Below are 57,671 nucleotides of genomic sequence, written 5' to 3'. Positions count from 1 at the left end.
ACGGACGGCGGAGGGTGTATCTTTACGCTAGCACGCTAGTACAATTCAATTCATTATTCCTTGGGTCGCTTTCCTCTCGCTTGTTTCCGGCGATAGGACACACGCTCCCAGATAAACCACCCTGCGAGCAGCACGGCGGCTGCGGCCATCATCAGCCGCCAATGCCAATCCACCGCGCCGCCGGTCTCCGACAGCGCCGGCGTATCTTCCGCCGCGCTGCCGCCCGCGGCGGCATCCCCACCGGCAGCTTGCTCGCCGGTGATCGCCGTGCCCGAATCCGCTCCGCCCGGATTCGGACTCCCGCCGGCCGGCTCCGCCGATGCGGCCGGCGCCGGTGCGGCCCCCGCCGGAGCTGCGCTCGGCGGGGTCGTTCCGTCGGCCGAAGCCACGGCCGACGGCGAAGCTTCCGCCGCGGACGGCGACGCGGCGGGCGTGCTCTCCGGCTGCGCGCTTGGCGCCGCGGCCGATGGGGTCGTCTGCGGCGCTTCGCCCGCCGCAGATGCCGCAGCGTGCGAAGCCGCTGCGGAGGCCGCGGCCGATGGCTTCACGGCCGGCTTGGCCGATGGCGCGGCAGCGGCGACTGCCGTTCCCGCGCTTGGCTTGGCAGCCGGCTTGGCGCTCGCCGCAGCGGCCGGAGTGGCTGCCGTCTCCTGAGCCGGAGCCGCCTGCGCCTTCACCGTAGTGAACAGCAGCGTGATCCCCCTACCGGAGGTTGTACCCCCAAGCGTGGAAATCCCGTTTTTCGCGAGCAACTCGGGCTTAACCTTCAGGCTATAGCCGACGCCGGGCTTCAAATCTTCAAGCGGCTCAACGAATACAATCTGCCGCTGTGAGAAATCGATGCTGTCGTCCACCTTGGTCACCTCGGCGGGAACCGGGTTCTTGCCGCTGTCCAGAAGCAGAAAACACTCACGGTTGATTCCCCACACCGCACTGTTTACGACATTTTTGTCAAAAGCTATCCTGATCTTCGGCCGCAGCGGAACATCCGCAGCATCGATGATGCTTGTGCCTCCATTCACGAGGGTAGCCGAAACGAAGTTCAGCGGCTTCGCTCCCGGCGTTCCTTCCGACGGCCCGGTGCCGTCACCATTGTCCGCGAATACAGGCGCTGCGGAAGGCCACACCAGCAAGAGCAGCAGCGCGAGACAGACGGTAATCCTCTTGGCAGCGTGTTGAATCAAGGATATTCCCCCTTTTTTATCTATAGATGATCCGTTTTACCAGTTTCGCAGCACCGATAGAAGCAGAAGCAAGGCGACGGCCGATTGAACGACCCGATCCGCTCTTGCATAGCGCAATCCGCGCAGCCGTGTCTCATGAGCTCCGCCCCAGTAGCAGCGGCTCTCCATCGCGACTGCCAGTTCACCTGCACGCTGAAGCGATGAAGCAAGAAGAGGTACCAGAACAGCCGACATGCTGCGGATGCGGACGATCACGGACTTGGATTCCAGAGGAGCCCCTCTGGAACGCTGGGCCATGACGATCTGCTCTGCCTCTTCGCCCACTACCGGTATGAACCGGAGGGCGATGCTGATCAGCATGGCGAATTTGGGGACAGGCACCCCAAGACGGCTCAGCGGGTTTAGGAGCTTCTCGAATCCGGAGGCCAGCTTGATCGGCGATGTCGTCGCCGTCAGCAGACTTGCGCTGAACAGCAGAATCACAAGGCGGAAGGAAGTCAGCATTCCTCGAATAAGACCTTCTTCCGTAACCGTCAGACCGAATGCCGAGAACAGCGGGCGCCCGTCCGTCAGCACAGCCTGCAATACGATCGACAGGAGCAGCATAATCCACAAGCCCCGAAGACCCCGGAGAATTTTCCCGAGCGGCACCTTCGCCAAGCGAAAGCCCAATGCCAGCAGAACCGCAGCCCCGGCGACCTCCGCCGCTTCGGGACGCAGCAGCACAATAAAGGTCAGCGCCAGACAGCCCAAAATTTTCGTCCGCGGGTCCAATCGATGAATCGGGGTGTCGTCATTGTTGAATCGTCCCAGCCTTGCTCCCCTCATATGCGCCCTCCCGTATCAGTGTCAATAGCTGCTCCAGCGCCTCTTCCCGCGATGCGACCTGCGGGTTTACCGGAAAACCGCGTTTGGCAAGTCTCCAGAGCACCTGCATGTATTCCGGCAAAATGCATTCATCCAATCCGTTGCTGCCGATTCCGGCCAGGGTCTCGCCGGGTTGACCGGCCGCGGCCAGCTTCCCGCCGCTTAGCAGAAATAATCGGTCGGCGAGCAGCCCCGCTTCCCGGATGCTATGGGATACCATAACGACCGTACAGCCCATTTCCTTCTGAAGCCGTTTAATCAGAGACAACAGCCCCGATCTGCCGGGTCCGTCAAGACCTGCCGTCGGCTCGTCCAGAATGAGGATTTCCGGACGCATGGCCAGGATTCCGGCAAAAGCGGCCCGCCGCCGCTGCCCGCCGCTGAGCGCAAGCGGGGAGAGAAAGCCGACCTTTTCTGCATCCAGCCCGGCTAGCGCCAGCGCTTCGGCTGCGCGTTCGGCCGCCTCCGACTCATGGATTCCCATATTCCTAAGTCCATAGGAGACGTCCCGGATAACGGTCTCCTCGAACAATTGACGTTCAGGGTATTGAAACAGCAGTCCGACCCGGCGCCACAGGCCGGAGCGGTGGCGGGCATCCGATGTCTTCCCGCCCAGAACCGTCACCTCGCCCTCATCCGGACACAGTAGACCATTCATATGCTGGACAAGCGTCGATTTACCCGATCCGTTCTCCCCCACAATTGCAACAAATTCGCCTTTGTCCACAGTTAGGGAAATGTCTTCCAGGGCTTTACCCCCGAGTTTACGGTCTCCGCCATACCTGAAGCTTACGTGACTCAGCTCAATGACCGGCATAGCCAATCCACCATTTCTTCCACAGTGGATGCAGAGGCTCCACCTCCGATTCCAGTTCTTGCTCTCAGTTCCCGCTGAAGGTAAACCAAATCCGGCATATCCATTCCCCACTTGCCCAATTGCGATCCCTCCTCCAGCAGACGAAACGGCTCCCCGTCACGCTCGACAGTGCCTTGATCCATAACGATCAGCCGGCCGGTCCGCAGCAGCTCTTCGGCATGATGGGAAATCATCAGGATGGTCATGCCAAGCTGGCGGTTGATTTCATGCAGGGTATCCATCAGCTCTCTCCGGCACCATGGGTCCAGCATGGAGGTTGGTTCATCGAGCACCAGATAGCTTGGCCGCATCGCAAGCGCCCCGGCGATCGCCACCCGCTGCTTCTGTCCGCCCGACAACCGGTTCGGATCTTTGTACCGATGCTGCTCCATCCCGGTAACCGATAAAGCCCAATCCACTCTTCTCCTGACTTCCTCGGCAGGCAGCCCCAGATTTTCAGGACCGAAAGCAACATCCTCTTCCACAATTGAACTGACGATCTGGTGATCCGGATGCTGAAACACCATGCCTACCCGGCGCCTGATCTCAATGAGTCTCGAAGGGTCCGAGACCTCGATTCCGTCGATCCTCACCCTTCCGCTTGTTGGCTGCAGCAAGCCGTTAAGCAGGCGGACCAGCGTGCTCTTGCCCGATCCGTTCCGCCCTGCCAACCCCACGAATTCTCCTGCGCCAATCGACAATGTGATGTCATGCAAGATCATGGCCTCTTTTCCGTCCGGCAGCCGAAAAGCTCTGGATACATGATCGAGTTCAATCATAGGGCTGCTCCCAGGCGGTAAGCCGGGGTTTCAACCGGTGAATCAGCATGGACGCAATCAGACCGCCTATGGCTCCGAATACGATATGGGTCAGGGAGGAGTAACCGAGGCCCAGTGCCAGAAAGCCCATCGGCAGATCAAGCAGCACACCGAGCAGCAGCGACACTAACAGCTTCGAGAGACTGGTCAACGCACCGCAGATGACACCGACGAACGGGTTGCCGAGACGATGGAAGAACAGCGGAGACATGATATCAAGCAGTAAGCCGGGAGCCAAATATTTAAAAAAGATAAAGATGCCCTCCTTGCCAAGCCCCAGGAGAACGGCAAGCACTCCGGACACGGCTCCCATAATGATCCCTCCGCCGAACTTCGGGATCAGGCCTTTGCCCAGAATCAGCAGGCCCATCCACCATACGCTGGTATGTCCCGGGAGCTGGAGCGGCAGCCTTGTCACATCATTGACCACCGACACCATCGTTCCAAACATGGTGAATCTCAGCACATCTGCCAGTCCTAGTCTGAACAGGAACCTGCCCGGAGCTTTGGCGAGCTTCTCCGACAGCTTGACGTTATCTTTGACTTCAGGCGTAATCTCCATTGCCATCCCCCTTACTGAACTTTGTTAATCTCACTCACGTCGCGGACAAGAATATGTTCCGGCTTCTCCGTATCGACAAGATCCGCTGTGCCATGCTCATTGAGGGCGAGTACGTAAGGCCCGTCCAAATCTTTCTTATCTCCGAGATATTTCTCCCCGTCTTTCAAGCCCTTGACCTCCACCTTCTCGTATCCGCTAAGTCCTGATGCTCCAATGACATACAGCAGCGTCGGTCCTTCGGCCGATCCGTCATTGGGGAACTGCTGAACCATCAGCGACTTCAGAACATCGATCCCCATAAGCGCCACCAGAGAACCCGAGCTTTCATCCTGAACCTTAATGATGGTCCCCGATTTCAAGCCTCTGTTGCGGTCCAGCGCCTCAAGACCATAAGCAGCAGGGATAATGAGGATGACAATCAGCAGGCCAAGGATTATTCGAAGTCTCAATCCCTTCACCCGAGAACCCCCTTTGGTTATGTTTGATTATTTTTAATTAATAATCACTTCTGAATCGCAAGATAATTGCCGAATTTAATCTGTATTTATTATATTTAGATATATTTAACCCCAACAAGATCATTTTCGCGTCATTTAAGAACAATCTATGAAAGTGTGTGAGAATATTTGACATTTTTCCTTTTGCATTCATGAAATGTTCTGAAAATGTTGTCGAAACTTCACATTTATCGCCTTTCATGTGATGTTTATTGACTTCGATATCACATGATTCTGACCAATCTTGCCAACTGCTAATCTGTTTGATCGAAGCCTACAGTAAAAAAACATCACAAAAAACCCCCGCGTCATGCGACGCGAGGGTTTTGGTGATTCGTTCTTATAGGCTGAAGCTTATGCGCGGGAGATATACTTGCCTTCGCGCGTATCGACCAACAGTACATCGTCTTCATTGATGAAGAGCGGAACCTGAACCGACAGACCGGTCTCCACCTTGGCCGCTTTGGTAGCGCCCTGAGCTGTGTTGCCTTTAACTCCAGGCTCGGTTTCAATAACTTTCAGCTCCACGCTTGTCGGCAGATTGATGCCGAGCAGTTCGCCCTGGTAGCTGACGATGTTAACCGTCATGTTCTCCTTCAGGAAGTTCAGCTCCCATTCCAGCTGGTCGGCTTCCAGACTGAACTGGTCATATGTCTGGTTGTCCATGAATACATGTTCGGAGCCGCTCGCATACAGGTATTGCACGGCGCGGTTCTCGATCACGGCGCGGCCGATCGTTTCGCCGGCGCGGAATGTGCGTTCAACGGTATTGCCGTTGCGCAGGTTCTTGAGCTTGGAGCGGACGAACGCCGCACCTTTACCCGGTTTAACGTGCTGGAAGTCCAGCACGGTGAAGATATCGCCGTCTACCTCGACGGTCAGGCCTGTCTTAAAATCATTAACAGAAATCACGAATTAACCCCTCCTGAATTCACTTGAATAGCGTGTTCTTATGAGAACATTAAACCCTTTCTCCCGCTCATAAAGCAAGAGTCCGTCCGAGAAGTTACAGAACGATGTACTCCTTGGACGAATGGGTCAGTCTCTCGACTCCGGTCTCAGTGACGATTACATCGTCTTCGATGCGGACGCCGCCGAGTCCAGGCACATAAATACCCGGTTCTACCGTAACGACCATGCCCGGTTTCAGCACATCATCACTGCGCATAGAGAGGCGCGGCCATTCATGCACTTCCATTCCGAGACCATGGCCCAGGCTGTGTCCGAAGGCGTCGCCGTAGCCCTTGGAGGCGATGATATCGCGCGCCAGGGCGTCGGCTTCCCGGCCGGTCATGCCCGGCTTGATATGCTCAAGCGCATAGAGCTGCGATTCCAGCACAATCTCGTAAATCTCCTTGAGCTTCGCTCCGGGATCGCCGACGGCGATGGTACGCGTGATGTCCGAGCAGTAGCCGTCCAGCAGCGCGCCGAAGTCGAAGGTTACGATATCGCCCTTCTGAATCACTTTCTCGCTGGCTACGCCGTGAGGCATGGCCGAGCGCTCGCCGGAAGCCACGATCGTATCGAATGATGAAGCCGTTGCCCCGTGGCTGCGCATGTAGAACTCCATTTCCAGATCGACATCCCGCTCGGTCATGCCGGGCTTGATCACTTTCAGGATATGGCGGAATGTATCATCCGCGAGATCGGCCGCGCGTCTCATGACGGCAAGCTCTTCCTCATCCTTGAACATGCGAAGCTTCTCTACCGCCTGCGATACCGGAACGAGCGTTGCCGGCTTCAGCGCTTCGGCGTAAGAGGCATAGGAGCCATAGGTAACATCATCCTGCTCGAAGCCGAGCCGGCAATTACCGTTCTTCGGCAGCAGTTCACGCACGGTATCCACAAAGGTGGGCGCATGCTGCACGACCTTAAGTCCTGTCGCCTGCTCGGAAGCCTGGGTCATGTAACGGAAATCGGTCAGCAGATAGGCTTCCTCTTCCGTAATGAGCACATATCCGGAGGAACCGGTGAACCCGCTTAAATAGCGGCGATTAATGCCGCTTGTAATCAATATCGCATCCAGTCCGTGATCCTGCACTACGTTCCGCAGTTTGGAGACCCGGTTGTTGCCCATAATCACATTCTCCTCTCGAAAATAGCCACATTATATTGTAGCATAGCAGGCCTGCGGCTGAGAAGTTTTTTGTGCGCAGCTCTGAATACGGATTTGAAGCCTCAGGTTATGCCGTTCCCAAGCTAGAGTCTCTCTTTCGCTCGTCGGTGAATTCAATGGCGGCCGTATATCCGATGAACAGACCCCATAGCAGAAAGACACAGAACTCCGTAATCACCGTATTCCAGGGTAGCTTGAACGGCGGCTGCAGCAGAAGCGGCCATGATAAGGTCAGGAACAGAATCGCCCACCACAGAACTCCGTATATCATGCCCATCCATGGGCCCTTAACTTTACGGAGCAGCAGGGTATACAGAATTGCACATAGAACGGAGAAGCCGATGAACAGCAGATAGCCTGCGAGCTGCCCGGCCGTTGTAAGCAGAAATTTATGTTTGAAAAAAGGTTCGCCGAGAAATCCCGGAACTACCTTTGTGAAACGAATGGCGTAGAAGAGCCAGTGCACCCCGCCCCAGATCAAACCGGCGAAAAATCCGGTCTCCATCGCAAAAAACAGCGGATTCGTCATCGGCTTCCGCTGTCCGCCCGATTTATCCATCGTATACTCCCCGTTTCTCTTTCATTTTAGGAGGCATCCGGAGAGATCCGGCTGCACATTCAAGAATAGTATGCACAAGCCGGGGCGTTCCAAGTAGAAAAGTAAACAAAAATTCGTTACAATAATAATGTATAGAGCAAACAATACTTTTTTTGCGGGAAGGTGAATTGGTTGTCCCAGGAAACTCCGAGCTACGGCGGTCAAGCCGTCATCGAAGGCGTGATGTTCGGCGGCAAGCATGTCAACGTGACGGCCGTTAGGCGGAAGAATCAGGAAATCACATTTTTGGAGGTGCCGAGAAGCGAGAAAAGCTGGGTTCTGAAGCTGCGCAAGATTCCGCTCCTTCGCGGCCTTGTCAGTATTATAGATGCCAGCGCCAAAGGCTCAAAGCATTTGAACTATTCCGCCGAGGCCTATGCCGAGGATGAAGGCGGGCCGGAGGAAGCGTCCAAGAAGGAGAAAGAGAAGAAAGATGAAGGCTGGAGTCTCGGCATGATGCTGGGGGTTGCGGTAATGGGGATTCTGTCGTTCATTATCGGCAAAGTCATCTTCACGCTAGTTCCGGTATTCGTGGAGTCATTTTTGTTCGGCAACGCATTCGACAACTACATTCTGCACAACCTGATTGAAGGAGCTATCAAGCTCGTGCTGCTGCTCGTCTATCTGTGGGCCATCTCCCAGACTCCGGTCATCAAAAGGCTGTTTCAGTATCATGGCGCGGAGCATAAGGTGATCAGCGCCTTCGAAGCAGGCGACGAGCTGACTGTCGAGAATGTGCAGAAGCACAGCCGGCTGCATTACCGCTGCGGAAGCAGCTTTATGATGCTGACGATTGTGCTCGGCGTAATTATTTATTCGCTGGCCCCATGGGACAATCTGGTGCAGCGCGTCGTCCAGCGCCTGATTCTTCTCCCGGTCGTTATCGGTGTCTCCTTCGAGGTGCTAAAGGGAACGAACGCTGTCCGCGATATTCCTGTGCTGCGCTATCTCGGGTATCCCGGGCTCTGGCTTCAGCTGCTCACTACCAAGGAACCAAAGGACGATCAGGTTGAAGTCTCCATCGCTTCCTTTAACCGGATGCGTGAGCTGGATGCAGCCATCGAAGCCGAGGGGTATCAGCAAGACAATGTAACCGGAGGTATATTGGACCCTGCGAAAGGATGAGTGGCCTATGAAACGGGATGCTGTGATATTTTGGAGCGCTATTACACTGGCGGCTATCGGACTCGTGTCCGGATTTCTCCAACGAGGACTGGCTTCGCTGCAAGGCTTTATTATTCCGGTCGTTATGATCTTGCTCCTGTTTCTGCTGTACAAATATCCGCCGGGCCGGCTGGGGGCGGGCAGAGGACGCCAGCACCGCAAGGTGAAGCCTTCCCAGAAGACAATGGCCAAGGTTGCCGGAATCCGGAAGAGCCAGCCGCCTACAGCGGCCAAACGCAAAACGTATCCCTTCCGGGTAATCGAAGGCAGCAAAGGCAAGAATGATGATGAACAGCTGCCCAAATACCATTAGTTATGGTCCGAATACAGACGTCCGGCACATTCCATTCGAGTGCGCCGGACGTTTTTGTGAGGTTTCTCAATTATGAGGGCCGGGGCGCCATTTCCGGAAGAACTCACGCCCGGCTTCATAGCCCGATTTGTACAGGGCGTCGCTCTGCTCTGCGGACAGTTCGAATTGGACGGTGCCGACGCCCAGCGTAGGAATTTTGACGGTGCGGACAACCTTCTCCTTCTCGATAAACCGTTCGTCATGCGCCGAGAGCATCGTCTCCACCAGCGCCTGCAGCATGCTGAACGGTCCCGTTATCCGGTTCGGATGCGGCTCCGCCCGGCCGACCATCTGATAGCCGACCACCGGAAGCTGCGAAGCGCCCCCCTTATTGTCTTCATCGAACAGCCACATGGGAAAATTGCTGAGCAGTCCGCCATCGACCATATAGACGAACTGTTCTGCGAAGGTTTTTCCTTGAGAAGCCCTTGCGCTCAATCTGATCATCACCGGGTCAAAAAAATAGGGAATGCTGCAGCTTATGCGCACAGCTCTCGCCACCTCGAAAGAGCCCGGATCTATGCCGTATGACGCCAAATCGTCAGGCAGCACAACCAGTCTGCCATTCGTTATATCCGATGCGATGATGGACAGTTTGCCGTGAGGAAGATCCCGGAAGCAGACAACGCCCTTCCTCTTCAGAATGCCGCGCATCCAGGATTCGAGCGCTTCCCCGGAATACAGTCCTTTTTTCAGAAGCACCCTTATTGGCGGTCCTATAATCCGGGTGTTGAAGACCCATGAACGCTTCATGAAAGACCGGAACGAAGTTTCCCGGATCACCCGGTTCATGCCTTCACCGTCATAGCCCGCGGCGAGCAGGGAAGCGATGATGGAACCTGAAGAAGTGCCCGCCACCCGGCTGAAGGTTACCCCTGCCTCTTCCGAAGCCTTTACCGCTCCTGCCAGTGAAACGCCCTTAACCCCGCCGCCTTCGAACACTGCATGGATTTTCATGCAAGACAAACCCCCGTTCCCATAGACTCTACTGCTTATCTATGAGCACGGGGGTATTTTGATGCGTTCAATATCCGGTTCAGGATTTAAAATAAAAAGTCAGCAGGCTCGTCAAGTCGCCAGGATTGCGGACGGTGATATCATTGGCGCGGAACATGATGCTCCCCTGGATTTCGCTGTAGGTTTCGTTGTACTTCAGTTGGTTGATGATCTGCTGTCCGCTCTGCCATTCGGCGCTTTGAGCCGCATCTCCCACCTTGTACGCCGCCTGTCCGATGTACAGCTTAACCCCGGTGTCCTTCACTTCGTTCACCCACCAATCGACAAGTTTGTCATATCTGGCTGTGTTGAAGGAGAGACTCCAGTAAATCTGCGGCGCCACATAGTCGATCCAGCCCTGCCGGACCCAGGTCCGCACATCGGCGTACATATCGTCATAGGCGCTTACGCCCGCTTTGGTGTCGGAACCCGTGCTGTCCTTGCTGCTGTTGCGCCACACTCCGAATGGGCTGATCCCATAGGAAACATCCGGCTTCACCGCGTGAATCTGGGCGCCAAGCTGCTGTACGAAATCGTTGATGTTGTCGCGCCGCCAATCGGCTATTGAGGCTATGCCCTTGGCGTTATAGGCTTTGAACGTGCTGTCATCCGGAAAGGAGGACGACGGGTAGAAATAATCATCCAGATGGACGCCGTCAATATTGTAGCCCTTCACCACTTCAAGCACCGTGTCGATGATACTCTGCCGGGCTTCGGGTATTCCGGGATTGATATAGTATTTATTGTCCACTTTCATGACCCAATCCGGATGCGCCTTGACGATATGGTTTGAAGACAGCTGAGCTGTGTTCGCGTCAGTAGTCGCGCGGAACGGGTTGAACCAGGCGTGAAACTGCATGCCGCGCTTATGCGTCTCCTCAATCATAAAGGCAAGCGGATCATAGCCGGGGTCCTTGCCCTGTGTGCCCGTCAGCACCTTGGACCAGGGTACGAGGGCTGAGGGGTACAGACTGTCACCCGACGGACGTACCTGTACAAATACGGCATTGAAGCCGACAGCCTGCAGCTTGTCAAGCAATGCGGTGTATTCCTGCTTCTGCTTGTCCGCCTTCCCCGCCGACGAGGACGAAGGCCAGTCCAGATTGAATACCGTGGAAATCCAAACCCCTTTCATCGCCTTTCCGGTGCCAGGAATAGTCGGCACCGTTGGCGATGGAACGCTGGGGACAGTCGGCACGCTTGGAGTTACCGGCGTCGTAACCGGAGGAACTTCGGCAAGCGTGTACAGGGATATCAGCTGCTCCGCCTTGTTCCAGACAACCTGGAGTCCAAGCTGCTCCGCAACAAAACGGATCGGAACCATCACGCGTCCCTGACGGATCAGAACCGAGCTGTCGAGAGCGACGGATGACCCGTTCACCTGCGCAGTGCTCTTTCCGCTGGTCAGCTTCAGCTCGTCTCCGCCCTTGGTGACCGTTACCGTCTTGGTGCTCTGGTTCCATTGAACGCCGGCTTGCAGCCCCTTGCTGATGACGCCCAGCGGCACCATCGTGACGTTCTTGGCATTCAGATAAGGCGGCACCTCGGATGCCAGCGTCGAGCCATCCAGCTCCAGCGTTATGGATGCGGTGGCCGCACGGACGGCGCCTGGCGGCATGAATGGCATCAGGAGTACGATTAGCAATAGTCCAATAATCCAGCTTGTACGTTTCATGTTTCCTCCCCAAATAGTTGCAGCTTCTCTCTGTGCTACACATTTGGACGAAGATAACTGGAAAAAGTTGCGTCAATCAGCAAGAAACGGACCTCCCCGGGCAGGAAAGGTCCGTTCCTCTTCGTTATTAAATTCACGTAATAGGGCAAATGGGGAAAAGCCCGGATCAGGATTCGCTTAGAAACTCATGCTGAATGTCGCTGAGCGCCTTCAGCCTTGCTTCATCCCGGCGGAAATACTCCACCAGCGTCTCAATACAAGTTATGGAATCCCAGCTCAGGTGATGCTCGATTCCTTCCACATCCCTGTAAATGTTCTGCTCCTGGACTCCGATCATGCCGAGAAATTCCTCCAGCAGCTGATGACGGTCAACCAGCCGCTTGCCGACCCTCTTCCCTTTCGTGGTAAGCACAAGCCCCCGGTATTTCTCGTAAATCAGGTACTCGTCTTTGTCCAGTTTTTGGATCATTTTGGTAACGGACGAAGGATGCACTTCCAGTCCCTCTGCAATGTCCGAAACCCGCGCATAACCCTTCTCATCAATCAGCTTGTATATGCGCTCCAGATAATCCTCCATGCTGGGTGTTGGCATGCAATTACCTCTTTTCTATAATAACCATGGCGCTCAAAGCCAAACCTGTCTAAACCATGATACATGTTTCAGCCCGCGCTTGGCAAGTCGAAACCGCCTTCTGCCCGCATCTTTCCGCTCTTATCCCGGTGTTATTTCTCCGGTGAGGCAGCCTTTTCTCCCCCTTTTTGAGATAGGGCCGCCAGTAATCGAAAGAATGCCAGCGTTAGAATTTCAGCCACTCAGGCGTAACGCTCTGCAGCCAGATCGTAATCCGGAACATCTGGTCGCTGAACAGCAGGATGCCCATGAAGACCATCAGCGCGCCCCCAGCTTTCATCAAAGCGCCTGAATATTTCAGCAGCTTTCTTGCCCCTCCCAGAAAGAAAGCCAGGGCAAAGAAAGGAAGGGCGAACCCGACGCTGTACGCCGTGATCAACCGAAACCACATGCCCGGCTCGCTTGCCGACAACGCGATAATCGCCGTCAGAATAGGACCGATGCAGGGCGACCATCCGGCCGAGAATCCGATGCCAAAAATAAAAGAGCCGAGATAACCGGCAGGTCTCCGGCTGATCTCGAGCTTACGTTCGCGCATCAATGCAGCCGGCCGGAAGATGCCGAGCAGAAACAAGCCCATTCCCATAATGAGAATGGCGGACAGCTGCCGGATCAGCTCACGCTGCTCCGCAAAGAAGCGGCCGAACAGCCCGGCTCCGAACCCAAGCGAATAGAATACGACGGAAAATCCAAGGATATAGGCCAGCGTGTGGCTCATCGTGTGCAGACGGGCACTCCGGCGCTGTTCTCCCGCTCTCAGCTGGCCGACCGACAAGCCGGTTATGTACGATAGATAAGAGGGATACAGCGGCAAGCAGCAGGGCGAAATGAACGAGGCCAGTCCGGCAGCCAAGGCAAGTCCCGTATTGACATCCGGCATCTCCCTTCTCCTTTCCGCTTCGGGCATCCTGCACCTGCATTACGATCAGACGGAGAATCCTTTCTTTCCTGCCAGAATCAGCACCAGCAGTGCAATCAGCAGGAGTACGATTGTGGCCCCCGGGGCAAGATTCCAGATCCCGGCGATTACGAGCCCGGCGACCACCGCTATTTCCGCGATGACGACGGACAAAATAACGGAGGTTTTGAAGCTGCGCGCCAGCAGCAGACTGATGGCAACAGGGATCGTCAGCAGAGCCGACACCAGCAGCGACCCTACAATCTTGATGGCCGTACTGATCACCAGCGCCGTCAAGATCGTAATCAGCATATTGAGCATCTTGACCGGCAATCCGCTTACGCTCGCGGCATCTTCCTCAAAGCTCAGCAGGAAGAATTCCTTGAAGAATACGGCGATTACCGAAACGACGGCGATGGTCACGATGCCCACGACCAGTAAATCCGTCGTGTCCAGGGTATAGATGCTGCCAAACAGGTAGCTGATGACGTCCGCGTTATACCCTTTTCCCAGGGTAAAGAACAGCGAGGCCAGCGCCACTCCCCCCGACATAATGACGGCGATGGACAGCTCCGCGTACGTTTTATAGGCTTTACGGAGCCTTTCAATTGCGAACGACGCCAAGACCGCGAAGATCAGACCTGCTCCGAGCGGATAAAAGCCGGTCAGGAACCCGATCGCCACACCTGCCAGCGTCACATGCGCAAGCGTGTCCCCGATCATCGACAGGCGTCTGAGAACAAGAAAAACGCCCATTAGCGGGGCTGTTATTCCAATCAGCAGACCGCCCGCAAGCGCCCGCTGAAAAAAACCGCTGAATAGTATATCCAAGTTATGCTTCTCCTCTCAACTCCCCCGAGCACCAGCTTTCCAGGCGTCTATTCCTGTAAAAACAAACACGGAGGAAGACAACGGAAACATCTCTCTTCAGGCCTTGCGCAGCCGGCTAAGGCGTGAAGACAGATGTTTCCGGGTTCCCTTTTCCCTATGAATCCATCAGGTCAACGAATGCTGGAGATCCTCGGCGGCGCAATTTTGCAGCTCATGCGAATGCCGGGAGTAGAAATTGATCTTTCCGTTCCGCTGTATCGGCTCCTGCCCAAGATAACTGCAGATCATATCGATATCATGCGATACCATGAGGAAGGTCATATGATGATGGGCATGCATATGAGTGATCAGCTCGAAGAACGCGGCCTGGGTTTCCGCATCAATCCCGACCGTCGGCTCGTCCAGAATGAGCAGATCGGGATGATTGATCAGCGCGCGTGCGAGAAAGACACGCTGCTGCTGCCCGCCGGACAGCATGCCGACCCGTTTATCCTGTATATTCTGGATGCGCATCACCTCAAGCGCGTCATCGCATTTGCGCTGCTGTTGGCGCGAGAGGCGCCGGAATATATTTTTATTGTTATACAATCCCGACATGACAACCTCGCGCACAGTAGCGGGAAACAGCGGGTTAAAAGCGTTCTTCTGCGGCACGTAGCCGATCCGTTCCCAGTCCTTGAACTTGCGGACAGACTCTCCGAACAGCTTGATATCGCCTTCCGACGGTGTAAGAAGCCCGACGATCATCTTCAGAAGCGTGGATTTCCCGGCTCCGTTCGAACCGATAATGCCGACAAAATCCCGCTCCCTTACCGTAAAATTCAAATCGGATATAACCTTCTGCTCTCCGTACGAGAATGAAAGGTTCTTGATTTCGATCATATGCCGATGGCAGTCCAGTGATTCCGGAAGCATGAGATATGCCCCCTTTCCTGTTGGCGTTCATCCTTATTTTAAAGCGAGAATGAGATTTTGCAAATTTTTCTCCATCAATGTATAGTAGTTCTCATTGTTCTTCTGCTGCTCTTCCGTAAGACCCTCCAGCGGATTCAGCACCATGGTGGATACTCCCGCCTCCGATGCGAGCGTTTTGGCCAGTTTATCCGACACCAGCTCCTCGAAGAAAATATAACGGATCTTGTCCTTCTTCACCATTTCCGCCAGCTTCACCAGATCCTGGCCCCTCGGCTCGGCGTCCGGCGACAGTCCCATGATCGCATGCTGTGTCAGTCCGTAATCCCGGCACAGATAGGCAAATGCCTGGTGGGACACAACAATCTCTTTGTTCGGAACCTTGGCTAATTCCGTTTCAAACTTGGCGTCCAAGTCCTTCAGCTTGCCGGCCACCGTCTCATACCGTTCTTCGTAATTCGCTTGATGAGCCGGGTCAGCCTTCACGAGGCTGTCCTTGATATTTTTCGCCATAATAAGCGCCGACTTCGGACTGATCCATGTATGCGGATCGGTGTGGAGCGTATCACCGGAGCTCTCCGCTTCGCTGCCGCCGTGGTCATGGCCTTCCTCTTCCTCGTTCGTCTTGATCAGATCCACACCCTGGCTGACTTCCACTGCCTGCACCTGACTGTCGCTCTCCAGCGATTTCAGGAAATTCGGAACCCAGCCCTCCAGTCCCGCACCGTTGTATAGAAACAGCTGCGCTTTGGACGTGTTCACGATATCCTGGCTTCGCGGCGTCCAGTCATGCGGCTCTACGCCGACCGGCAGGAGGTTGATTGCATTGACATCGTCTCCGCCGATTTCCTTGGCAAATTCATATATCGGGTAGAATGTCGTCACGACGTTAACCTTGCCTTCCACGATCGTTCCGCTGCTCCCCCGGCCGCATCCGGCCAGCATAACCGCCAGCAGTACAAAAGGCAAAATCCGGCTCAACACCCATTTTCGCTGCATAATCTCTAGTGATCCTCCTAAATCGTAATCCTTACTGTTCCGAATTATAATAGTAATCATTACGATAAGTCAACGCTTTACTAAACATTTTATACGGAATCCGGCGGTTTATACTTAACCTCTTAGCTTCCTTATTGAACCCCACTATTAGACTTCATAATTAAAGCGTTCTTTCCCCACCAAACCATATTCGTCCTCCCAAAAAAACAGAGACCCCTTCGGGCGGTCTAACCGCCCGGGATCTCTGTTACTAATGCTGCTTCCTTGCTTGTACGGCAATATGTTCAACCGGCAGCTTCCGGCATACTACTCTTCCCAGCCGGATGATTACTTGACAATTGCGCCGTTCGGCATGGAATCCGGCACGGTCGCAACCGTGAGCTGGTCGCCTTTGGATGCTGCCAGAATCATGCCCTGCGACAGCTCGCCGCGCAGCTTCACCGGCTTCAGGTTCGTGATGCAGATCACCTTGCGGCCTACCAGCTCTTCCGGCGTGTAGAACTTGGCGATGCCCGATACGACCTGGCGCTGCTCATATCCAAGATCCAGCTGCAGCTTCAGCAGCTTATCCGCCTTCTTCACCGGCTCGGCGGCGATGACCTGCGCTACCCGCAGCTCACATTTGGCGAAATCGTCGATGCCGATTTCCTCCTTATGCTCCTCCGGCTCTTCTGCCGCCGGACCTGCACTCTCGGATGCGGGCGCTGCGCTCGCTTCCTCCGCTTTCTTGCCGCCGCCCATCGCCGCCGCGATGTAGGCGACTTCCTGCTCTACATCGAGGCGCGGGAAGATCGGCGCCCCCTTCACAAGCTTCGTTCCGGCCGGGATCAGGCCGAACGTCTTGCCGCTGTCCCAGGCGGTCAATTCGCCCGCCGGAACACCGAGCTGCTCCCAGATCTTCTCGGGAGCCTGCGTCAGGAACGGCTGCAGCAGGATCGACGCGGTGCGCAGGCTTTCCGCCAGATGTCTCATAGCGGAAGCAAGTTCACCGTTCTTGCTCTCATCCTTTGCCAGCACCCACGGCTGGGTCTCGTCGATGTATTTATTCGTCCGGCTGACGAGCGAGCCGATAGCGGACAGCGCGATGGAGAACTCCATTTTTTCCATAGCCTCTTCCACCTTGGCATATGTTGTGCTTACCATGTCCTCCAGCTCGCCGTCGAATGCCGTCACCCGGCCTTCATATGCCGGCAGCTCGCCGCCAAAATATTTGTCGATCATGGCGACGGTGCGGTTCAGCAGGTTGCCAAGGTCATTCGCCAGATCGTAGTTGACACGATCCACGAAGCTCTCCGGCGTAAATGTGCCGTCAGAACCGAATGGAACCTCACGCAGCAGATAATAGCGAAGCGCATCAAGGCCGTAACGGTCGATCAGGGTTACCGGGTCTACAACATTCCCTTTGGACTTGGACATTTTGCCGTCCTTCATCAGCAGCCAGCCATGCGCGAATACCTTCTTCGGCAGCGGTTCGCCCAGCGCCATCAGGATGATCGGCCAGTAGATCGTATGGAACCGGACGATTTCCTTGCCCACGATGTGGACATCGGCCGGCCAGTATTTGCGATACAGGCTGTCGTCCTCCGAGCCGTAGCCCAGCGCTGTAATGTAGTTCGTGAGCGCATCGATCCAGACGTATACGACATGCTTCTCATCGCCCTTGACCTTGACGCCCCAGTCGAATGTCGTACGGGATACGGCGAGGTCCTCCAGTCCAGGCTTGATGAAGTTGTTGATCATTTCGTTCTTGCGCGATTCCGGCAAAATAAATTCCGGATTCTCTTCGTAGAACTGGAGCAGCCGGTCCGCATATTTGCTCATCCGGAAGAAGTAGCTTTCCTCTTTGACCAGCTCGCAGGGATGTCCGCTGTCCGGACTTTTGCCGCCGATGATTTTGCCGTCTTCGTCGCGAACGATGTCGACCAGTTGGGTCTCCGTATAAAAGGTTTCGTCCGGAATGCTGTACCAGCCTTCATACTCCCCTTTGTAAATATCCCCTTGCTGAAGCAGCCGGTCAAAAATATCCTGAACGACCTTCTTATGCCGCTCCTCCGTTGTCCGGATGAAGTCGTCATTGGAAATGTCGAGCTTCTTCCACAAATCCTTTATGCCGACCACGATATCGTCGACGAACTGCTGAGGCGTCTTGCCGGCCTCCTCCGCTTTGCGTTCGATCTTCTGCCCATGCTCGTCCGTACCCGTCAGATAGCGCACCTCATAGCCGCGCAGCCGTTTGTATCTGGCCATTGCATCGCCGGCAACCGTAGAATACGCATGCCCGATATGCAGCTTATCGCTCGGATAGTAGATCGGTGTCGTTAAATAAAATGTCTTCTCCTGGCTCATTTCCGTCATCCTTTCTTCATTGCCAAAATAAAAAAACTCCCGGCCCCTATTGGGGCGAGAGTTATCTCACGCGTTACCACCCAAGCTTCCCCGTGCTCCTCACGGAGCGCAGGCTCAACCGGTTCCATCCACGGAACCGCCCATTAACGCTGGATCACGCCGCCGGCTTATCGAAGGTCTGTGTTGACGCTGCCTTCTGACTCGCGGGCGGTTCCTCCCGGACCATCTTCCACCTGATCTTCCAGACCGGCTTGCACCTGCCCCGGCTCTCTGTACTGGCGTCCCAGATCTACTCATCCGTTCCTTGGAAATATATATAGCTTGTATTCATCACTGAAAAATATACCCAAAATATGGCCGCTGTGTCAAGTCCGCCCCGCCGCTTCACGGCGGCGGCCCTCTCCCTTCGGCTTGGCCGGCGGTACCGGATCAAGCCCTCCCGGGTGAAAGGGATGGCACTTGGCGATTCGCTTCGCTGCAAGCAGCGAGCCCTTGACCGGTCCATGCACCTCTACCGCCTCCAGGGCATAGGCCGAGCAGGTCGGATAGAACCGGCAGGTCGGAGGCTTCAGCGGCGAAATAAAGCGCCTGTAGAACCGGATCGGCGCCTGAACCGTTCTTCGTCCGATCCCCATATTAATGTTCCTCTTCGCCGTGTGCAGTGGTCTTCAGCTCGGAAGCGGCCTCTTCACACTCACGGCAATAGCCGAACACTTCGAATTTATGCTTGACCACCCGGAACTGCTCCGGCGCATCTGTCATATTCATCGGGCAGAATGATATCGGGTAAGTCTTCTGACACTGCAGGCAGATCATATGATGGTGATGATGATCCTGGCTGCAGCTGGACTTGAATTTGATGCCGTCCTCAAAGACAATCTGTTCCAGCACGCCGAGCTCCTCCATTACCCGCAAATTCCGGTAGACGGTATCAAAGCTAAGCCCGCTGTACTTGCGTTCCATATGCTTATAGACATCCTTGGCGGACAAATATCCCGATGTTTCGCCGAATAATTTGGCAAGCGTCTTGCGCTGATCGGTGATTCGCAACCCCTGCTCCGACATAGCCTGTAAAATTTCGTCTGTCGACAGCATTAGCTCATCTCCTACTGCTCCGATTTCATGGGTACGGCCCATCTATTTATAATGACTCAAAAGAGGGCCGACGTCAATGAAGTCCATCTCTATCCGTTCGCTCTTCAACATCGATCCATTTGTCATTTCCTGCAAAAATAAACCGGCAGGCCGCTTGTTGCAAAGCGGGCCTGCCGGATGAGTAATGAGTTCGGTATGCTTAGTAAGCCTTTTGTTCCGGAAGCGGCATGAACAGCAGATTGACCGGAAGATTGCTTCCCGAAGCTGCGGTGAAGACAATTTCTACCGTCTGCTCCAGATTTCCTGTACGGTACAAGACGCTGGTCTGGTTCGGAGCGTCGACCGCACCGGAATTCGGCGCTTCGATAATATTGCCGTTGATCAGCAGCGGTCCTTGATATTTGCCACCCCGCGGATTGAGCGTGATCAGCGTGTTCGGAGCAACATGGCTCAGTGTAATTTTGTATACGACGCCAAAGTTGCCCGAATTCGATGCGTCAGTTCCGGACAAAGGATCTGTTCCCGGCAGATTCGGGTCACTGTTGTTATCGCCGATAACGAGACGGGAAGGCGTTGCCCCTACCGGATCAGTCACATTAATGATACGGTTGGCATTTGGATAAGTGCCGCGGTTATGGACGCCGTCCCGGTCCAGATAGCCGAGCGTCGGCAGTGTCAGCAGCGGATCTTTGTCCGAGTCAATCATGATTACGGAATACTTCACCGGATAATCGCTAAAGACATCGGACATCAGCGAGATAACCTGTCCGGGCTTAACGGTCACGCTATTAATCGTGGTCAGAACAGCCTTGCTCTCTCCAGGCTGGAGAGTAACGGTGGAGGTCGCGTTTCCGGTCAGCATGGATTGGAAGTACGTATCGATCGATTTTTTACCCGTAGCCGTTGGATATTCGCTCGGTCCGCCAAATCCGGAGTACTGTGTCGTAATATTGGCCGGATAGATGTTGTCATTGGTTGCGATGACGTACATCTTCTTATTGGTTGAAGTCGAGTTCTTATGATGCACCATAATCCGGGTGCTGCCCATTGCTGTCTCCTGATACATAATGCCGTTCGAATATACGGTTTCCGGACTGTTGCTTCGAATCAGCGTCACCGGTTCAGAGCTGGTTGTATAAGCGACCTTGTTCCAGCTTGGAATTTGCGAACCGTCGAATGCATACAGGTCACCGAGCGGAATGAACAGCTTGTTGAAATCATTCTGTGTATACAACGTCTCGTTCGTAACGTTGATTACTTTCTCAAACGTACTGCTGAGACCGTGAGTGTCTGTAACCGTCAGTTGGATGGCTACAGGACCCGGGTTGAAGAACGCCAGCGCCCGGTTGTTCCAGGACTCGGTCAATGCGTCGCCGTCAGGGTCTGAGCTCAGATCGGTAATTGTAATGGGCTCGCCCATTTTGTACTCATCCTTGTTGGTTGTGAACTGCGCCACAGGGGGCTGATTAGGCTTCAGAACCGTAATCGTCACCGAATACGGATCACTCCAGAGGCCGTTGGAATCCATTACGGAATATTTCACTGTATAGAAACCCGGCTGATCGAAAATCTCCTGACGCCCTTCCCATTGCTCCTGAACAATCGTCGCACCATTGGAAGCGCTGTTGTAGGTTACGTAACTGACGTTCGTCTCTCCGGCAAAAATCTCCGCCGGCTGCACAGTAAATGACGCCTTCGGTTTCGTCTGCAGATTTATAGTGACACTCTTCTGCACATTATCCACAGAGTACTTCAGACCAAGCGCCTGAGTAATCGACGTGAGTGGAATCATGAAGGTATTCTTATACTGGTATGCCGGACCTTTCATCAAGGTAGACTTTCCGTTGACGGTATACCATTTGCTGTCGGTCTTGAACCGAAGCTCGTTGCCGTCTTTCATAATGATGGTTTCTTTCGTCTTGCCATTGTATGTGAGCGTCAGTCCTACCCGCTCCACCATGGCGCGGATCGATACATAGGAGACGCCATTCTTCACGGCCATCGGCTGTGCAGCCAAATATTCCTGACCATTCAGATACATTTTATTGCTGTTCATCATAAGGACCAGCTGGCCCACACCTGCATTGCTGGCCGGTACCGGGGTTACCGGAGTTGCCGTTGGAAGGGCATCTGTTGCTGTCGGAGATGGAGTGGCGCTCGGAACTTCCGAGCTCGCAGATGCCAGCGAATCAGCGGAAGGCTGGATATCTGTTCCGGTTATTGGTGATGCGGTTACGGCTGATGGCGACGGTGAAGCGGTCGGGACGGCTGTGGAGACCGCCGTAGGTGAAGTGCTGGAAGTTGCATCGGCTACCTTTGATGAGGTTTCAGTACCGACAGCAGTTCCTTTGACAGTGTCTGCAGACATGGCAAGAGCCGGCACTGCAGAGGCAACCTGTGCCACAATTAGTGCGGCTGCTAAGGTCAAGGTTCTAAGATTCATGGTATGACTCCTTCTGCTCCCATTTTCTCAATAATGGATCTCTATTTGTGCATGAATTGCACGATAAATAATTCCAAGCCAAAACACAGCCGACCTCCCAAGGCGGCATGAGCTTCGGTCTTGGCATCCCCAAAAACAAAACATACTATTAGACGCAAAGTCTGGGAAAAAGTTTCATTTAATATAAAGAAAATAATTATGTGTGTAAACTTTAACATAAGTATTGTACTATCAAATGTTTATATCCGGATTCTGCAAAATGCTGATGTTCAAATTTACTTTTTTTGATTTCCTGGGAAATCAAAAAAATCGGAACCCCTCCCGGAATTCCGATTTCCCTTTATTGTTATACTGCCTTATATGTTATACCGGAGCGGTCTGCTTTCGTCCTTCTTCAATAAGCTTATAAGCCCGGTCCACTTCGCCCTGGCCCGGAGAAGGAACGCCTTCGAGCTCGTATGGACGGCCAAGCTCCTGCCATTTATAAATCCCCATTTGATGATATGGCAAGATTTCAAACTTCTCAACGCCGTCTAACGTACCGATGAACCGTCCAAGATTAATCAGGTCTTCTTCTTTGTTGTGAATACCCGGTACATAGACGTGGCGGATCCACATTTTCCGACCGTGATCAGAGAGCCAGCGCGCCAGCTTCAATGTGCGGTCATTGGATTTCCCGGTCAGTTTAATATGCGCTTCATCATCAATATGCTTGAGATCGAGCAGGACCAGGTCCGTTACATTCAACAGGTCGGTTATTTTCTCACCATCATTATAGCCGTTAGTATCCAGTGTCGTATGAAGCCCCCACCGCTTCTTCACTTCGGTGAACAGCTGCTCAACAAATTTCGCCTGAAGAGTCGGTTCGCCACCCGACACGGTCAAGCCGCCGCCGGATGTGCGGTAATAGTGCACATACGGTTCAATTTCCTTCAGCATTTCTTCAATCGTGACTTCCTTGCCTTCGTTCAAGCCCCAGGTGTCCGGATTATGGCAATATTGACATTTCAGCAGGCATCCCTGCATGAACAATACAAATCGGATTCCAGGCCCGTCTACGGTTCCGAATGTTTCCAGAGAATGGATATGGCCTTTCAGCATATGAGGTCATCCTTTCCGCTCGACTGACTGCAACTAAATTAGTTAAAATTTTAACGTTCTTGATACAAGATTTTACCGCCCTTGATCCAAGGGCGGTATCACCTTGTCACTTACTGCATTTTAAGAATTGTACAGATCAGATAACTTACATCGAACCATGGAACGTACGGCTGATAACATCCATCTGTTGTTCGCGAGTCAGCTTGATGAAGTTAACCGCATAACCGGATACACGTACAGTCAGCTGCGGGTAGTTCTCTGGATGATCCATAGCGTCCAGCAGTTGTTCACGGTTAAATACGTTAACGTTCAGATGCTGAGCGTTGTTGTGGAAGTAACCGTCCATCATGGACACCAGGTTGGATTTACGGGATTCTTCGTCTTTACCAAGCGCCTTAGGCACAATGGAGAACGTATTGGAAATTCCGTCTTGGCTGTCAGCGTAAGGCAGTTTGGCTACGGAGCTCAGGGAAGCCAGTGCGCCTTTCTTGTCGCGTCCGTGCATCGGGTTAGCACCAGGTGCGAACGGTTCGCCTTTCTTACGGCCATCAGGAGTAGTACCAGTCTTCTTGCCATATACAACGTTCGAAGTGATTGTCAGTACCGATTGGGTCGGCATTGCATCACGGTAAGTTTTATTCTTGCGGATCATAGTCATGAAGGTTTCAACCAGTTCAACTGCGATGCTGTCAACAGCATCATCGTTGTTGCCGTACATAGGGAATTCGCCTTCGGTTTCGAAATCAATAGCAATACCTTGTTCATTGCGGATCGGTTTAACTTTTGCATACTTGATCGCGCTCAAGGAGTCAGTGGCAACGGACAGACCAGCGATACCGCAAGCCATCGTACGCAGGATGTCACGGTCATGCAGCGCCATTTCAATCCGTTCGTAGGAATACTTGTCATGCATGTAGTGGATGACGTTCAGTGCGTTGACATAAGTCTTAGCCAGCCATTCCATCATCGGTTTGAAGCGTTTCATGACTTCTTCGTAATCCAGATACTCGGAAGTGATACGCGGGAATTCCGGTCCGACTTGTGCGCCGGATTTCTCATCCACACCGCCGTTGATTGCATACAGCAGAGCTTTTGCCAGATTGGCACGGGCTCCGAAGAACTGCATTTGCTTACCGATGCGCATTGGGGATACACAGCAAGCGATCGCGTAGTCTTCACCCCAGAACGGACGCATCAGATCGTCATTTTCGTACTGAATGGCGCTAGTTTCGATGGAAACCTTGGCACAGAATTTCTTGAATGCTTCAGGCAGTCTTTCAGACCACAGAACAGTCAGGTTCGGTTCCGGAGCCGGTCCCAGGTTGTACAGGGTGTGCAGGAAACGGAAGCTGTTCTTGGTTACACGAGTTGTTCCGTCTTCGGACATACCGCCGATGGATTCTGTTACCCAAGTAGGATCGCCAGAGAACAGATCGTTATAGTCAGGCGTACGCAGGAATTTAACGATACGCAGCTTCATTACAAAATGGTCAACCAGTTCTTGTGCTTGTTCTTCAGTCAGAGTGCCTTCTTCCATATCGCGTTGTACGTAGATGTCGAGGAAGGAGGATACACGTCCCAAGGACATTGCAGCACCGTTCTGTTCCTTGATTGCAGCCAGGTAACCGAAGTATACCCACTGGAAAGCTTCCTTAGCATTGTTAGCAGGCTTGGAAATGTCAAATCCGTGAGCAGCCGCCATTTCTTTCAGTTCGCCCAGAGCGCGAATTTGTTCGGACAGCTCTTCGCGAAGACGAATTACGTCTTCAGTCAGGGAATTCACTTCAAGCTCAGCCAATTCCTGTTTCTTGGTTTTGGCAAGGAAATCAATACCGTACAGAGCAACGCGGCGATAGTCGCCGATGATGCGGCCACGGCCGTATGCATCTGGAAGACCAGTGATAACGCCGGATTTACGCACAGCTCTCATTTCAGGTGTATATGCATCAAACACGCCTTGGTTATGCGTTTTGCGGATATTCGTGAACATTTCAACAATGCTGTTCGGAAGCTCGAAGCCATAAGCTTTAGTGGCGTCGACCATCATTTTGATACCGCCGAACGGCTGGATGGAACGTCTGAAAGGAGCGTCAGTTTGAACACCGACGATCTGTTCCTTGTCCTTGTCGATGTAGCCAGGTTTATGGGAAGTGATTGTGGAGACCGTGTTCAGATCAATATCCCAAACGCCGCCTCTGTCTCTTTCTTCCTTGCTCAGTTGGGAGACAATCTTCCACAACTCTGTCGTGTTGTTGGTCGGACCAACGAGGAACGATTCATTACCTTCGTACGGCTTGATGTTCTTGGAAATAAAATCATTGACGTTAACTTTCTTGGCCCATTTGCCACTTACAAAATTGCGCCATCCCGACTTTACGTCTTTTACTTCTTTTTCAATCACCGACATGCTAATCCCTCCATATATTTATATGATTTGTAGAGATCGCGGGCTTGAAGGTTAATCCCGTGTCTCGTGATCCCAAGCTGATGTTTGTAACATATTTCACATTTGCAATTCTTATAACTGGGACCTTATATAAACATCTTAGTTTACTTTCCAAAAGAAAACTGTGACAAATATCACTTTCACAAGCCTAATTAGTGATATTTGTCACCATATTTAATGTCCCAGCCTGTTACCAATGCAGTGCCCGGATTCTGGCACTAAACCTGACAATCCGGGCACTGTTTCTTCATATAATATTCGTTAAAAATTAGTTGTCGAATTTGCCGTAGAATGCGTTGCGGTATACGTCGGCAAGCTCGGTTACGAGCGGCAGCTTCGGATTGGCAGTTGTACATTGGTCTTCAAACGCACGGTCTGCCAGATAATCAACACGGGATTCGAAGTCCTTCGGATCGAAGCCCAGGGCTTGGAAGGATTCTTCGATACCCAGCTTCTTGTTCATTTCGCGGATCGCGTTGATCAGGCTGGTTACGCCTTCTTCCGTCGTGCGAGCCGGCAGTCCCAGAATGCGGGCGATTTCGGCATAGCGCTCGTCGGCTACGAAGTGCGAATATTTCGGGAACGAAGCGAACTTCGTAGGTTTCTTTGCATTGTAACGGATAACGTGCGGCAACAGGATAGCGTTGGTGCGTCCATGAGCCGTGTGGTACTGACCGCCCCATTTGTGCGCCAAGCTGTGGTTGATGCCCAGGAATGCGTTCGCGAATGCCATACCAGCCAGCGTCGATGCGTTGTGCATTTTTTCGCGGGCAAGCTTGTCGCCGGTCAGAGCGGATGCCTCCAGGTATTGGAATACCAGTTGGATAGCTTTGATGGCCAGACCATCACTATAATCGCTCGCCATTACGGAAACATAAGCTTCAATCGCATGCGTCAGAACGTCCATACCGGTATCGGCCACGGCAGTCTTCGGCAGGCTGTATACAAATTCCGGATCGATGATGGCTACGTCTGGAGTCAGCTCATAATCGGCCAGCGGATATTTCGTGTTGTTGCCAGTGGTTTTGTCAGTGATAACCGCGAAGGAAGTAACTTCCGAACCAGTACCCGAAGTAGTCGGGATAGCAACGAATTTCGCTTTGTTGCCCAGTTTAGGGAATTTGTATACGCGCTTGCGGATATCCATGAATTTCTGTTTCAGACCTTGGAAGTCAGCATCTGGATGTTCGTAGAACAGCCACATGCCTTTCGCAGCGTCCATTGGGGAACCGCCGCCCAGTGCGATGATGCAGTCCGGTTGGAATCTGTTCATCATAGCGGTACCTTTTTCAACTGTAGTAGTCGACGGATCCGGTTCAACTTCCGAGAACACTTCAATAGCTACAGGAGTCTGACGTTGACGCAGGTAGTGCTCAACTCTTTCCACATAGCCCAGTTTAACCATCATCGGGTCGGTAATGATCGCAACGCGAGTGATGTCAGGCATTTTGGCCAGGTATTGAGTAGCGCCTTTTTCGAAGTAAATCTTATCCGGTACTTTAAACCATTGCATGTTCACGGTACGACGATTCACCCTTTTCACGTTGATCAAGTTGATTGCGGTAACGTTCTGCGATACCGAGTTGCGGCCGTAGGATCCGCAGCCCAGAGTCAGCGAAGGGATATTCGTGTTGTAAATGTCGCCGATCGCGCCATGCGTGGAAGGCGAATTAACGAGAATACGTCCGGTCTGCAGACGGTTGGAGAACTTCATGATAACTTCTTCGTTGTTCGAGTGGATAGCCGAGCTGTGGCCCATGCCTCCGAATTCAACGATTTGAGCAGCGCGCTCGATACCCTGATCAGCGTTCTTAACTTTGTAGCAAGCCAGAACCGGGCTCAGTTTCTCAGCGGACAGCGGGTACTTCGTACCTACGCCTTCCAGTTCGGCAACCAGAATCTTGGTTCCTGCCGGTACTTGGATTCCGCACATTTCGGCGATCTTCGTAGCGGATTGACCTACGATTGCCGGGTTAACTGCGCATTTCTCAACATTCATAGCGCCGTTGGTCAGCTTGGCAGCTTCGTCTTTATTTACGAAGTAGCAGCCGTTCGCGATCATCTTCTTCTTAACTTGGTCGAAGATAGCTTCTTCGATGATGACAGCCTGCTCGGATGCGCAGATCATGCCGTTGTCGAATGTTTTGGAAAGGATGATGTCGGTAACTGCTTGGTCGATGTCCGCGCTCTTCTCGATGAAGGCAGGAACGTTACCAGGACCTACGCCGAGAGCCGGTTTGCCGCAGCTGTATGCCGCTTTAACCATTGCAGCACCGCCTGTTGCCAGGATCAGAGCCACGTCCGGATTGTTCATCAGGGCGTTCGTCTTGTCCATCGTCGGCTGTTCGATCCATTGGATGCAATTCTCAGGAGCGCCGGCTTTTACCGCTGCATCATGCAGGATTTTTGCCGCCGCGGCGCTACAAGCTTGCGCCGACGGGTGGAAACCGAATATAATAGGATTACGTGTCTTAATCGAAATCAACGCTTTGAACATCGTGGTGGATGTTGGGTTGGTTACCGGTGTGATACCCATTACAATACCGACCGGTTCAGCGATCTTCTGGAAGCTGTCGTAAGAGTTGTCTTCAATAACCCCTACTGTCTTGTCGTACTTGATTCCGTGCCAGATATATTCAGTGGAGAAAATGTTTTTTGTGATTTTGTCTTCGTAAACGCCGCGGCCTGTTTCTTCAACAGCCAGTTTTGCCAGGTACATATGCTTGTCGAGACCGGCCAGCGCCATAGCATGCACAATGTTGTTCACTTGCTCTTGATCAAGAGCCATGAAAGCTTCTTGAGCCTTCTTTGCTTTATCCACCAAAGTCTGAATGTACTCTTCAGCGGTTGGTTGCTGTACCTGGGCGGCCACTTCATTCTTAACTGCCATTTCCCTCGTCCTCCTGTCAATTTGTGGTGTTTCCTCTCTACACACTGATCATAACATATCATGTACGTCTTGTATAGTGAAATCTTTCACAAAGTATAAATTTTTTTTGATCAGTTTTCAAAGCGCTTACATTTCGGGTATTTTACCATGGTGACATTAGCCCTACAATGAAGCTTTTGCTTAGGGAAAGTGGACTGCCGTGCGCGAATCTTTTTTTCACCTTCCCCAAATTCCCACATTATGGTTCTTGCAAATTAGTCCGGTAAGCTAATACTACTATTTTTAAATATTCAAAAGTTTTTATTAAAAAGTAGATTCATAGCAGGCATTTGCTTTTCTTGAGCCTATTTAAGCAACTTGTATGACGTTTAGCTGCTAACCGCCACATCCCAATAATTAAGAAACGCAAACAAACGCCGCTGACGGGCGTCCCGGGTTTTCCTATGGATTAGTTCCTATTCGTCTACATCCTCATTGCTTCATTATGTATACTTCTACTCCTCGGTGACGCCCGGCGTTAGCGCAGCATGCACGAACTGCGATTGCCATTATGATGATGTTTTCTCTTGCTCCTCAGGCCACTCTATCACTTTCTAGTTGCCTAAGTCATTCCCATCATTTATAGTAAAAAAAACTCCTTCGGAGCGACAGTTTACCCGCATATTGCGAAAACCTATTAAATATGGCACTGAAATTCCGGCTTTTTGAGTGAAATTAATCACAATGTTGAAATTTAGACACTATTTTTCGAGTTTTTTTCAACGCAAAGTCAGGAATTCATTGTATAATTAATTTAAAATTTATTGAAAAACTGAGGGAATAAAGGGGATATCGATTATGAAAGAGCATACGAATGTTATCGAGGCCCATGGCAATACGAACTGCTTCTCCGAACAAAACTTCAACCGACTGCTTGTGACAATGAAAGATCGTCTGGTTCCGGAAGGATCGCATTTGTTCTGGGAAGGCGATTATTCGGATAAGCTGTTCTATCTGAAGCGGGGACGGGTCAAGCTCACTAAATCCACGGACGAAGGCAAGGAACTCATCCTTTATATGTATCAAGCCGGCGATATGGTTGGCCAAGCGGATCCTTTCTTCAGCACCAAGCACAGCTTCACCGCCGAAGTTATCGAAGAAAGCGAAGTCGGCGTTATCGAGCATAAGGATCTGGAGATCCTGATCTGCCAGCACTGCGATTTCGCCATCGATTTCATGAAATGGATGGGCATTCACCACCGGCTTACCCAGACCAAGTTCCGCGACCTGATGATGTACGGCAAACCGGGTGCTCTGTGCTCCACGCTTATCCGGCTCAGCAACACCTATGGCGAGAAGAACGGCGATACAATTCTGATTAACAAAAAAATCACGCATACCGACTTGTCCAACATGATCGGAGCGACGCGGGAGAGCGTTAACCGGATGCTCAGCGATCTCCGCAAGAAGGATGCCGTCGAGTATGAGAATGGCATGATCGTTATCAAGGACCTGGAGATGCTTCAGGATATTTGCCACTGCGAGCTGTGCCCTAACGAAATTTGCCGGATCTAGAACTCATTCAAGTTTAAGAAATTGGGATTTCTCCCTTTCTGAAATGGACAGCCTCGCTCGATTTCATTCAATTTCGTGTTGCAGAAATACGAATCAGCTGCCGTCTAGTGATTACCCTCTTTACACCTCAGTGAAACATACACACTCGTATATTTCGGCTCGTGTCAAGGAAGCCGAACAGCGCCCCCGCAGGGCGCTTTTTTTATGCGATAAAGTCTTCTGAATATGCAATCAAAAAGGCCGCTCCAGGCCCCAAGAGGGACATGCAGCGACCTAAAACTACCTATGACCTATGGAACAGTACGCATCTCTTACTTTGCTTGACCGGAGGAGCCTCGGCGTACCGGGGAGATCAGCCAGTATGCCATTCCGACGAATACACCGCCTCCGACGATGTTGCCCAGCGTGACGGGGATCATGTTATGAAGCCAGCCGGCCAGTGTAACGGTCTCCGGATGGTTCGGCAGCAGCAGGGCAACGCTCAGCAGCGTCATGTTGGCGACACTATGCTCATAGCCGCTGGCGATAAATGCGAGCAGACACCACCAGATCAGCACAAGCTTCGCACCTTCGCTCTTAGCGCGTGAGGACATCCAGATCGCCAGGCAGACGAGCCAGTTGCACAGAATTCCCCGGAAGAAGAGCTCGGAGAACGGCAGACTCATCTTTTTGGCCGCAGAGGCGAAGATCAAATGGTCCGGTGCGGCAGCCTTGAACAATCCCGTTCCCTGGATAAGCCAAGCCAGCAGCAAAGCGCCGATCAGATTGCTGATAAAGACAACGATCCAGTTCTTAATGGTATCCCATACGCTTGTTCTGCCCGCCAGAGTGCTGACGGTAAAAAACATATTATTGCCCGTAAACAGCTCGGAGCCGGCAAAAATGACAAGCGTCAGCGCAATCCCAAATGTTCCCCCCATAACCAGAGGCTGAAAAGGAGACTTGGCCGCAGCCAGAGGCGCTCCAAGGGTGAAGATCAAGATGATGCCGATGCCGACATACGCGCCAGCCAGCAGCGCCGCCAAGGCATACCTCGGCAGACTTTCATTCATTTTATCCCGTTTGGCTACCGCCGCTTCAATAATATTCTCGACACTCTGCGTAAACATGTAACTACCCCCGCCCTATTTTCTCGTACTTTCCCCTCTAAATACCGATTGCGATTTCATCTCCGTTCACATAAACCGGGAAGACTGCGGCCTGACCTTTGTCGGGTGCCTGGACTTCGCCAGTGCGAAGATCGATCTTCCAGTCATACAAAGGATCATACAGATAGTACCCGGATACGATCCCTTCAGCCAGCGGACCGCCCTTCGGGTGCGGATTCCGGTTCTCCAGAGCATAGAATTCGTCTTGGGAGGTGCGGAAGACCGCGACCTCCCTGCCTTCAATGACGACCACACGGCCGATCTGTCTCAAATAATCCTCCATATGGCCGGCCGCATAGACCGCTTTAGCTGTATCCATCGTGCTCTCTCCTTTTCCCGGTAATGGCTTAACGGATCTCCGCATGCTCGAACAGAGCGGTGCGGGTCTTATCGTCGTTCAGCATTTTTTTCCAAGGGTCCTTGACTTGTGCAAGTGCGAAGTCGATCCGCTGCGCAAGCGCGCGGCGTTCCTCCGGTTGATCCAGAATAACCGATTTGATCTGCTCAAGTCCTATGCGCTCCACCCATTCGGAAGTACGTTCAAGGTAGTTGCCAGTCTCCCTGTAGTACTGCATAACCGCAGAGCAAATTTCCACCAGCTCATCGTCCGTCTTGACCTTGCTCAGCGAATCCGCGATGCGCGGCTTGATGCCGCCATTCCCGCCGATAAAGATCTCCCATCCGCCGTCGTTGCCGACGATGCCGATGTCTTTGGTGCATGATTCCGCGCAGTTGCGAGGGCAGCCGTTGACCGCCATTTTAAATTTGGCCGGGAAGTCGAGACGCTCGTATTTCCGCTCCAGCAGAGCGCCCATGCCGAGCGAATCCTGCGTGCCGAACCGGCAAAACTGCGAACCGACACAGGTCTTTACTGTACGCAGCGACTTGGCGTAGGCATAGCCGGAAGGCATATCAAGCTCTTCCCATACCTTCGGAACATCTTCTTTCTTGACGCCGATCAAATCGAGACGCTGACCGCCGGTTACCTTGACGACCTTGACGTCATATTTAATGGAGACATCCGCGATTCTCTTCAGATCCTCCGGCGTCGTTACGCCGCCGTACATCCGGGGAACGACGGTAAAGGTGCCGTCTTTCTGGATATTGGCGCTCATCCGTTCGTTGACAAAGCGCGATTCCTTCTCGTCCTCATGCGTGTCGGGATAAATCATACCCAGGTAATAATTAATGGCCGGACGGCATTTCGAACAGCCTTCCTCCTGCTTCCAGCCAAGGACGTTCATGACTTCCTTCGTCGTAGTCAGCCCTTTGGTCTTGATCTCGGCAACAATCTCATCCCGGCTCAACGTTGTGCAGCCGCAGATTCCCGTCTTGGCGCTCTGCTGGAAGCCGTCTCCCAGCACATATTGGAGAATTTGCTCCACGACAGGCTTACAGCCGCCGCAGGATCGGGTAGCTCCTGTGGACGCTTTGATCTCGTCGACCGTTGTAAATCCGTTATCCTGAATGGCGTCTACGATCGCTTTCTTCGTTACGCCGTTGCAGCCGCAGACAATCTCTTCGTCGGCCATCGTTTCAACAGAGGACGCTTTCTTCGCACCGCCGCCGCAGCAGCCGGTTCCCATAAGCTCGCCGTAGAGTTCATCCGTCATCTCGGCGCCCGTCTTGACCAGCTTCTGCAGGTTCGCCGATTCAGTTACATCTCCGAACAGGACAGCACCGACGATCACACCGTCTTTGAGCAGAATTTTCTTGTATGTGCGCTTCCAGTCGTCTTTCGCGGCAATGACCGTATGCTCCGCCGTATCGATGAATTCGCCGGCCGAGAAGACGTCGACACCGGAAATTTTCAGCTTGGTCGATACGACCGAGCCTTCATACGGAGCGGTATCCACACCGCTCAGATGCTTGGCCAGGACGCTGCCTTGTTCGAACAGCGGCGCCACGAGGCCGTAGCATGTTCCCCGGTGCTCCGTGCATTCGCCTACCGAATACACATCCGGCAGCGAAGTCGCCAAATAATCGTTCACCACGATTCCGCGGTTCACGTCGATTCCGCTGTTCTTCGCCAGCTCCACATTCGGCTTGATGCCTACCGCCATAACGACGAACTGGGCTTCCAGTTCCGTGCCGTCACTGAATCGCAGTCCGCTTACCCGGCTGTCCCCGGTCAGCTCCGCCGTCTGCTTGCCCATGGCGAATTTCACGCCCTGGCGTTCCAGCTCCGCTTTCAGCATCGTGGCCGCAGTGTGATCGAGCTGGCGTTCCATCAGGTCCTCCATCAGGTGGACGACCGTAACGTCCATCCCCAGATTCACTAGACCTTTGGCCGCTTCAAGGCCGAGAAGCCCGCCGCCGATAACAGCCGCTTGCTTGTAAGACTTGGCGGCAGCCAACATCTGCTCGCAGTCGGCGATATCCCGGAATCCCACAACGCCCTCTTTATCGCTGCCGGGAATCGGCAGGATGAAGGAATTCGAGCCGGTGGCGATAATGACTTTGTCGTAAGGGAAGACATGACCGTTCTCCGCGACAACCTGGCGGGCCTCTCCGTCAATCCGGACAGCCCGTGTTCCGGTGTGCAGCTCGATGCCGTTATCCTTGTACCAGTCCAGGTCATTCAGGATAATATCATCGATCGTCTTGCTGCCTTCGAGGACATAAGACAGCATAATGCGGTTGTAGTTGGGATGGGGTTCGCTGCCCAGCACCGTGATGTCGTAGGCTCCGCCCAGCTTCATGATCTGTTCAACCGTGCCAACGCCGGCCATGCCGTTGCCGATCAGCACCAATTTTTTGCGTTCGGTAGTCATTCTCGTCTCCTCCTCAAAGCGTTCACTCACAGCTCTCAGTTACTTTATAGTGAGATTATACGGTTCAAATTTTAAGCATACGCGTGACCGCTATCACACCAATAGTGAATAATTTCACAACATTTTGTAACAAAAGGAAGGGACCTGCCTATTGACAAATGTCAGGCTCACGATCACAGGTACATCTATTTCCCAATTGTGGAGACCCTGCGGAGAATCCGTGGAGAACTCATGCAAAGCGTATCATGGAGAATACATGGGGAACGTATGGGAACATATGGAGACTGACGGAGAACGCATGGGGAACCATATGGAGCACTACGCCAAAAAAGCCGCCTTCCGGAGTCCGGAATAGGCGGCTGCAAACCTCACGCATTATTGATAACGAGGGAACAGGATATTGTTCTCCAGATGGACATGCTCAAATGTCATTCCTTCAAGCTCCTCCAGCCGGGCATAGGTCAGCCGGTAGGTGGTGCAGGCATGTGCCGGCGGCTGATAATCGTTCGTAACTTCGCGAAGCTGTCTGAGGATATTCCCAGCGGCGTCATGTTCCTCTTCCAGGTGGACAAAGCTCTCACGCAGTGAGGCCAGAGCAGCGGCATCTCTGCCGTTCTCATAATCGGCAATCGCCGGAAACTCATGCTCTTCCTCGTGTGCGGTATGCTCCAATAGTTCGCTCTTCAACTGATTGAACAAGCGGTACACCTCTCCCAGATGCGGAGAATCTTCGCCGTGCACGCGGAATACCTTGGTGACATTCTGTTCGATCAGCGGCAGTTCCTGGCGCAGGTAGGCATGATGTTTGTCAATAATATGAGAGATCAGTTGTGAAGTTGGAGCTTCATTCCAGGTATAATCTTCTTCGAGTACAGGGTAGGATTCAAGCAGTCCGTACAGCTCACCGATGACGGCGTCTGTCTGCAGGCCCTTCTCCTCCGCAGCAGTCTTCAAGGGCTTGGCGCCTCCGCAGCAGAAGTCGATTTTCTTCATTTTAAAATAGTCCGATGCTTTCGGAAATTGCAGGACGATATCTTTAACCAGTGAATCGGGTTGAAATACAGGTTGTTTAACGGCCATGACGTTCTCCTCCTCATAGGTAAGGTTTGAATCTTCCTCTTAACCTTACCTCCTGAAGACAAGCGGGCGAGTGATCGCAATCACGCCATTTCCGTCAAGTTGTTGAACGTGTTCTTAATGCACATATGCATCCATATAAGTACGTCTGCCCTCCGCATCTTTCAAATACGGACCGAGTCCGGCGAATTTTGCTTCATTGACATATACGCCCGTCATCCATCTTCCCTCCGTCAGACCGCCATCCCATTGCAGAATAATATCCGGAGCCGAAACCCATTCCTGATAGACCCGAATGCCGGTATCGGTATAGGCTTTCCACGGTTTGCCCAACTCGCGCAGCCGGGCATTGTGAACAAAAGTCGGAACGAAATAGGCCGCGATCATCTCCAGCTCTTCTCCCTCCAAAAAGGCTTCACCGCCCAAAAAAGGATGCAGCAGCATCGTCTTCTCATACAGCGACCAGATGACCACCTGAAGCAGCAAACTTTGTCTTCTCCCGTTGTGAAACGTGTAGGTGCGCTGCTGTCCTTCCGTCTCCGGCTGGCCGCGCTGCCCTTGCTCCAGACAATGCCGCTCGCAGCCGATGCACTTCCAGCCGGAGGGGCCTTTGATCCACTTCTGAAAAACCGTGCCTTCCCCGTACCCTTTATATAAGGAGGAAATAATTTCGTAGGGCACTCCAATCGTCCGGTCCCACACCGATGACGGAAGATGGCTGTACAGCATATGCAGGACCTTGTCGTACATTAGCTGGACCTTGACGGAAGCCGATTCGAGTTCAGTCACTTCCGCCTGTTCATAAGGAGCTTCTCTCGAGAACAAAATGGTCTTCATTATGCTCGCCTCCCTAAATGTTCCCGCATCAAGCAAGGAACCGGTTTGGAAACCTCTAGCATTCAAAGGGAAATGGTGACCGGCCGATAGCCAATAACGAAGCGGTGGACCTTGAGCAGCATTAGAGAAATCGCTTTCAAATAGGCGGATATTGTTTTCTATAATATTACCGGTTTGCAAGGATTGTGCAAGACTTTTTTCCGGGCATGAGGTATGCAGTACGTGGTGTTGTGTGTGAAAAAAAACTAGCGCCGAAACCGGCGCCATTTGGGTTTGGGCTAAAGCCCGTCTACGGGCTGCTCGCCCCTGCTGCTGTTAAACTCAATCAGCTGCAGCCTATTCTACTATCTTTTCATTTTACCCGCTTAGCCTATTCTACCCATTTTGCCTATTCTACCCACTTTGCCTATTCTACCCACTTTTCGGCCCAGCTCTGAATCTGCTGCATGACCGGCTCCAGCGCACGGCCTTTCTCTGTCAGCTCATACTCGATGCGCACCGGGGTCTCCGGATATACATGTCGGACCAGAATTCCTTCACTCTCCAGATCCTTCATGCGCTCCGACAGCATTTTATCGCTCATCAGAGGAATCAGGCCGGAGATATCCTTGAACCGCTTCGGTCCGCTCATCAGCGTCTGGATAATAAGGCCGTTCCACCGTTTCCCCAGAAAAGAGAAAGCCGACTCAAATCGCGGACACATCGTCAGTTGATGCTGCTCCATTGTTCTTCACCTCTCGCTCAAGAAAACTTACGTTTAGTTAGTATATATAATTTTAGCATATTTCATCCCCGCTGAACATTGCTTGCCAGAAAAAGTTTATTTTCGGGCGGATATCGCTTCGGACACGATAAAACCAAGGTCATCATTGCCGAACATCGAGAGTACGCCAAGCACGGTATCATCGGGGATTTCGCCTGCTTCTTCCTTAGATACGGTAAGCGCAAGCGCCCGGGACAGTCGTTCATTGCCTGCCTGATCGGGATAAGCCTGAAGATACAGCGCCTCCGGGTCGAGATCATGGTTGATGCACCACTGGGCGAACACGAGAATCATCATGTCCTCTTCCTGCCTGTAGCTCTCGATTATCTGTTCCTCCATCGCTTTCCGGTATTCGTCCATTTCTGCTGCCTCCTCCTGTTAGTTGCGGACTCACGCCAGCTCTGCCGCAAGTCTGTGGGACGCAAGAACCTTGGCGGCGGAAATTTCGCACAGCTCCGGCGTATTCAAATGATCGAGAAAATGACGGACCGCTCCGTCAAAGCCGCGCCTCGCAAGAATCGTGTCCCAGCTTCCGAATCCGCGTACAGATGGGGCTCCGCCCCGCTCGGAGAGCACCGCCCGTTCCATGTCGGTCACTTCAGCCGACCGGCCTCCACCGTGAAGCTCAAGCCTCTCCAGATCGGCGCCGGCGTCTCTTGTCATGCCGTACATGCCGACAGACCCGCCGGCCCAGCCGATCAGACCCGAGGCCTGGATAAGCCGGCCGCCGGAATCTCTGCGGAGATTCCCGCGCAGCAGCTCATAATCCTCGCCCCCAAGCCACAGCAGCAGATCCAGCATATGAATCAGGTCATCATGGACCGTCTCCCTGCTGCTGATGCTCTGCTGCCCGGTCCGGTGCTTAAAGGCCGAGCACTGGGTGATGCCGCCGGCTTCGCCAACCCACCGCCTGGCTTCGGCATACAACGGGGCGAACCGGCGGTTAAAGCCGACACCGAGCAGAAGCCCTTTGCTCTCCGCAAGAGCAGCCATGCTCTCCGATTCGCTCAAGCTGTAGGATAAGGGCTTATCGACATACACCGAACTTCCCCGCTTCAGACACTGCGTCACCAATTCGTAATGGGCAGGTGTAGGTGCATGAATGAACACGGCGTCCACTTGCCAGCTCAGCAGCTCTTCCAGGCTGGTCGTTCCCTTCGGGAGCCGATACGCATGTACGGCCTGTTCCACGGTTGACCGGGAAGAACTGAGAATGCCTTCGATCCGGACTTCGGGCATCTGCGACAGCAGCGGGAGATACACTTTGCGGGCAATGCCGCCGATTCCCGCCAAAGCGATTTTGATCTGTGGTGAACCTTTAATACACTCTCCCCCTTCCTGCGGAACTAACCGCCCATGTTAACAGTTCTCATGAAGCTATTATACATTGTAAAGTCCATTCGACAATGAGCTTTCTTCTATTCTTGAACGTTTTTCAGTATGATGGTTGAAGAGTTACGCGAAGGGACATATTACAATGAGAAAATGGATGCTCGCGATCGCTTACGGCCTCAGCCTGACAGCGGTGTTTTTTTACCGGAACCCCATAATGGACTGGCTCGGTGAAAGCGGCCATGCGGGATTGTCCCTGCTGGCGGCGACCGCGCTGGCGCTGTTCCCCGCCGTGCCCTACAAAGCAGTGATCGGCCTGTTCGGTTACGTATATGGCAGCATAATGGGAGGCACCCTGTGCTGGCTCGCCACCATGGCCGCCTCTGCGATTATGTACGGAGGCGTCCTGGCGATATTTCCGGAACGGGGAAGAAGCTATCTGGAGTCAATTCCGGCGCTGGATTCCTTCACGGCCGCCGTCCGGCGCCGCCCATTCGCATCGGTGGCTGCGGCGCGGCTTCTTCCCATTATTCCACAGGCGGCGGTCAACGCATATGCAGCGGCGGCAGGCTTGCCCTTCTGGAGCTTTATGCTCGCCTCCGGGCTGGGCAAAATCCCCGGCATCGCCGTATTCGCCTTTCTCGGAGGAAATGCCAAAGAACATCCCTACGTCTCCGCAGTGCTAACCGTTATTTACCTGGGCGCGCTGCTCGCTCTCGCCATGATTCTCAAAGGCGACGGCTTCAGATGGAAGGCGAAGGAGTAGGATATTGAAACAATGCCGCGCGGGTCAGTGTTACGGGGATAATTGGCGAAGCTTGCCGCAATGAATTATACTTTACAGTGTGATCTATTTAATTGCTATTCAGGAGGTATTCATATATGAGCGAGCTACAGGCAAACCCTTCAGGCTCCCGTCCTGACGGTTCCCGCGTGGAAAAAGCGACATTTGCAGGAGGCTGCTTCTGGTGCATGGTCTCCCCGTTTGAAGAGCTGCCGGGCATCCTGTCCGTTGTCTCCGGCTATACCGGCGGCCATACTGAGAATCCGACATACGAAGAAGTCTGCTCCGAGACGACGGGCCATGCCGAAGCGGTCCAGATTACGTTCGATCCCGATATTTTCCCGTACAGCCGGCTGCTTGAGCTGTTCTGGCAGCAGATCGATCCGACCGATGCCGGAGGCCAGTTCCATGACCGCGGCACCTCCTACCGGACGGCTATCTTCTACCACACCGAAGCTCAGCACAAGGAGGCCGAAGCCTCCAAGATTGCTGTTCAGAACAGCGGCCGCTTCCCGGGACCTGTCGTAACGGAAATCGTGCCTGCAGGAGTTTTTTACCCGGCGGAAGAATATCATCAAGGCTATCACCGCAAAAATCCCGGCCATTACAAGCGCTACCGCAAAGCCTCCGGCCGTGAAGCCTTTATCGAGAGCCACTGGACCCATAATGAGGACAAGACCAGTTTGAAAAAGCGGCTGACGCCGCTGCAGTATGAGGTCACGCAGAACAGCGCGACGGAATCTCCCTTCCACAACGAGTTCTGGGATCACCACGGCGATGGCATCTACGTGGATATCGTCTCCGGCGAGCCGCTGTTCAGCTCCAGGGACAAATACGATTCCGGCTGCGGCTGGCCGAGCTTCACCCGTCCTCTCCGCGAATATTCCGTCAAGGAGAAGACGGACCTCAGCCACATGATGATCCGCACCGAGGTCCGGAGCCGGGAAGCCGACTCGCATCTCGGCCACGTCTTTCCGGACGGTCCGGGACCGAACGGGCTGCGCTACTGCATCAACTCCGCCGCCCTGCGGTTCGTTCCGAAGGAGGAACTGGAGAAGGAAGGCTACGGCGAGTACCGTGTTTTGTTTGAGTAAAAGATTATAGCGCTAAAATACCTCCCGTCAGATTAACTGGCAGGGAGGTTTTTCGTAAGTGCCTTATTTTAAGTAAATATATTCCGGACTTTTTATGCTGGTGATATCCTCTTTATCAACAAGAAGGACATCCTGCTCTTTAAGCTCTCCGGCCTGCAGTCCACCCATAATAAAGGCTGCCGCCTCCTTGCTGTACTCGGAAGCCAATACGATCGGCGCTTTCAACTGGCTTATCACATTAACCGCCGTTTCCTTTTGGATATGCCAAGTCGGAGCATCGTTAAAATACTGGATCAAAACATCGATCCGCCCCAGTTGTTTCAATTGCTCCGCCGTTAGCTCATCCTGACCCAACGCTCCTGTATAGGCGATGCGCAATCCGTCAACCTCGTACAGATAGATAACCTCGGATGGACTTTCCGTTTTCACAAGCTCATTGGTATAGGATGCGGGAATGCCGGTTACTTTTACATCCTTGACAGTGAAGCTTTCCGCAGTCCATTCGGACACTCTGGCTTCAGGATTGGCTTTGATAATTCCTCCATCCCGGTGATCGTGATTATTGACGCTTGATGTGATGACATCTGCGTGAAGCAAGCCGTTGGAATAATTAAGCCGATTCGGTTCAGCGATGATGACTGTGCCTTTTGAGGAAACGATTGCAAAGGACATATGGTTTTGATTCGGTGTTGTGACACATTTAATCATTGTCTTGCCGCTTGTATTGTTGAAAATTTCCGTATTCCATTTCACTTCGACTTTTTTCGGCTGCACATTCGCGGATTGGACGGCAGGTTGATCTGCCGATGCAGCCGGCTTTTCCGCCTTCGGCGAGTTATCCGCAACGCAAGCCTGCAGAGAAGCGGCCGCCATAAGCGCAACGCAGATTCCAAGCATTTTTCCCGATCTGGTCATATTAATGAATCCCCCTTGTCATGTCGCTCTACGGATATTGTAGTTATTGCCTCTCCGCAGAAACATAGTGAAAAGGAAGCATAATACTGCAAATCGGAAGTGCTTTGCACTTGCCGCTTACTTCAGCATCCAACAAAACCTGGTACGGTATTCGGAAGGCGAAAAACCGCTGTATTTGCGGAAATTGCGGATAAAATGAGCGTCGTCCTGAATGCCTACCATAACCATGATTTCACTCGCAGCCAATGTCGTATTCCGCAGCATCGACCCGGCCATTTGCATGCGGATGGAGTTTAAATAGGACATCACGGTCAGGCCCGTACATTGCTTGAAGCGTTGATTTAATGTCGTCTTATTGGTATGAAATGCATGCGTAATGTCCTCAACTTTGATTTTTTCCCGGTAATGGGTATGAAGAAACCGAAGAATCGGCTCGACTCCTTCATTGGAGAAACAATACGCCGTATGGGGGACAGCCTCGGATCGGTCATACAATCTCCGCACCAGAGATAACAGCTCGAGCATATAGGAACGGCTTCTGCAAGGCCAGCCTTCATCCGGCTGTTCAGCCAATTGCTCCCGAATATCATTCATAATCCCCGAAATATGCCGGGCATACATGGGGTCGACCGGAATGCTGCAGGACCTGTCTTTAAATGGAATCATACACCATAAATCCTGCCTATCCGTCTCCGTCAGTTCATCATGCTCCCCTTCGCCAAAATCCATAGGAAAATCATATTTTCGGTTGATTGTCTGCGGGTTAAAGGCCAACGAGCGGGCTATTATCCGGTTTTTTTGCAGAGGCAAAAAAGCATCCGCCTCGTTCAGACAAATGATGGAGGGAGAGGCTACCGAATGCAGTTGTCTCCCGAGCTGTAATGCCCCTTCACCCTCTTCTGCAAGGATCAGCCGATATCTGTTGCCCAGCGGCGGATGTTCAGCCAATTCTACCGAACCGCTCACCTGCATGAGATGGAGGTATCCGGGATAATGATTTCTACCGATGGTCGTCCACTGCATGAATGGTCACTCCTACACTAAAATCGCTTATCAGCATACTTATCAACTTGTGAATATGATTCGTCATACGGTGTTGAACACCTCTATATCTGAAACGGATTGTGAAGATAGTGGACGAGAAAAGGGCGAAATAATCGACCAACAAGAGAAAAACCAGTCTCGTTTCCAATATGCTTTGGAAGGAGCGCTGGTTTTTTGATGTGCATTCATTCGTCAAACTAAAATAGCTCGATTTTTCAGTGGCCTCGTCTGGATCAGGGGCAGTCCCCAAGGTTCAGCGAGATGTTTTGTCATGCCTTTCATTCGAAACGGGCAATTATACTCTACTTTTTCGGAATGACACTTTTCCGGATTGCCGCAGTCTCAAATCACAAACTCCGGCTCCCGGTCCCGGTAATAGTTCGCCAGGAATTGCTTCGTTCGTTCAGAGGACGGACGTGTGAAGACCTCCTCCGGCGTCCCATCCTCCACGATCACCCCGCGGTCGAGGAACAGCACCCGGGTTGCAACCTTGCGCACGAAGCTCATCTCATGGGAGACAAGCAGCATGGTGTTGCCTTCCTCGGCCGCTGCCTTGATCGTATCGAGCACTTCACCGACCAGCTCCGGATCGAGCGCCGAGGTCGGCTCGTCGAACAGCAGGATTTGCGGGTTCATGGCCAGAGCGCGGGCGATCGCCACACGCTGCTGCTGGCCGCCGGACAGTTGCTTCGGATAATGATGCAGCCGATCCGCCAGACCGACTCCGGCCAATTGGGCGGCTGCGATCTTCTGCGCCTCCTGCTTCGGCAGCTTCTTGACGACGATCAGCCCTTCCATCACATTCTCCAATGCCGTCTTCTGCCGGAACAGATTGAATTGCTGGAAGACCATCGCCGTGCTCTTGCGCAGCGCCAGCGTATCCCTCTTGGTAATCTTCGCAATGTCCACGGATAGCTCGCCAATCCGAATTGTCCCCTGATCGGGCACCTCCAGCAGATTGATGGACCGCAGCAGGGTGGATTTGCCGGCGCCGGAGGAGCCGATCACCGCGACCACATCTCCCTGCTGAATCTTCAGATCAATATGGTCCAGTACGATATGTGCGCCATACGCTTTGGTTAATCCGCGAATCTCAATCAAGCAGCAGCTCCCCCTTGCGTTTTCTCAAGCTCTTGAAGTCGATGTTCAGTCTTCGCTCCATGAAGGCCACTACTTGCTCGATCAGGATCGTCATCGCCCAATAGATCAAAGCCAGCGCACAATAGGATTCGAAGAAGCGCAGATTGTTCCCAGCCAGAATCCGCGACTGCGCCGTAATCTCGACCACTGAGGCGACGAAGGCGAGCGAGGTGCCTTTCATCAAGCCGATCAAGGCATTCCCGAGTGTCGGAAGAGCGACGATGAAGGCTTCCGGAATAATGATCCGGCGCAGCACCTGTCCATAGGTCATGCCCAGCGACTGGGCAGCTTCCGTCTGGCCTTTGTCCACCGAGAGCAGGGCCGCCCGGATAAGCTCCGAATTATAGGCAGCTTCATTCAGCGACAGCGCCAGCAGCACATAGAAGAGGGACGGAATCGAATTCACATTATAGGTCGTTTCATGATAATAATTATAATACTTCAACAGCAGCGGAATCCCCGCGTAGGAGAGATATAGCTGGACAAGAATCGGAGTTCCCCGGATGAACGAAATAAAGACGACGCTGATCTGGTACAGTACCGGGATTTTTTTAATCTTGATAAGCGCCAGCAATAGGCCCAGCAGGAGTCCCGCCAGCATCGAGAAGAGGGTCAGCTCGATTGTGACGGGCAAATATTTCAGCAGCTTGGGTATGAGCTTGAATACCAGCTCAATGTCGAATATGTTCGGCATCGTTCTCGCCCCTTACTGAACTTCCGGAGCAAAATCGCCATTCAGATATTTCTGGCTGATCTTGCTGATGCTTCCGTCCTTCAGAAGGTCTTTGATGCGCTGATTGACATCCTTAAGCAGCTGATCGCTGCCGCTGCCTTTACCGAGGATCAGGTAGCTGTACGGTACGCCGATCCGGTCGGAATCCTCCTGGGAGAGCGGAATCGCCTTGAGCTTCAGTCCGTACTCCTTGATGTAGAGCTGCAGCATGGCGTTGTCGATCAGGTTGAAATCCGTCGCTCCGCTCTCTACATTTTGCAGCGTTGTAATCATTTCGGCATCCGTATATTTCAGATTGACCGGTGTTTTGGCTGCGTTCTTGTTGTAATTCTCCAGCGCCACCGTGTAGTTGACGCTCGGACTGACCTCAGTCGTTTTTCCTTCCAGATCGGCGAAGCTCTTGATGTCGTCCCGGCCTTCGGCTACGGCGATAACGAACTGATTTTTGAAGATCGGGTCCGAGTAGAGGTACTTTTCCCTGCGCTCCGCATTGCTGGCGAAGTTATTTGCCCCAATCTGGTAGCGGTCGGAGTCGAGGCCGGCAAAGATTGACGGGAATTCGGTTTTCTCGAATTGAATCTCATACTGCGGCAGCCCGGCGAAGATTTCCTTCACAACCTGAATATCATACCCGTCGAGTTCATTATTGTCATTGACGTACGAGAAGGGCTTGGGCATACCGCCGGTCGCGATCGTAATCTTTGTTTTCGCACCGGTTGACGCGCTCTTCGCTTCTTCTTTGTTGGAGGAATTATTTCCGCAGGCTGCAAGTCCCGTCATCAACACCAGCGCTGCCATACCTAGTCCAAGCTTTCTCCATGTCTTCATCATGATTTCCCCCTGTTATCTTGTCTTGAATTTATGCTGCGGATCGGAGCTCTTAAGCTGTCTGTCATGCGGCTGCGACCACAGCTTATCGTAATCAATCTGGTCCCAGAAACGCGTGTTGTAATCGATAAAAATGCTGGACCTGTCACCTCTTGACTTGGCCAGATCCCGGAGATAAGTATTGTTCTTGAACGCCGGAACCTCATACAGATCACGCGCATAGCCCCAAATATTGGTGAAGTCGACGATCCGGTTGCGCAGCGGGCCGAGGTTGCGGAAATAATAGGTGTCGAACCGGGCCAGCGTCACGAACAGCCGCACATCGGAATCGGTGACATAATCCCCGAACAAAAAGCGCCGCGTCTCCAGCCGCTCTTCGATGGCGTCAAACGCCGCATACAAGTTATTGAAGGCATCATTGTAGGCCTCTATGGATTGGGCGAACATCGCTTTGTAGACGCCATTGTTAACGTTATCGAACAAATAGTCATTGTACTTGTCTATATCACCCCGAACCTCCTCCGGGTACAGATCCGGTGCGCCTGGTTTGTGGAATGCAGCAAACTCGTTCTCCAGATAGTTGGTTAGCCACACGTAATCATTGTTGACGACCTTCCCGGTTGTAACATCAATTATCGCGGGTACGGTCGGTCTTCCCTGATAGTCGGGATCGGCGGCGGTGTACAGCTCGCTCAGGAACTGCACGCCCAGCACCGGATCGGTGCTGTTCTCGTCATAGACGAATTCCCAGCCGAAATTCTGCTCATGCTTGCCCCTCCCGACCAGATTGATGCTGATGACATCCTCCAATCCGAGCAGCTCCCGAACGATCGAGGCGCGATTTGACCAGTGGCATCCCTTGGCCCAGATCAGCCGGTAGCGTCCCGCTTCCACCGGAAGCTGATCCTCCCCTTCCCCAAAGGGAGTAGTAAACCTATTTTTCTGCCGGACAAAATATCCCTTCTCATCAATCTCATGCTCCAGTTCACTGGGTCTTACACGAACCTTCGTTTCGTTAGTCATCATTCATTCCCCTCTCTCTCATCTCTGGCTTGTCCCCATACCTCCCGGGACAGATCTACAATATGCCGCAGCTTGCCCCACTGCTCTTCTTCGCTCAGCAGATTGCCTTCCTCGGTCGAGGAGAAGCCGCACTGCGGGCTGATCGCAAGCTGCTCCAGCGGCACATACCTCGCTGCCTCTTCGATTCGCCGCAGAATCGCATCGCGTTCCTCCAGCTCGCCCGTCTTCGACGTGAACAGACCAAGCACAACCCTGGCATCCTTGCGTTCCAAATGGCGCAGCGGCGCAAAGTCGCCTGCACGGTCCGTGTCGTACTCAAGGAAGAAGCCATCGATATTCGCTTTGCCGAGCAGCGCTGCGGCGACCGGCTCGTAACCGCCCGAATACGCCCAGGAGGATTTAAAGTTGCCGCGGCAGACATGCGTCGTAATCACCAAATCCTCCGGCTTATCCTCAAGTACCTTGTTCACCGTATAGAGAGCGAACTCGATCATTTCCTCACGGGTGAACTCACTGTATGCATTTTTGCCGTCCTTCCACAGCTCAACGGACGCCAAGGAAGCCCAGTGGACATCGTCGAGCTGCAGATACCGGCAGCCTGCATCGTAGAATGCTGAGACGACATCCCGGTAGGCCCGGCTGATATCCTCGACAAAATCGCGGAAGTCCGGATAGATCTCCTTGTTGCGCAGCTCCTCGTGCAGCAGCTCATGCAGCAATTGATTCGGACTTGGAATCGTCTGCTTGGCCACCACACCCTCGTAACCGTCCACCACCGACTTCAAAAATTTGAAGTTCTCAATGAAGGGATGCTGGTGATCGAATGAGATTTTGCCAATGTTGCGAATATCGTAGGCGGGAACATTGTTCTCCCCGTGTTTGAATGTATACCGCGCCTCATTTCTCGGTGAGAAGCCTTCGAAGCCGTTTAGTCGTTCCAGGAAATCATAGTGCCAATAAGCGCGCCGGAATTCACCGTCGGTTGCACTTTTCAGACCCGTCTCTACCTGCTTCGCAACAACCTTCCGAATCTCCTCATCTTCAATGCGCAGGAGATCGTCAAGGCCGATCACCCCGTTCTGGTACCGGCTTCTGGCGTGACGAAGCGTTTCCGGGCGCAGCAGGCTCCCTACATGGTCCGCCCGGAACGGGCCTGTCTTCGTATACAACGATGATGTACTCTGATTGCTCATTGTTAAGCCAGCCTTTCCCGGCCGTGCGGAGTATTCCACAGCGATTCATCCGGTCCTTTTGGCAAAATATGATACGGATTGCTTGCGGTATCGCCGAGGTGGTAGCCTTTTTTAATCGCATCAAAATCCGTCGTATCTCCAAATCCAGGCGTCTGGTACAGATCGCGAGCATATGACCAAAGGTTCGGAAAATCAATCAGACGGTTGCGGTTCATGCGAAATGCCGAGTAATACGCCGCATCGAATCTTACCAGGGTGACATAGAGCCGGATGTCGGAGTCCGTAAGCTGGTTTCCGAACAGGTAGCGCTGTGCGGATAAACGTTCCTCCAGCTGGTCCAGTCTGGCAAACAAAGTATCATAAGCCTTCTCGTAGGCTTCCTGGGAACGGGCAAAGCCCGCTTTGTACACGGCATTGTTCACTTCATGGAACAGCACCTCGTTCAGGTTGTCGATCTCGCTGCGCAAATGCTCCGGATACAGGTCCGGCGCGCCTTCTTTATGGAATTCCGACCAGACCGTTTCGAAATAGTTGGTCAAGCGGAAATAATCGTTGTTCACTACTTGGCGGGTAATCACATCGACAACGGTAGGGACGGTGGCGCGGCCCTCGTAGTCCGGATCGGTCTCCTTATAGATCTCCGGTAGAAAGCGGATTTGGAGCACGGGATCAACTCCCCCCTCATCCAGCGAGAATTCCCAGCCCTGCTCGGTTCGAACCGGATTGGCCATGCCTACACTGATAACGTCCTCCAGACCAAGCAGCTTGCGGGCAATGATCGCCCGATGGGCCCAAGGACAAATCGGCGCCCACAGCAGCCGGTAACGGTTTGCTTCGACCACAAGCTCGCCCTCTCCTTGACCGAACGGTGTGGTGAAGCGGTTCTTCTGGCGGACAAAATCTCCGTTGCTGCCGATCTCGCGCGTTAATTCCGGAACAGCAAATTTCGTGTGTGTCATGTGAACAGCCCCTTTTGTACTTGAGTGAAATGGTTAAGCTAACTTACATCCTTGCTAATTCCAAGTAAAACAATGTGTTTTCCTGATCTTAAATCTGCCAGTTTCAGAAATATAGTAAAAAACAGAACAGCTGAAAAAAGCATAAAACCATTGACATTTTCAATTAAATCGATTAAATATACTTTATAATTCCAATTGGATAAGTGAGGTTTATGGATTGCGAATGGAAGGGAATGACGGAAATGTACTACATCAGCCGTGGGCTGTGAGCAGATTTCTAGAATCAAGAGGAGGCTATATTCATGAGCCCGATACATAGACCAGCCGCGCTGTATCACCCCTACCAACCTACCTTCGATAAGCTGCTTAATACATACACGGAGTACAAGACAGCTACGTTGGACATTTTCAAGAACGGCGTGCAATTTGAGGGCTTTTACATTGATTCTCAGCATATTGACCGGACGTTCGTGCTGCCCGACGGCTGTGTGAATCTCGTCATTTGCTGCCACCCGCAATACCCCTCGGCCAATATTTGCGGCAACCTTTTTAAGGGAAGGCAAGGGATATTCGTTCGGGCGGAATGCGAATATTTCGTTGTGCGCTTCCTCCCCGGCTATGCGGAATACTTCTTCAAGCATCCTATCAGTGAATTCAGCGAGCTGGAGGTCCCGGTACAAGAGGTGCTTCCGCATGCGGATGAGCTGCTGGAGCGGATCGCGGAGCAGACCAGCCTGGAAGAGCGCGTTCGAGCCTTCGAGCGTTTTTTCCTGAAATATATTGGGGATGAGCTGGAGATTCCGCTGCTGGTGAAGTATTTGACGGAGAAAATTATCGCGGGCAGCGGGACCTCCAATGTGAAGCAGTTGTCAGAGGATACCGGCTATTCCTCCCGCTATTTGAGCAAGAACTTCGAGAAGTATGTAGGTTTGTCGCCCAAGCTGTTCAGCCGCATTATCCGCTTCCAGAACGTTATTCATCTACTGGAGAAGCAGCCATATGAGCAAGCCTTGCCACGAATTTTCGAGTTGGGCTACTTTGACCAGAATCATTTTATTAAGGAATTCAAAGAATTCAGCATGCTTACGCCTAAAAAGTTCATCCGGGAACTGGCTGCCGGCTCCCTGCCGGTGAACACCATCCAGAGAGCAGATTGACCGCACTCCGGGGAGTTGGTGCGGACTATCCCGGATGCGCCCCCTCCCTGAAGCCAATGCAGCACCGCGCGTCTATCGGGATGTTAGCAACTAAAGAAAAAGGCAATACCATGAGCATGTCCCGCAAAGGAACGCCCGCTGATAATGCCCCATCGAATCATTTCATTCCATACTACCTGCCACAGCTCAACTTGGATCATACGAACTAGCTAACCAGTCGCCGGTGAAGTTCCGACGACTGGTGGCTTAAACTTACATGGTGTTTGGATCGCTGTCTCACACAAAGAGACAATCCCCTTTGGTCCTGGCGAGATGTTATTCTGCGGTTATTTGTTATCCGGCGACTCTCCATCCGTCTCTTCTTCCCCGCTCTTATTAGTGGATACCGGCTCTTGATTCGTCTGAATCACTATTCCCGTTCCCCCGCTGGCCGCGTTCCGGTAAGACCCGGACTCTCGGCGGCTCTCGCCTCCCTTGCGAAGACGCGACCGCCGCCACCAGAGGAAGAAAGCCAGAATGATAACCGCCGCCACAAGCAGCGGCAGTGCTCCGGCGAGCACAATAAAGACCCATTGGAACATGGAGGACAAGGTGTTCAATGTGCCGCGAAGCGCGTCGCCGGCTCTGCCGAGCAGCGGTTCATCCTCGTGTTTTTGCAGATTCTGAGCGTCTTCACCCGGCTCATAGAGCCTCAGCTCCACTGTGGAATACAGCACATTCTGGTCGATATAGCGCATCCGGCCCTTGATCTGCTCAATCTCTTCCTGAACCTGGCTCAGCTCGCTGGCGAAGGAGACGAGATCGGAGGCCTTGGTCGCTTTTTTCATAAACTCAACATAATGGGATTCCAGCAGCTGTTTCGCCTTCAGGCGGGCTTCCAGATCCACATATTCCTCCGATACGTCCTGTCCCTCGATGTTGCGTTGTATCGACTTATGCTTGATCTTGTCCAGACTGTCCAGGAAGGAGGAGAAGCCGGCTGCCGGAACCTTCAGTACGAACGTTCCGCCTTGCTCGGCATCGCTTACCGTCTCGGTGAACCCGATGATATAGCCCCCGGCCAGATTAACACGGTTCCGGACATCGCTCTGCGCCTTCTCGTAGCTCTCCACTTCCATGTTCAGATTCGCATGGTAGATGAGTTTCTTGTTCAGCCCGGCTGCCAGGTCACCGCCCGCGAAGCCGCCTGCCGCCGTATTGCCTTCAGTCGATCCATCGACAGCTCCCATGCTGCTGCCTGCTGGTACGACTCCCTTCTCAGCCGGAGCCGCTGCTTCGCTGGCAGCGAAGCCGTCTTCCTGACCAGAGCTCCCTGCCATGGGAGCCTCTCTGTCGCTTTTCACGGCACCTCTGTCCATAGATGTTGAGGTCAACGAATTTTGCTCGACAGCAGCAGCCGAATCGGCCACATGCGAGCTTTCGGCGGAATTCCCCGCGCTGCAGCCGGCGATCGCCGCTGCTAGCACGAGCAGGCAGACCAGCATGCACAACAGCCTGTACATCTTCTTCATTCTTCATCCTCCCCCTGTATCTGTACATCCGGATTTGACCTCCAGACGTTTCCAGACATGGGAAGGTTGCACCATCCGCCGCTTTCCCGGCGAACTTTATTTATTCCGGGTTTGCCAGAGAAGCCGTGTTCGCCTTACGTCTTGCGGATAGCGCGGCCTCCTTCATGTTGCGCAGCGCGGCCTCGGTCTCCTTCCAGCCGCGAGTCTTGAGTCCGCAGTCGGGATTGATCCAGAACTGCTCCGGATCGAGAACCCGCAGCGCCCGGTCGATGGCGGTCTCCATCTCCAGGACTGAAGGCACACGCGGGCTATGAATATCGTAGACGCCAAGGCCGATCCCCTTGTCGTAATGCATGCTCTCAAAGCTCTCAATCAGCTCTCCGTGACTGCGGGAAGTCTCGATGGAGATGACGTCTGCATCCATGTCGGAGATGGAGCCGATCATTTGGCCGAACTCGCAATAGCACATATGCGTATGAATTTGGGTCGTCGGGCGGACAAGGCCGGTCGAAATCCGGAACGCCCGAACCGCCCAGTCCAGATAAGCCTCCTGGTCGGAAGCTTTCAGCGGAAGTCCCTCACGGACTGCCGGCTCGTCGACCTGAATCATTTCGATCCCGGCGCTCTCCAGGGCAAGAATCTCCTGCCGGAGGGCAAGGGCGATCTGGAAGGCCACTCTGTCCCGGCTGAGATCGTCGCGGACGAAGGACCAGTTCAGGATCGTGACAGGACCGGTCAGCATGCCTTTGACGGGACGGTGGGTCAAGGACTGCGCGTACACCGTCTCCTTGACCGTCATCGGCTCGGTAAATGCAACATCCGCATAGATGACCGGCGGCTTGACGCAGCGGGAGCCGTACGACTGCACCCATCCGCCTTCCGTGAAGAGGAAGCCATCCAGCTTCTCGCCGAAGAATTCCACCATATCGGTCCGCTCGTATTCGCCGTGCACGAGCACATCCAGCCCCGCCGATTCCTGGAAGGCAATCGTCGATTCAATCTCCCGTTGGATGAAGCTGTCATACTGCTCCTGGTCCCACTCGCCCCGGCGCCACTTCAGCCGGGCCTGCCGGACCTCCGTCGTCTGCGGGAAGCTGCCAATCGTCGTCGTCGGCAGCAGCGGCAGATTCCACTTGACCCGCTGAAGCCGGGCACGCTCGGCATAAGCCGTGCTCCGGCGGTCCGGCAGCTCTGCGAGCCCGCGCTCCAGCTCCGCCACGTCCTGGCGGCTGCGTTCCGGCAGCGCGCGGAATGCCGCCAGCGCGGCGTTCGCTTCCTTCAGCGCTCCAGCGGCGGCCTCCCGGCCTTCCCGCAGCGCCAGCTTCAGCAGCGCCAGCTCTTCGAGCTTCTCCTCGGCGAAAGCCAGCGCGCCCCGCACCTCCGGCTTCAGCTTGCGCTCACCGCTCACGCTTACAGGGACGTGCAGAAGGCTGCAGGACGGCTGAAGAATCAGGCTGTCCCCCGGAACCAGTGCCGCCAGCTCTTCGGCAAGCGCCAGCTTGGCCTCCGGATCGCAGCGCCAGATGCCCCGCCCATCGATGACACCAGCCCACAGCGTCTTGCCGGCTGGCCATTCCAGCCGCCCCAGCGCCTCCAGGTTGGCCCCGCCGTCATGCACGAAATCCAGACCGAAGCCGCTGACCGGCAGCTTCAGAATTTCCTCAAGCGGCTCCGCAGCTTCAAAATACGTTTGAAGCAGGATGGAGAGATCGGGTGCAGCCGCACTCAGCTCGCGGTACACTTCCTCCAGCAGCGTGAGATGCTCCTGCGGAAATCCGGCTACAAGCGCCGGCTCATCAAGCTGGACCCAGGCCGCTCCTTCTTCCGCCAGCTCTCTCAGCACTTGAACGTACACAGGCAGGAAACGGCGTACGACATTTTCGAATTTCTGAGCCGCATACCCTTTGGATAGTCTCACAAAGGTATAAGGTCCAACGAGAACGGGCTTGCCGTCAATTCCCAGTCTGGACTTGGCGAAGCGATACGCTTCGAGCGGCTTGTTCCATACAAGCTTGGGAACCGTCTCCCCGATCTCAGGCACAATATAGTGATAGTTGGTATTGAACCATTTCGTCATTTCGCAGGCTGCCGCACGCTCTCCGCCACGGGCCATGGCGAAATACAGATCAAGCCCTTCCTTTCCGCTCTCCTCCCGGAAACGCGGAGGCACCACATCGAACATGAAGGCCGTATCGAGCACATGATCGTAATAACTGTAGTCTCCAAGCGGAACGAAGTCCAAACCGGCGTCACGCTGAGTCCGCAGATGATTCTCCTGTATGGCGCTCAGGTCCTCCTCCAGCTTCTCGCGGCTGATGCGTCCCGCCCAATAGGCTTCCAGCGCCTTCTTCCATTCCCGGCTGCCGCCGATTCTCGGATACCCGAGACTGCTTGTCCGAACATTAATCGTCATCCTTCATATCCTCCCGCTCTTATTATCGTTGTTATATGAATTTACCAGAACCGTCAGCATTCGTGGCACAGCCTTTGTATCCGAAGAAGCAAATAAAAAGCGCCTCTCCCCTAACGGGAAAGACGCAGCTTGTGTTGCCGGCATCTTCCATTCGCCTACCCGGGATTCGGTATGCCTTAATGTTAAGGCATGACCCGAATGTCCCGCAATAGGTTACAGAGCCTCCGGTTATATCGAAACCTGATAACCGGCTAAAAGAAAATAATATAGACAAGTCCGGCCAGCACAATCCGGTAAATGGCAAAAGGCAGCAATTTGATCCGGTTAATCAGCTTCAGGAAGAAGCGCATGGACAACAGTGCGAACACGAATGCGCTGATAAAACCGGCGATGAAGAAAGGCAATGCGTCCATGGTGAAGTACTGCCAATTCTTCATGAGGGAGATCAGGCTGGCACCAGCCATAATCGGCACCGCCATGATGAACGTGAAATCAGCGGCGGCCCGGTGGCTCATGCCAAGCATTATGCCGCCCGAGATTGTCGAACCGGACCGGGAAAATCCAGGCCACAGCGAGAAGCATTGGATCAGGCCCATCCCAAGCGCTTGCCCGTATGTAATCTGGTCGACATTTTCCGTCCTCGGTGTCCTTCTGGCAGAGAACCGGTCCGCGATGATCATGAATATGGCGCCTACCACGAGGCCTATTAGCACCGTTGCCGTCGAGAAGAGGTAATTATCGATATAGTCCTCGAACAGAAATCCAAGAATACCGGCAGGAATCAGTCCGACGATGACCTGACCCAGAGTCAGATGTCCGCCGCCTCCCGTCCGGTTCTGAAGAACCGCTCCGCCGGCCACAATGCGGTCCGGCTCCATCGCTTTGCGGCTGAATCGTTTCAGCCCCAGCAGATCGATAAACCGGTTCCTGAAGATCACGACGACGGCCAGGATGGAGCCCAGCTGAATGACAACCTTGAAGGTATTGGCCGTGTATTTTCCCAGGAACTCCTGCGACTTCAGCCACATGTCATCGACGATGATCATATGGCCTGTGGACGAAACCGGTGCGAATTCGGTCAGGCCCTCAACAATTCCCAGTACAATCGCCTTGATAATTGCGAACCAATCCAAATTCCCGCCTCCTTCAATTCCTTGTAATATGGGGTACAATGTTATGAATGAAAGCAGCGCCTACTGCTTAGATTCCTTCAGCTTCAGTTTTCGTCTGCGGACATACATCAAGACGAACACGGCGGCTCCGCCCGCCAGCAGGGCATAAATAATGTTGGAGTAAACCTCCATATAAGCACCGATCTCATGCCAGGATTCTCCCAAAGCAGCGCCGATCAGAACGAGCAGAACATTCCAGGCCAGACTGCCAATGGCGGTCAATATCAGAAATGGACCCATCTTCATTCCCGACATGCCGGCAGGAACGGAAATCAGACTGCGGATCAGAGGGATCATCCGGCAGAACAGGACGGTCCAGTAGCCGTAACGGTCAAACCAGGCGTCAGCACGGCGCACATCCTCTTTCTTCACCCGCAGAAGACGGCCGTACTTCTCGACGAGCCGCTCCATCCGTTCCACACTCATCATACGGCCGATCGCATACAGAATAATGGCCCCGAGGACCGAGCCCAGGGTAGCGGACAGAACGACTCCGGATATCGTCAAATGGGAGGTGGTGGTCATGAACCCGCCGAAAGGAAGGATCACTTCGGATGGAATGGGCGGAAACACATTTTCCAGCGCCAGCAGCAAAAAGATGCCGATATACCCGAATTGCTCCATGAAATCGGTAATCCACGTTTTCATCAAATTCCTCCAAATTCAAGATTTTTTCCATTATACCGTAGCTTAAACGCCAACCGCAATTTCTGAAACTTGCAGCTTCCATTTTCAGGTGAACATACCTAACGCAGATATGTCGTTGTTCCTATACCGTCCGGTGTCAATACTTGCTTCTGCCCGGAGTCAATATGCCATAATGAACATAAAGATTCGAAGACATGTAAGAGCTTAGGGAGGAACCGGGATTTCAGGCGGGAGGTGTCCGTGAGCTGGATGTGATTGATTTCGGGCGCCCACCCGATTGGGAGAGATTGTTGATCACAGATCGCCAGATTTTCTGCGGGACCCGGAGGATTGCCGGAGTGCTTTTGGTTTGATTTACATAAAAAAGGGCCAGCCGTTAAACGGCTGACCCTATACCTGTTACAGCTTGCCCGCGGCGGTGGCTTCGTTCCGGCCTGCAAGACCGGTGCGGGTCTGCGGCTTCTTGATCTTCTTCGGCTTGCCGAAGGTAGTCATGAACGTTATGACCTGGCCGGCCACAATGACCGCCATTGCGGTATACATCGTCTCTCTCAGCGGCATATACAGCAGCGAGAGCAGCAGAACGAGGATATCCATCAAGATGAATACCGTTCCCACCTTGATTCCCTTCCATTCGCTGATCAGCAGGGAGAGAATATCGTCTCCGCCGCTTGCCGCGCCACAGCGCAGCACGAGCCCTGAGCCAAGTCCCGTCAGAAGACCGGACAGCAGCGCGGCAAGCGCCAGATTCCCGTGAAAATCCAACGAAATTGTCGAATAACGTTCCATCCAGGCGTAGAATAAGGTGAACGCAGTGGAAGAAATAAACGTATTGCAGACAAACCCTTTGCCCTTAAGCAGCAGTGCTACCAGAAGAACCGGCAGATCCAGCAGCAGAACAGTGATGGAAGGCGACAGGCCGAGTACATACTTGCCGAGAAGCGACAAGCCCACGAACCCGCCTTCGGTGAGATGATTCTGATAATTGATGTGATAATAAGCAAAGCTGAGTACAAACGTTCCGAACAAATTAATGAATAACTGTAGCGGCCAATTCCTTGTTCCGCTGACTTGATTCCTCATACCTATTCCCCTTATCGTAAATGGCGGCTAAACGTCCCACCAACCCTCTACGACGGGGTGAACCGGGCAAATCCTAGTCCTTCGCATTCCCATTCCCTTCCTTCGTAGAGGCGGTTTGGCGTTCCAATGTCAGTACGCACCTTCTACGAGGAAGCTAAGTATAAGATAGATCACAACGTTTCCAAATCGTCCTTTGGGGATTCGTCCTTCGGGGACACATGGTATCCTGATCCTTTCTCTTATGTTTTGATTGCCTCCTAATTATACCACGAATGAGCCGATGTCTAAACAGGCAGACAAGTTTTACCAAAAAAATATTCAGCTTCGCAGCAGCCGGTTCACCGTCTCGCGGCGTATACCGATCAGCTGCCCGATTTCTTCCTGGGTAAGCAGCTCGGTCAGCGGCGTCTTCTTCGAATAAGTCTCCATCCATTCACTCAACAGGCGCAGTCGCTCGGCAGGTGAACCTGCCGTCAGATGGTCGATCCGGGTCTGCATGAACCGGAGCTTCTCCTGGAGAAGCAGCGCCACTTCCATCGCCTTGCCTGGCTCCTCCTCCAGCTTGTGGTACCACTCCTTGGCCGGAATCCGCTCCACTTCACTGGTCATAAGTGCGGTTGCCGTGCCGTGCGTCTCCTTCGGAGAGATCAGCGAATGATGGGGCACGATTTCCCCCGGGTACAGAATGTTGAACAATACGATATTTCCATTCTCATGCAGCCTTGTCACTTTGAACAATCCGCTCTTGATCTCATATAAATACCGCCCGTCGTCGCCCTGACGGAACAGAGTTTCTCCCTTGTGCACGATCATCCTCTCATTCTCCTTCTTACCGTTATGCGATCAGCCTCAGTATACGGGATCGGTGCCGCATGACTCAAGGCGTGAAATCCCTCATCCGCCTGTTCCCCATCGGAAGAGCGAGACATATGCTAAAACATACGAACGAGCGAAGCGGGTGAGAGAAGGTGGCGAATAAAAAAAACGGCCCCCGGCAAGACGAACTGTCCGCCGAAGACTATGCCATTCTCGGAGCTGCTTTTTCCGCTCTGGGCGACTTTTTTGCCCTGCTGTCCCTGATCAAGCAGCGGGAAGCCTCGCAGACCGGGGGCGCCGGCACTACCGGAACGGAAATTGTGCCCGGAATCGGCTCCGGCCTCATTGCGGGAGGCGTCACACCCCGGATGAATGGCCGTCGGAGATAAGCGCGGTTATAGAGCGGGAGCGGACGGGAGCGCTCATCAAACGGATATGGGAATTCCCCCACTCCGTCAAGCATCAGCCGGCACAGTGTCCCGGCTTGATTCTCTCCCTTGAACGCTTTCAAGAGGGACAGGCTGGTGACGTTCGAAGAGTCCGGTTACTTCTTCCGCTTCCTCCCGGTCAACCTCCGCGATGACGATGATCCGGTCTTTCTCCACATGCTTCGCATAGGCATCGGCATCTACACGGGGAATACCGATGCCTACCAGCCCGGTGATGATGCCATCCTCAGCCGGATCATCCCCGAATTCTGCTCCGCCCAACTTGGCAGCCGCCGGTCCTGCTGCCACCGACGTCTCCGGCAGCAGGTTCAGAGCAATCGCAAGGCCCCTTGCCGTTCCGAACAGCCCCCTGCCTCCCGTCGCTTCCCTCGGTTTGGACAAGCCTTGGCTGCGGCTGATTTCATCGACCACGCCTTTATCCCTGGCGATCACCGAGATTCGCCCGGCTCCGATTCCGCGATGCTTCAGTTCCCGGACGGTCAGCGAAGCATCGCTTTTGTGGCTAAATATGCCGATTATAAGATATGTCATATTTTCCCCTCCCGAACTTGGCAGAATCGAATCCGGATATATGCACCTTTTAACGCCGAAACCACGTATTGAATCTTGCCGGAAGGTTCTGGAGTCAAGCCGGCTGAATCAGCGCGCCCCAATTCGGTTATTAACATAGGACGGGTGCAATTCATTACATACGTTCGTTCCAGAATCCTAACTTTGGGAGGTGTCCTTATTGCTGCAAAACAAATTTTTCCGCACAACACTTGGCATTATTTTTATTCTGCTGATTCTGTATCTGGGGGAAAAAGTCTCCGTGGTTTTCTCTCCGGTCGGCCGGATTATCAACCTGCTGCTAGTGCCCTTCATGTTCGCCGGCTTCTTCTACTATTTGCTGCGGCCGCTCGTCAATTATCTGGAGAGGCGGAAGCTGAAACGTCCGGCCGCGATTT

The 57,671-nt window shown here is 53.3% G+C and carries 55 protein-coding genes (1 of these 55 only partly in view); 9 read left to right on the top strand and 46 right to left on the bottom strand.

Annotated features, from left to right (window positions below):
* Positions 1-53 precede the first annotated feature (53 nt).
* From KIH86_RS12325 to KIH86_RS12285, 9 genes are all read right to left on the bottom strand, one after another.
* On the bottom strand, positions 54-1,184 hold the full coding sequence (locus tag KIH86_RS12325) for an Ig-like domain-containing protein (protein ID WP_223086245.1): 1,131 nt from the start codon (positions 1,182-1,184) through the stop codon (positions 54-56).
* Positions 1,185-1,220: 36 nt separating this feature from the next.
* Positions 1,221-2,012, bottom strand: a complete 792-nt coding sequence (locus tag KIH86_RS12320) for an energy-coupling factor transporter transmembrane component T family protein (protein ID WP_223086244.1) — start codon at positions 2,010-2,012, stop codon at positions 1,221-1,223.
* Positions 1,978-2,868, bottom strand: a complete 891-nt coding sequence (locus KIH86_RS12315) for an ATP-binding cassette domain-containing protein (protein ID WP_223086243.1) — start codon at positions 2,866-2,868, stop codon at positions 1,978-1,980. Before KIH86_RS12315 ends, KIH86_RS12320 begins: the two co-directional genes overlap by 35 nt.
* Positions 2,850-3,686, bottom strand: a complete 837-nt coding sequence (locus KIH86_RS12310) for an energy-coupling factor transporter ATPase (protein WP_223086242.1) — start codon at positions 3,684-3,686, stop codon at positions 2,850-2,852. The genes KIH86_RS12315 and KIH86_RS12310 overlap by 19 nt, the downstream gene beginning before the upstream one ends.
* Positions 3,679-4,287, bottom strand: a complete 609-nt coding sequence (locus KIH86_RS12305; protein ID WP_223086241.1) for a hypothetical protein — start codon at positions 4,285-4,287, stop codon at positions 3,679-3,681. The genes KIH86_RS12310 and KIH86_RS12305 overlap by 8 nt, the downstream gene beginning before the upstream one ends.
* Before the next feature lie 11 nt (positions 4,288-4,298).
* Positions 4,299-4,745, bottom strand: a complete 447-nt coding sequence (locus tag KIH86_RS12300; protein ID WP_223086240.1) for a hypothetical protein — start codon at positions 4,743-4,745, stop codon at positions 4,299-4,301.
* 393 nt (positions 4,746-5,138) lie between these two features.
* Positions 5,139-5,696 carry an elongation factor P gene (efp, locus tag KIH86_RS12295; RefSeq protein ID WP_223086239.1) on the bottom strand — a complete coding sequence of 186 codons (558 nt, stop codon included), beginning with the start codon at positions 5,694-5,696 and terminating at the stop codon, positions 5,139-5,141.
* Between the two features lie 94 nt (positions 5,697-5,790).
* Positions 5,791-6,861 (bottom strand): M24 family metallopeptidase, encoded by a 1,071-nt coding sequence (locus tag KIH86_RS12290; RefSeq protein ID WP_223086238.1) that lies wholly within the window; start codon positions 6,859-6,861, stop codon positions 5,791-5,793.
* Between the two features lie 106 nt (positions 6,862-6,967).
* On the bottom strand, positions 6,968-7,459 hold the full coding sequence (locus tag KIH86_RS12285; protein WP_223086237.1) for a YqhR family membrane protein: 492 nt from the start codon (positions 7,457-7,459) through the stop codon (positions 6,968-6,970).
* A 222-nt stretch (positions 7,460-7,681) separates the two neighbouring features.
* Between KIH86_RS12285 and KIH86_RS12280 the strand changes: the two genes are divergently transcribed.
* Both KIH86_RS12280 and KIH86_RS12275 read left to right on the top strand, forming a co-directional pair.
* Positions 7,682-8,623: a DUF1385 domain-containing protein gene (locus KIH86_RS12280; protein ID WP_407672273.1), complete on the top strand. Its 942-nt coding sequence runs from the start codon at positions 7,682-7,684 to the stop codon at positions 8,621-8,623.
* 7 nt (positions 8,624-8,630) lie between these two features.
* Positions 8,631-8,975 carry a hypothetical protein gene (locus tag KIH86_RS12275; RefSeq protein ID WP_223086235.1) on the top strand — a complete coding sequence of 115 codons (345 nt, stop codon included), beginning with the start codon at positions 8,631-8,633 and terminating at the stop codon, positions 8,973-8,975.
* A gap of 66 nt (positions 8,976-9,041) precedes the next feature.
* Here KIH86_RS12275 and KIH86_RS12270 read toward each other — a convergent pair whose 3' ends face one another.
* The 14 genes from KIH86_RS12270 to adhE all read right to left on the bottom strand — a co-directional run bounded on the left by KIH86_RS12270 (position 9,042) and on the right by adhE (position 28,277).
* Entirely contained in the window at positions 9,042-9,971 is a 930-nt protein-coding gene (locus KIH86_RS12270; protein WP_223086234.1) for a patatin-like phospholipase family protein, read from the bottom strand.
* 79 nt (positions 9,972-10,050) lie between these two features.
* Positions 10,051-11,685 (bottom strand): family 10 glycosylhydrolase, encoded by a 1,635-nt coding sequence (locus KIH86_RS12265; protein ID WP_223086233.1) that lies wholly within the window; start codon positions 11,683-11,685, stop codon positions 10,051-10,053.
* A 166-nt stretch (positions 11,686-11,851) separates the two neighbouring features.
* Positions 11,852-12,277 (bottom strand): transcriptional regulator MntR, encoded by a 426-nt coding sequence (gene mntR / locus KIH86_RS12260; protein WP_223086232.1) that lies wholly within the window; start codon positions 12,275-12,277, stop codon positions 11,852-11,854.
* A gap of 205 nt (positions 12,278-12,482) precedes the next feature.
* A complete protein-coding gene (locus KIH86_RS12255; protein WP_223086231.1) occupies positions 12,483-13,196 on the bottom strand; it encodes a cytochrome c biogenesis CcdA family protein in 714 nt (237 codons plus the stop codon).
* A gap of 45 nt (positions 13,197-13,241) precedes the next feature.
* A complete protein-coding gene (locus KIH86_RS12250) occupies positions 13,242-14,045 on the bottom strand; it encodes a metal ABC transporter permease (protein ID WP_223086230.1) in 804 nt (267 codons plus the stop codon).
* A gap of 165 nt (positions 14,046-14,210) precedes the next feature.
* Positions 14,211-14,960, bottom strand: coding sequence for a metal ABC transporter ATP-binding protein (locus KIH86_RS12245; RefSeq protein ID WP_223086229.1), 750 nt, complete (start codon positions 14,958-14,960; stop codon positions 14,211-14,213).
* A gap of 33 nt (positions 14,961-14,993) precedes the next feature.
* Positions 14,994-15,956 (bottom strand): metal ABC transporter substrate-binding protein, encoded by a 963-nt coding sequence (locus tag KIH86_RS12240; RefSeq protein WP_223086228.1) that lies wholly within the window; start codon positions 15,954-15,956, stop codon positions 14,994-14,996.
* A 327-nt stretch (positions 15,957-16,283) separates the two neighbouring features.
* A complete protein-coding gene (gene metG, locus KIH86_RS12235; protein WP_223086227.1) occupies positions 16,284-18,302 on the bottom strand; it encodes a methionine--tRNA ligase in 2,019 nt (672 codons plus the stop codon).
* A 365-nt stretch (positions 18,303-18,667) separates the two neighbouring features.
* Entirely contained in the window at positions 18,668-18,937 is a 270-nt protein-coding gene (gene yidD, locus KIH86_RS12230) for a membrane protein insertion efficiency factor YidD (RefSeq protein ID WP_223086226.1), read from the bottom strand.
* 1 nt (position 18,938) lies between these two features.
* A complete protein-coding gene (locus tag KIH86_RS12225) occupies positions 18,939-19,397 on the bottom strand; it encodes a Fur family transcriptional regulator (RefSeq protein ID WP_223086225.1) in 459 nt (152 codons plus the stop codon).
* A 199-nt stretch (positions 19,398-19,596) separates the two neighbouring features.
* Positions 19,597-21,840 carry a copper amine oxidase N-terminal domain-containing protein gene (locus KIH86_RS12220; RefSeq protein WP_223086224.1) on the bottom strand — a complete coding sequence of 748 codons (2,244 nt, stop codon included), beginning with the start codon at positions 21,838-21,840 and terminating at the stop codon, positions 19,597-19,599.
* Positions 21,841-22,203: 363 nt separating this feature from the next.
* Complete coding sequence (pflA, locus tag KIH86_RS12215; RefSeq protein WP_223086223.1) at positions 22,204-22,941, bottom strand: pyruvate formate-lyase-activating protein; 738 nt, start codon at positions 22,939-22,941, stop codon at positions 22,204-22,206.
* A gap of 145 nt (positions 22,942-23,086) precedes the next feature.
* Positions 23,087-25,348 (bottom strand): formate C-acetyltransferase, encoded by a 2,262-nt coding sequence (pflB, locus tag KIH86_RS12210; RefSeq protein ID WP_223086222.1) that lies wholly within the window; start codon positions 25,346-25,348, stop codon positions 23,087-23,089.
* A gap of 307 nt (positions 25,349-25,655) precedes the next feature.
* Positions 25,656-28,277, bottom strand: coding sequence for a bifunctional acetaldehyde-CoA/alcohol dehydrogenase (adhE, locus tag KIH86_RS12205; protein ID WP_223086221.1), 2,622 nt, complete (start codon positions 28,275-28,277; stop codon positions 25,656-25,658).
* Between the two features lie 837 nt (positions 28,278-29,114).
* Here adhE and KIH86_RS12200 point away from each other — a divergent pair.
* Positions 29,115-29,831, top strand: coding sequence for a Crp/Fnr family transcriptional regulator (locus tag KIH86_RS12200; protein ID WP_223086220.1), 717 nt, complete (start codon positions 29,115-29,117; stop codon positions 29,829-29,831).
* 311 nt (positions 29,832-30,142) lie between these two features.
* Here KIH86_RS12200 and KIH86_RS12195 read toward each other — a convergent pair whose 3' ends face one another.
* The 8 genes from KIH86_RS12195 to KIH86_RS12160 all read right to left on the bottom strand — a co-directional run bounded on the left by KIH86_RS12195 (position 30,143) and on the right by KIH86_RS12160 (position 37,723).
* The gene (locus KIH86_RS12195; RefSeq protein WP_223086219.1) at positions 30,143-30,940 is read right to left on the bottom strand and encodes a formate/nitrite transporter family protein; all 798 of its coding nucleotides are present in this window, start codon (positions 30,938-30,940) and stop codon (positions 30,143-30,145) included.
* A gap of 37 nt (positions 30,941-30,977) precedes the next feature.
* A complete protein-coding gene (nirD, locus tag KIH86_RS12190; RefSeq protein WP_223086218.1) occupies positions 30,978-31,298 on the bottom strand; it encodes a nitrite reductase small subunit NirD in 321 nt (106 codons plus the stop codon).
* Positions 31,299-31,326: 28 nt separating this feature from the next.
* A complete protein-coding gene (gene nirB, locus KIH86_RS12185) occupies positions 31,327-33,753 on the bottom strand; it encodes a nitrite reductase large subunit NirB (protein ID WP_223086217.1) in 2,427 nt (808 codons plus the stop codon).
* 375 nt (positions 33,754-34,128) lie between these two features.
* A complete protein-coding gene (gene ric / locus KIH86_RS12180) occupies positions 34,129-34,833 on the bottom strand; it encodes an iron-sulfur cluster repair di-iron protein (RefSeq protein ID WP_223086216.1) in 705 nt (234 codons plus the stop codon).
* A gap of 114 nt (positions 34,834-34,947) precedes the next feature.
* Entirely contained in the window at positions 34,948-35,667 is a 720-nt protein-coding gene (locus KIH86_RS12175; protein WP_223086215.1) for a hypothetical protein, read from the bottom strand.
* Positions 35,668-36,073: 406 nt separating this feature from the next.
* Positions 36,074-36,391: a winged helix-turn-helix transcriptional regulator gene (locus KIH86_RS12170; protein ID WP_223086214.1), complete on the bottom strand. Its 318-nt coding sequence runs from the start codon at positions 36,389-36,391 to the stop codon at positions 36,074-36,076.
* 96 nt (positions 36,392-36,487) lie between these two features.
* Positions 36,488-36,790: a hypothetical protein gene (locus KIH86_RS12165; protein ID WP_223086213.1), complete on the bottom strand. Its 303-nt coding sequence runs from the start codon at positions 36,788-36,790 to the stop codon at positions 36,488-36,490.
* A gap of 30 nt (positions 36,791-36,820) precedes the next feature.
* Positions 36,821-37,723: a Gfo/Idh/MocA family protein gene (locus KIH86_RS12160; protein ID WP_235775387.1), complete on the bottom strand. Its 903-nt coding sequence runs from the start codon at positions 37,721-37,723 to the stop codon at positions 36,821-36,823.
* 184 nt (positions 37,724-37,907) lie between these two features.
* Here KIH86_RS12160 and KIH86_RS12155 point away from each other — a divergent pair, with 184 nt between their 5' ends.
* Positions 37,908-38,528: a TVP38/TMEM64 family protein gene (locus KIH86_RS12155; RefSeq protein WP_223086212.1), complete on the top strand. Its 621-nt coding sequence runs from the start codon at positions 37,908-37,910 to the stop codon at positions 38,526-38,528.
* Between the two features lie 116 nt (positions 38,529-38,644).
* Positions 38,645-39,640: a peptide-methionine (S)-S-oxide reductase MsrA gene (gene msrA, locus KIH86_RS12150; RefSeq protein ID WP_223086211.1), complete on the top strand. Its 996-nt coding sequence runs from the start codon at positions 38,645-38,647 to the stop codon at positions 39,638-39,640.
* A 63-nt stretch (positions 39,641-39,703) separates the two neighbouring features.
* Here msrA and KIH86_RS12145 read toward each other — a convergent pair whose 3' ends face one another.
* Entirely contained in the window at positions 39,704-40,555 is an 852-nt protein-coding gene (locus KIH86_RS12145; RefSeq protein ID WP_223086210.1) for an MBL fold metallo-hydrolase, read from the bottom strand.
* A 117-nt stretch (positions 40,556-40,672) separates the two neighbouring features.
* Positions 40,673-41,578 carry a helix-turn-helix transcriptional regulator gene (locus tag KIH86_RS12140; protein ID WP_223086209.1) on the bottom strand — a complete coding sequence of 302 codons (906 nt, stop codon included), beginning with the start codon at positions 41,576-41,578 and terminating at the stop codon, positions 40,673-40,675.
* Between KIH86_RS12140 and KIH86_RS12135 the strand changes: the two genes are divergently transcribed.
* The gene (locus tag KIH86_RS12135) at positions 41,577-41,777 is read left to right on the top strand and encodes a hypothetical protein (protein WP_223110485.1); all 201 of its coding nucleotides are present in this window, start codon (positions 41,577-41,579) and stop codon (positions 41,775-41,777) included. The genes KIH86_RS12140 and KIH86_RS12135 overlap by 2 nt on opposite strands.
* Positions 41,778-41,941: 164 nt before the next feature.
* On the opposite strand, the gene KIH86_RS12130 is transcribed toward KIH86_RS12135, so the two are convergent.
* From KIH86_RS12130 to KIH86_RS12105, 6 genes are read right to left on the bottom strand one after another with little or no spacing between them, the layout of a single operon-like run.
* A complete protein-coding gene (locus KIH86_RS12130) occupies positions 41,942-42,700 on the bottom strand; it encodes an amino acid ABC transporter ATP-binding protein (RefSeq protein WP_223086208.1) in 759 nt (252 codons plus the stop codon).
* The gene (locus KIH86_RS12125) at positions 42,693-43,433 is read right to left on the bottom strand and encodes an amino acid ABC transporter permease (protein WP_223086207.1); all 741 of its coding nucleotides are present in this window, start codon (positions 43,431-43,433) and stop codon (positions 42,693-42,695) included. Before KIH86_RS12125 ends, KIH86_RS12130 begins: the two co-directional genes overlap by 8 nt.
* A gap of 12 nt (positions 43,434-43,445) precedes the next feature.
* Positions 43,446-44,300, bottom strand: a complete 855-nt coding sequence (locus KIH86_RS12120; protein WP_223086206.1) for a transporter substrate-binding domain-containing protein — start codon at positions 44,298-44,300, stop codon at positions 43,446-43,448.
* 15 nt (positions 44,301-44,315) lie between these two features.
* Entirely contained in the window at positions 44,316-45,323 is a 1,008-nt protein-coding gene (locus KIH86_RS12115) for a glutathione S-transferase C-terminal domain-containing protein (RefSeq protein WP_223087639.1), read from the bottom strand.
* Positions 45,323-46,516 (bottom strand): 5-methyltetrahydropteroyltriglutamate--homocysteine S-methyltransferase, encoded by a 1,194-nt coding sequence (locus tag KIH86_RS12110; RefSeq protein WP_223086205.1) that lies wholly within the window; start codon positions 46,514-46,516, stop codon positions 45,323-45,325. The genes KIH86_RS12115 and KIH86_RS12110 overlap by 1 nt, the downstream gene beginning before the upstream one ends.
* A 2-nt stretch (positions 46,517-46,518) precedes the next feature.
* A complete protein-coding gene (locus KIH86_RS12105) occupies positions 46,519-47,475 on the bottom strand; it encodes a glutathione S-transferase family protein (RefSeq protein ID WP_223086204.1) in 957 nt (318 codons plus the stop codon).
* A gap of 302 nt (positions 47,476-47,777) precedes the next feature.
* On the opposite strand from KIH86_RS12105, the gene KIH86_RS12100 reads away from it, so the two are divergent.
* Positions 47,778-48,632 carry a helix-turn-helix domain-containing protein gene (locus KIH86_RS12100; protein ID WP_223086203.1) on the top strand — a complete coding sequence of 285 codons (855 nt, stop codon included), beginning with the start codon at positions 47,778-47,780 and terminating at the stop codon, positions 48,630-48,632.
* 326 nt (positions 48,633-48,958) lie between these two features.
* Here KIH86_RS12100 and KIH86_RS12095 read toward each other — a convergent pair whose 3' ends face one another.
* The 6 genes from KIH86_RS12095 to KIH86_RS12070 form a co-directional block, all read right to left on the bottom strand.
* Positions 48,959-50,143, bottom strand: a complete 1,185-nt coding sequence (locus tag KIH86_RS12095) for a DUF4349 domain-containing protein (RefSeq protein ID WP_223086202.1) — start codon at positions 50,141-50,143, stop codon at positions 48,959-48,961.
* 100 nt (positions 50,144-50,243) lie between these two features.
* Positions 50,244-52,556: a 5-methyltetrahydropteroyltriglutamate--homocysteine S-methyltransferase gene (gene metE, locus KIH86_RS12090; RefSeq protein ID WP_262416594.1), complete on the bottom strand. Its 2,313-nt coding sequence runs from the start codon at positions 52,554-52,556 to the stop codon at positions 50,244-50,246.
* Positions 52,557-52,807: 251 nt separating this feature from the next.
* The gene (locus KIH86_RS12085; RefSeq protein ID WP_223086201.1) at positions 52,808-53,689 is read right to left on the bottom strand and encodes an undecaprenyl-diphosphate phosphatase; all 882 of its coding nucleotides are present in this window, start codon (positions 53,687-53,689) and stop codon (positions 52,808-52,810) included.
* A 60-nt stretch (positions 53,690-53,749) separates the two neighbouring features.
* The gene (locus KIH86_RS12080) at positions 53,750-54,376 is read right to left on the bottom strand and encodes a DedA family protein (RefSeq protein ID WP_223086200.1); all 627 of its coding nucleotides are present in this window, start codon (positions 54,374-54,376) and stop codon (positions 53,750-53,752) included.
* A gap of 399 nt (positions 54,377-54,775) precedes the next feature.
* Positions 54,776-55,459, bottom strand: a complete 684-nt coding sequence (locus KIH86_RS12075; RefSeq protein ID WP_223086199.1) for a YitT family protein — start codon at positions 55,457-55,459, stop codon at positions 54,776-54,778.
* A 318-nt stretch (positions 55,460-55,777) separates the two neighbouring features.
* Entirely contained in the window at positions 55,778-56,272 is a 495-nt protein-coding gene (locus KIH86_RS12070) for a Crp/Fnr family transcriptional regulator (protein ID WP_223086198.1), read from the bottom strand.
* Between the two features lie 155 nt (positions 56,273-56,427).
* Between KIH86_RS12070 and KIH86_RS12065 the strand changes: the two genes are divergently transcribed.
* Complete coding sequence (locus KIH86_RS12065; protein ID WP_223087778.1) at positions 56,428-56,664, top strand: hypothetical protein; 237 nt, start codon at positions 56,428-56,430, stop codon at positions 56,662-56,664.
* Between the two features lie 66 nt (positions 56,665-56,730).
* Here the strand turns inward: KIH86_RS12065 and KIH86_RS12060 are convergent, their stop codons facing one another.
* Complete coding sequence (locus tag KIH86_RS12060) at positions 56,731-57,255, bottom strand: hypothetical protein (RefSeq protein WP_223086197.1); 525 nt, start codon at positions 57,253-57,255, stop codon at positions 56,731-56,733.
* A 190-nt stretch (positions 57,256-57,445) separates the two neighbouring features.
* On the opposite strand from KIH86_RS12060, the gene KIH86_RS12055 reads away from it, so the two are divergent.
* Positions 57,446-57,671, top strand: partial view of an AI-2E family transporter gene (locus KIH86_RS12055; RefSeq protein ID WP_316503323.1) — the start only. It continues 860 nt past the right edge of the window; only the first 226 of its 1,086 coding nucleotides appear in the window; its start codon is at positions 57,446-57,448; its stop codon lies off the right edge, out of view.

It is taken from the genome of Paenibacillus sinensis (genome assembly GCF_019904155.1).
Classification (GTDB): Bacteria; Bacillota; Bacilli; order Paenibacillales; family Paenibacillaceae; genus Paenibacillus_AQ; species Paenibacillus_AQ sinensis.
The sequence above is the reverse complement of the archived record's forward strand: the minus strand, read 5'-3'. Positions and strand labels throughout refer to the sequence as shown.

Coding starts and splice junctions, on each gene's coding strand:
- KIH86_RS12320 (WP_223086244.1), bottom strand. CDS start 2,012: ATGAGGGGAGCAAGGCTGGGACGATTCAACAATGACGACACCCCGATT.
- KIH86_RS12310 (WP_223086242.1), bottom strand. CDS start 3,686: ATGATTGAACTCGATCATGTATCCAGAGCTTTTCGGCTGCCGGACGGA.
- yidD (WP_223086226.1), bottom strand. CDS start 18,937: ATGGGGATCGGACGAAGAACGGTTCAGGCGCCGATCCGGTTCTACAGG.
- nirD (WP_223086218.1), bottom strand. CDS start 31,298: ATGGATACAGCTAAAGCGGTCTATGCGGCCGGCCATATGGAGGATTAT.
- msrA (WP_223086211.1), top strand. CDS start 38,645: ATGAGCGAGCTACAGGCAAACCCTTCAGGCTCCCGTCCTGACGGTTCC.
- adhE (WP_223086221.1), bottom strand. CDS start 28,277: ATGGCAGTTAAGAATGAAGTGGCCGCCCAGGTACAGCAACCAACCGCT.
- pflA (WP_223086223.1), bottom strand. CDS start 22,941: ATGCTGAAAGGCCATATCCATTCTCTGGAAACATTCGGAACCGTAGAC.
- KIH86_RS12270 (WP_223086234.1), bottom strand. CDS start 9,971: ATGAAAATCCATGCAGTGTTCGAAGGCGGCGGGGTTAAGGGCGTTTCA.
- KIH86_RS12095 (WP_223086202.1), bottom strand. CDS start 50,143: ATGAAGAAGATGTACAGGCTGTTGTGCATGCTGGTCTGCCTGCTCGTG.
- KIH86_RS12080 (WP_223086200.1), bottom strand. CDS start 54,376: ATGAAAACGTGGATTACCGATTTCATGGAGCAATTCGGGTATATCGGC.
- KIH86_RS12255 (WP_223086231.1), bottom strand. CDS start 13,196: ATGCCGGATGTCAATACGGGACTTGCCTTGGCTGCCGGACTGGCCTCG.
- KIH86_RS12240 (WP_223086228.1), bottom strand. CDS start 15,956: ATGCAGCGAAAATGGGTGTTGAGCCGGATTTTGCCTTTTGTACTGCTG.
- KIH86_RS12305 (WP_223086241.1), bottom strand. CDS start 4,287: ATGGAGATTACGCCTGAAGTCAAAGATAACGTCAAGCTGTCGGAGAAG.
- KIH86_RS12165 (WP_223086213.1), bottom strand. CDS start 36,790: ATGGACGAATACCGGAAAGCGATGGAGGAACAGATAATCGAGAGCTAC.
- KIH86_RS12195 (WP_223086219.1), bottom strand. CDS start 30,940: ATGTTTACGCAGAGTGTCGAGAATATTATTGAAGCGGCGGTAGCCAAA.
- KIH86_RS12140 (WP_223086209.1), bottom strand. CDS start 41,578: ATGCAGTGGACGACCATCGGTAGAAATCATTATCCCGGATACCTCCAT.
- KIH86_RS12070 (WP_223086198.1), bottom strand. CDS start 56,272: ATGATCGTGCACAAGGGAGAAACTCTGTTCCGTCAGGGCGACGACGGG.
- metG (WP_223086227.1), bottom strand. CDS start 18,302: ATGAGCCAGGAGAAGACATTTTATTTAACGACACCGATCTACTATCCG.
- KIH86_RS12200 (WP_223086220.1), top strand. CDS start 29,115: ATGAAAGAGCATACGAATGTTATCGAGGCCCATGGCAATACGAACTGC.
- KIH86_RS12290 (WP_223086238.1), bottom strand. CDS start 6,861: ATGGGCAACAACCGGGTCTCCAAACTGCGGAACGTAGTGCAGGATCAC.
- ric (WP_223086216.1), bottom strand. CDS start 34,833: ATGGCCGTTAAACAACCTGTATTTCAACCCGATTCACTGGTTAAAGAT.
- KIH86_RS12100 (WP_223086203.1), top strand. CDS start 47,778: ATGAGCCCGATACATAGACCAGCCGCGCTGTATCACCCCTACCAACCT.
- KIH86_RS12145 (WP_223086210.1), bottom strand. CDS start 40,555: ATGACCAGATCGGGAAAAATGCTTGGAATCTGCGTTGCGCTTATGGCG.
- KIH86_RS12115 (WP_223087639.1), bottom strand. CDS start 45,323: ATGACTAACGAAACGAAGGTTCGTGTAAGACCCAGTGAACTGGAGCAT.
- KIH86_RS12135 (WP_223110485.1), top strand. CDS start 41,577: ATGAATGGTCACTCCTACACTAAAATCGCTTATCAGCATACTTATCAA.
- mntR (WP_223086232.1), bottom strand. CDS start 12,277: ATGCCAACACCCAGCATGGAGGATTATCTGGAGCGCATATACAAGCTG.
- nirB (WP_223086217.1), bottom strand. CDS start 33,753: ATGACTACCGAACGCAAAAAATTGGTGCTGATCGGCAACGGCATGGCC.
- KIH86_RS12315 (WP_223086243.1), bottom strand. CDS start 2,868: ATGCCGGTCATTGAGCTGAGTCACGTAAGCTTCAGGTATGGCGGAGAC.
- metE (WP_262416594.1), bottom strand. CDS start 52,556: ATGACGATTAATGTTCGGACAAGCAGTCTCGGGTATCCGAGAATCGGC.
- KIH86_RS12280 (WP_407672273.1), top strand. CDS start 7,682: ATGTTCGGCGGCAAGCATGTCAACGTGACGGCCGTTAGGCGGAAGAAT.
- pflB (WP_223086222.1), bottom strand. CDS start 25,348: ATGTCGGTGATTGAAAAAGAAGTAAAAGACGTAAAGTCGGGATGGCGC.
- KIH86_RS12060 (WP_223086197.1), bottom strand. CDS start 57,255: ATGACATATCTTATAATCGGCATATTTAGCCACAAAAGCGATGCTTCG.
- KIH86_RS12075 (WP_223086199.1), bottom strand. CDS start 55,459: ATGAGGAATCAAGTCAGCGGAACAAGGAATTGGCCGCTACAGTTATTC.
- KIH86_RS12110 (WP_223086205.1), bottom strand. CDS start 46,516: ATGAGCAATCAGAGTACATCATCGTTGTATACGAAGACAGGCCCGTTC.
- KIH86_RS12120 (WP_223086206.1), bottom strand. CDS start 44,300: ATGAAGACATGGAGAAAGCTTGGACTAGGTATGGCAGCGCTGGTGTTG.
- KIH86_RS12170 (WP_223086214.1), bottom strand. CDS start 36,391: ATGGAGCAGCATCAACTGACGATGTGTCCGCGATTTGAGTCGGCTTTC.
- KIH86_RS12175 (WP_223086215.1), bottom strand. CDS start 35,667: ATGAAGACCATTTTGTTCTCGAGAGAAGCTCCTTATGAACAGGCGGAA.
- KIH86_RS12285 (WP_223086237.1), bottom strand. CDS start 7,459: ATGGATAAATCGGGCGGACAGCGGAAGCCGATGACGAATCCGCTGTTT.
- KIH86_RS12245 (WP_223086229.1), bottom strand. CDS start 14,960: ATGCTTCCGGAATCACTGGACTGCCATCGGCATATGATCGAAATCAAG.
- KIH86_RS12275 (WP_223086235.1), top strand. CDS start 8,631: ATGAAACGGGATGCTGTGATATTTTGGAGCGCTATTACACTGGCGGCT.
- KIH86_RS12225 (WP_223086225.1), bottom strand. CDS start 19,397: ATGCTGTCGACAGACGAAATTTTACAGGCTATGTCGGAGCAGGGGTTG.
- KIH86_RS12265 (WP_223086233.1), bottom strand. CDS start 11,685: ATGAAACGTACAAGCTGGATTATTGGACTATTGCTAATCGTACTCCTG.
- KIH86_RS12155 (WP_223086212.1), top strand. CDS start 37,908: ATGAGAAAATGGATGCTCGCGATCGCTTACGGCCTCAGCCTGACAGCG.
- KIH86_RS12125 (WP_223086207.1), bottom strand. CDS start 43,433: ATGCCGAACATATTCGACATTGAGCTGGTATTCAAGCTCATACCCAAG.
- KIH86_RS12105 (WP_223086204.1), bottom strand. CDS start 47,475: ATGACACACACGAAATTTGCTGTTCCGGAATTAACGCGCGAGATCGGC.
- KIH86_RS12220 (WP_223086224.1), bottom strand. CDS start 21,840: ATGAATCTTAGAACCTTGACCTTAGCAGCCGCACTAATTGTGGCACAG.